At 43.5% G+C, this 53,796-nt stretch carries 51 protein-coding genes and 1 tRNA gene; 39 read left to right on the forward strand and 13 right to left on the reverse strand.

Going from position 1 to position 53,796, the window contains the following annotated elements:
• Positions 1–76 (forward strand) — tRNA-Gly (locus tag E5A76_RS04155).
• Between the two features lie 725 nt (positions 77–801).
• Here E5A76_RS04155 and queG read toward each other — a convergent pair.
• Positions 802–1,935 carry a tRNA epoxyqueuosine(34) reductase QueG gene (queG, locus tag E5A76_RS04160; RefSeq protein ID WP_161118186.1) on the reverse strand — a complete coding sequence of 378 codons (1,134 nt, stop codon included), beginning with the start codon at positions 1,933–1,935 and terminating at the stop codon, positions 802–804.
• A 187-nt stretch (positions 1,936–2,122) separates the two neighbouring features.
• On the opposite strand from queG, the gene E5A76_RS04165 reads away from it, so the two are divergent.
• The 12 genes from E5A76_RS04165 to motX all read left to right on the forward strand — a co-directional run bounded on the left by E5A76_RS04165 (position 2,123) and on the right by motX (position 15,359).
• Positions 2,123–3,607 (forward strand): NAD(P)H-hydrate dehydratase, encoded by a 1,485-nt coding sequence (locus E5A76_RS04165; RefSeq protein ID WP_161118187.1) that lies wholly within the window; start codon positions 2,123–2,125, stop codon positions 3,605–3,607.
• Between the two features lie 5 nt (positions 3,608–3,612).
• Entirely contained in the window at positions 3,613–4,077 is a 465-nt protein-coding gene (tsaE, locus tag E5A76_RS04170; RefSeq protein ID WP_008986084.1) for a tRNA (adenosine(37)-N6)-threonylcarbamoyltransferase complex ATPase subunit type 1 TsaE, read from the forward strand.
• A gap of 5 nt (positions 4,078–4,082) precedes the next feature.
• The gene (locus E5A76_RS04175; RefSeq protein ID WP_161118188.1) at positions 4,083–5,834 is read left to right on the forward strand and encodes an N-acetylmuramoyl-L-alanine amidase; all 1,752 of its coding nucleotides are present in this window, start codon (positions 4,083–4,085) and stop codon (positions 5,832–5,834) included.
• Between the two features lie 2 nt (positions 5,835–5,836).
• Positions 5,837–8,020, forward strand: coding sequence for a DNA mismatch repair endonuclease MutL (mutL, locus tag E5A76_RS04180; protein ID WP_161118189.1), 2,184 nt, complete (start codon positions 5,837–5,839; stop codon positions 8,018–8,020).
• Positions 8,013–8,948: a tRNA (adenosine(37)-N6)-dimethylallyltransferase MiaA gene (miaA, locus tag E5A76_RS04185; protein WP_161118190.1), complete on the forward strand. Its 936-nt coding sequence runs from the start codon at positions 8,013–8,015 to the stop codon at positions 8,946–8,948. The genes mutL and miaA overlap by 8 nt, the downstream gene beginning before the upstream one ends.
• An 86-nt stretch (positions 8,949–9,034) precedes the next feature.
• Positions 9,035–9,301: an RNA chaperone Hfq gene (gene hfq, locus E5A76_RS04190; protein WP_008986088.1), complete on the forward strand. Its 267-nt coding sequence runs from the start codon at positions 9,035–9,037 to the stop codon at positions 9,299–9,301.
• A 25-nt stretch (positions 9,302–9,326) separates the two neighbouring features.
• Positions 9,327–10,616, forward strand: coding sequence for a ribosome rescue GTPase HflX (gene hflX / locus E5A76_RS04195; RefSeq protein ID WP_008986089.1), 1,290 nt, complete (start codon positions 9,327–9,329; stop codon positions 10,614–10,616).
• 54 nt (positions 10,617–10,670) lie between these two features.
• A complete protein-coding gene (gene hflK, locus E5A76_RS04200) occupies positions 10,671–11,837 on the forward strand; it encodes an FtsH protease activity modulator HflK (protein WP_161118191.1) in 1,167 nt (388 codons plus the stop codon).
• A 2-nt stretch (positions 11,838–11,839) separates the two neighbouring features.
• A complete protein-coding gene (hflC, locus tag E5A76_RS04205) occupies positions 11,840–12,844 on the forward strand; it encodes a protease modulator HflC (protein ID WP_008986091.1) in 1,005 nt (334 codons plus the stop codon).
• Positions 12,845–12,917: 73 nt separating this feature from the next.
• A complete protein-coding gene (locus tag E5A76_RS04210) occupies positions 12,918–13,112 on the forward strand; it encodes a DUF2065 domain-containing protein (RefSeq protein ID WP_008986092.1) in 195 nt (64 codons plus the stop codon).
• 122 nt (positions 13,113–13,234) lie between these two features.
• Positions 13,235–14,551 (forward strand): adenylosuccinate synthase, encoded by a 1,317-nt coding sequence (locus E5A76_RS04215; RefSeq protein ID WP_008986093.1) that lies wholly within the window; start codon positions 13,235–13,237, stop codon positions 14,549–14,551.
• 169 nt (positions 14,552–14,720) lie between these two features.
• Positions 14,721–15,359, forward strand: a complete 639-nt coding sequence (gene motX / locus E5A76_RS04220; RefSeq protein WP_392397302.1) for a flagellar protein MotX — start codon at positions 14,721–14,723, stop codon at positions 15,357–15,359.
• A gap of 82 nt (positions 15,360–15,441) precedes the next feature.
• Here motX and hmpA read toward each other — a convergent pair whose 3' ends face one another.
• The gene (gene hmpA / locus E5A76_RS04225) at positions 15,442–16,644 is read right to left on the reverse strand and encodes an NO-inducible flavohemoprotein (RefSeq protein ID WP_161118192.1); all 1,203 of its coding nucleotides are present in this window, start codon (positions 16,642–16,644) and stop codon (positions 15,442–15,444) included.
• 104 nt (positions 16,645–16,748) lie between these two features.
• On the opposite strand from hmpA, the gene nsrR reads away from it, so the two are divergent.
• From nsrR to rplI, 7 genes are all read left to right on the forward strand, one after another.
• Positions 16,749–17,180, forward strand: a complete 432-nt coding sequence (gene nsrR / locus E5A76_RS04230) for a nitric oxide-sensing transcriptional repressor NsrR (protein ID WP_053986430.1) — start codon at positions 16,749–16,751, stop codon at positions 17,178–17,180.
• Between the two features lie 140 nt (positions 17,181–17,320).
• Complete coding sequence (gene rnr, locus E5A76_RS04235) at positions 17,321–19,888, forward strand: ribonuclease R (protein ID WP_161118193.1); 2,568 nt, start codon at positions 17,321–17,323, stop codon at positions 19,886–19,888.
• Positions 19,885–20,619: a 23S rRNA (guanosine(2251)-2'-O)-methyltransferase RlmB gene (gene rlmB, locus E5A76_RS04240; protein ID WP_008986098.1), complete on the forward strand. Its 735-nt coding sequence runs from the start codon at positions 19,885–19,887 to the stop codon at positions 20,617–20,619. The genes rnr and rlmB overlap by 4 nt, the downstream gene beginning before the upstream one ends.
• A 273-nt stretch (positions 20,620–20,892) precedes the next feature.
• Positions 20,893–21,279 (forward strand): 30S ribosomal protein S6, encoded by a 387-nt coding sequence (rpsF, locus tag E5A76_RS04245; RefSeq protein WP_053986427.1) that lies wholly within the window; start codon positions 20,893–20,895, stop codon positions 21,277–21,279.
• 9 nt (positions 21,280–21,288) lie between these two features.
• Positions 21,289–21,591, forward strand: coding sequence for a primosomal replication protein N (gene priB, locus E5A76_RS04250; protein ID WP_053986426.1), 303 nt, complete (start codon positions 21,289–21,291; stop codon positions 21,589–21,591).
• A gap of 15 nt (positions 21,592–21,606) precedes the next feature.
• A complete protein-coding gene (gene rpsR / locus E5A76_RS04255; RefSeq protein ID WP_002539422.1) occupies positions 21,607–21,834 on the forward strand; it encodes a 30S ribosomal protein S18 in 228 nt (75 codons plus the stop codon).
• 38 nt (positions 21,835–21,872) lie between these two features.
• A complete protein-coding gene (gene rplI / locus E5A76_RS04260; RefSeq protein ID WP_008986101.1) occupies positions 21,873–22,325 on the forward strand; it encodes a 50S ribosomal protein L9 in 453 nt (150 codons plus the stop codon).
• An 89-nt stretch (positions 22,326–22,414) separates the two neighbouring features.
• On the opposite strand, the gene E5A76_RS04265 is transcribed toward rplI, so the two are convergent.
• A complete protein-coding gene (locus E5A76_RS04265) occupies positions 22,415–23,167 on the reverse strand; it encodes a DUF481 domain-containing protein (protein ID WP_008986102.1) in 753 nt (250 codons plus the stop codon).
• 246 nt (positions 23,168–23,413) lie between these two features.
• Between E5A76_RS04265 and E5A76_RS04270 the strand changes: the two genes are divergently transcribed.
• From E5A76_RS04270 to E5A76_RS04280, 3 genes are read left to right on the forward strand one after another with little or no spacing between them, the layout of a single operon-like run.
• On the forward strand, positions 23,414–24,811 hold the full coding sequence (locus E5A76_RS04270; protein ID WP_008986103.1) for a replicative DNA helicase: 1,398 nt from the start codon (positions 23,414–23,416) through the stop codon (positions 24,809–24,811).
• A gap of 27 nt (positions 24,812–24,838) precedes the next feature.
• On the forward strand, positions 24,839–25,918 hold the full coding sequence (alr, locus tag E5A76_RS04275) for an alanine racemase (protein ID WP_161118194.1): 1,080 nt from the start codon (positions 24,839–24,841) through the stop codon (positions 25,916–25,918).
• Between the two features lie 27 nt (positions 25,919–25,945).
• Positions 25,946–27,214 (forward strand): BamA/TamA family outer membrane protein, encoded by a 1,269-nt coding sequence (locus E5A76_RS04280; RefSeq protein ID WP_161118195.1) that lies wholly within the window; start codon positions 25,946–25,948, stop codon positions 27,212–27,214.
• Between the two features lie 50 nt (positions 27,215–27,264).
• Here E5A76_RS04280 and E5A76_RS04285 read toward each other — a convergent pair whose 3' ends face one another.
• Positions 27,265–27,684 (reverse strand): secondary thiamine-phosphate synthase enzyme YjbQ, encoded by a 420-nt coding sequence (locus E5A76_RS04285; protein ID WP_161118196.1) that lies wholly within the window; start codon positions 27,682–27,684, stop codon positions 27,265–27,267.
• 255 nt (positions 27,685–27,939) lie between these two features.
• Between E5A76_RS04285 and pgi the strand changes: the two genes are divergently transcribed.
• Positions 27,940–29,592, forward strand: coding sequence for a glucose-6-phosphate isomerase (gene pgi, locus E5A76_RS04290; protein WP_045070643.1), 1,653 nt, complete (start codon positions 27,940–27,942; stop codon positions 29,590–29,592).
• Between the two features lie 73 nt (positions 29,593–29,665).
• Here pgi and E5A76_RS04295 read toward each other — a convergent pair whose 3' ends face one another.
• From E5A76_RS04295 to zur, 3 genes are all read right to left on the reverse strand, one after another.
• Positions 29,666–29,872 (reverse strand): cold-shock protein, encoded by a 207-nt coding sequence (locus E5A76_RS04295; protein ID WP_008986108.1) that lies wholly within the window; start codon positions 29,870–29,872, stop codon positions 29,666–29,668.
• A 229-nt stretch (positions 29,873–30,101) separates the two neighbouring features.
• On the reverse strand, positions 30,102–30,563 hold the full coding sequence (locus E5A76_RS04300) for a chemotaxis protein CheX (RefSeq protein WP_053986422.1): 462 nt from the start codon (positions 30,561–30,563) through the stop codon (positions 30,102–30,104).
• Between the two features lie 39 nt (positions 30,564–30,602).
• Positions 30,603–31,046 (reverse strand): zinc uptake transcriptional repressor Zur, encoded by a 444-nt coding sequence (zur, locus tag E5A76_RS04305; protein ID WP_008986110.1) that lies wholly within the window; start codon positions 31,044–31,046, stop codon positions 30,603–30,605.
• A 374-nt stretch (positions 31,047–31,420) separates the two neighbouring features.
• On the opposite strand from zur, the gene E5A76_RS04310 reads away from it, so the two are divergent.
• The 8 genes from E5A76_RS04310 to E5A76_RS04345 all read left to right on the forward strand — a co-directional run bounded on the left by E5A76_RS04310 (position 31,421) and on the right by E5A76_RS04345 (position 39,375).
• Positions 31,421–31,663: a hypothetical protein gene (locus E5A76_RS04310; protein ID WP_008986111.1), complete on the forward strand. Its 243-nt coding sequence runs from the start codon at positions 31,421–31,423 to the stop codon at positions 31,661–31,663.
• Between the two features lie 576 nt (positions 31,664–32,239).
• Entirely contained in the window at positions 32,240–33,256 is a 1,017-nt protein-coding gene (gene dusA / locus E5A76_RS04315; protein ID WP_053986440.1) for a tRNA dihydrouridine(20/20a) synthase DusA, read from the forward strand.
• 247 nt (positions 33,257–33,503) lie between these two features.
• The gene (pspG, locus tag E5A76_RS04320) at positions 33,504–33,746 is read left to right on the forward strand and encodes an envelope stress response protein PspG (protein WP_053986419.1); all 243 of its coding nucleotides are present in this window, start codon (positions 33,504–33,506) and stop codon (positions 33,744–33,746) included.
• A gap of 186 nt (positions 33,747–33,932) precedes the next feature.
• Positions 33,933–34,562 carry a TIGR04219 family outer membrane beta-barrel protein gene (locus tag E5A76_RS04325; protein ID WP_023932176.1) on the forward strand — a complete coding sequence of 210 codons (630 nt, stop codon included), beginning with the start codon at positions 33,933–33,935 and terminating at the stop codon, positions 34,560–34,562.
• Positions 34,563–34,712: 150 nt separating this feature from the next.
• Complete coding sequence (locus tag E5A76_RS04330) at positions 34,713–34,943, forward strand: hypothetical protein (RefSeq protein WP_008986115.1); 231 nt, start codon at positions 34,713–34,715, stop codon at positions 34,941–34,943.
• Positions 34,944–35,109: 166 nt separating this feature from the next.
• Positions 35,110–36,927 carry an assimilatory sulfite reductase (NADPH) flavoprotein subunit gene (locus tag E5A76_RS04335; RefSeq protein WP_161118197.1) on the forward strand — a complete coding sequence of 606 codons (1,818 nt, stop codon included), beginning with the start codon at positions 35,110–35,112 and terminating at the stop codon, positions 36,925–36,927.
• Positions 36,927–38,618 (forward strand): assimilatory sulfite reductase (NADPH) hemoprotein subunit, encoded by a 1,692-nt coding sequence (gene cysI, locus E5A76_RS04340; protein WP_053986417.1) that lies wholly within the window; start codon positions 36,927–36,929, stop codon positions 38,616–38,618. The genes E5A76_RS04335 and cysI overlap by 1 nt, the downstream gene beginning before the upstream one ends.
• Positions 38,611–39,375, forward strand: coding sequence for a phosphoadenylyl-sulfate reductase (locus E5A76_RS04345; protein ID WP_161118198.1), 765 nt, complete (start codon positions 38,611–38,613; stop codon positions 39,373–39,375). Before cysI ends, E5A76_RS04345 begins: the two co-directional genes overlap by 8 nt.
• Before the next feature lie 76 nt (positions 39,376–39,451).
• Here E5A76_RS04345 and E5A76_RS04350 read toward each other — a convergent pair whose 3' ends face one another.
• Positions 39,452–39,967, reverse strand: coding sequence for a DUF2780 domain-containing protein (locus E5A76_RS04350; protein ID WP_053986415.1), 516 nt, complete (start codon positions 39,965–39,967; stop codon positions 39,452–39,454).
• A gap of 182 nt (positions 39,968–40,149) precedes the next feature.
• Complete coding sequence (locus tag E5A76_RS04355; protein ID WP_053986414.1) at positions 40,150–40,770, reverse strand: FKBP-type peptidyl-prolyl cis-trans isomerase; 621 nt, start codon at positions 40,768–40,770, stop codon at positions 40,150–40,152.
• Between the two features lie 124 nt (positions 40,771–40,894).
• Between E5A76_RS04355 and E5A76_RS04360 the strand changes: the two genes are divergently transcribed.
• Entirely contained in the window at positions 40,895–41,776 is an 882-nt protein-coding gene (locus E5A76_RS04360) for a LysM-like peptidoglycan-binding domain-containing protein (RefSeq protein WP_161118199.1), read from the forward strand.
• Between the two features lie 96 nt (positions 41,777–41,872).
• On the opposite strand, the gene E5A76_RS04365 is transcribed toward E5A76_RS04360, so the two are convergent.
• The 4 genes from E5A76_RS04365 to E5A76_RS04380 form a co-directional block, all read right to left on the reverse strand.
• A complete protein-coding gene (locus E5A76_RS04365) occupies positions 41,873–42,733 on the reverse strand; it encodes a DMT family transporter (RefSeq protein WP_161118200.1) in 861 nt (286 codons plus the stop codon).
• On the reverse strand, positions 42,730–43,194 hold the full coding sequence (locus E5A76_RS04370) for a GNAT family N-acetyltransferase (RefSeq protein ID WP_161118201.1): 465 nt from the start codon (positions 43,192–43,194) through the stop codon (positions 42,730–42,732). The genes E5A76_RS04365 and E5A76_RS04370 overlap by 4 nt, the downstream gene beginning before the upstream one ends.
• A 90-nt stretch (positions 43,195–43,284) precedes the next feature.
• Positions 43,285–43,869 carry a Crp/Fnr family transcriptional regulator gene (locus tag E5A76_RS04375; RefSeq protein WP_161118202.1) on the reverse strand — a complete coding sequence of 195 codons (585 nt, stop codon included), beginning with the start codon at positions 43,867–43,869 and terminating at the stop codon, positions 43,285–43,287.
• 75 nt (positions 43,870–43,944) lie between these two features.
• Positions 43,945–45,912: a bifunctional 2',3'-cyclic-nucleotide 2'-phosphodiesterase/3'-nucleotidase gene (locus E5A76_RS04380; protein ID WP_161118203.1), complete on the reverse strand. Its 1,968-nt coding sequence runs from the start codon at positions 45,910–45,912 to the stop codon at positions 43,945–43,947.
• A gap of 418 nt (positions 45,913–46,330) precedes the next feature.
• Between E5A76_RS04380 and cysG the strand changes: the two genes are divergently transcribed.
• From cysG to cysQ, 6 genes are read left to right on the forward strand one after another with little or no spacing between them, the layout of a single operon-like run.
• Complete coding sequence (gene cysG, locus E5A76_RS04385; RefSeq protein ID WP_045064944.1) at positions 46,331–47,743, forward strand: siroheme synthase CysG; 1,413 nt, start codon at positions 46,331–46,333, stop codon at positions 47,741–47,743.
• Positions 47,744–47,756: 13 nt separating this feature from the next.
• Positions 47,757–48,665, forward strand: coding sequence for a sulfate adenylyltransferase subunit CysD (gene cysD, locus E5A76_RS04390; protein ID WP_053986408.1), 909 nt, complete (start codon positions 47,757–47,759; stop codon positions 48,663–48,665).
• A 10-nt stretch (positions 48,666–48,675) separates the two neighbouring features.
• Positions 48,676–50,100: a sulfate adenylyltransferase subunit CysN gene (gene cysN, locus E5A76_RS04395; RefSeq protein ID WP_161118204.1), complete on the forward strand. Its 1,425-nt coding sequence runs from the start codon at positions 48,676–48,678 to the stop codon at positions 50,098–50,100.
• A gap of 5 nt (positions 50,101–50,105) precedes the next feature.
• On the forward strand, positions 50,106–51,833 hold the full coding sequence (locus E5A76_RS04400; RefSeq protein ID WP_161118205.1) for an SLC13 family permease: 1,728 nt from the start codon (positions 50,106–50,108) through the stop codon (positions 51,831–51,833).
• A 22-nt stretch (positions 51,834–51,855) separates the two neighbouring features.
• Positions 51,856–52,479, forward strand: coding sequence for an adenylyl-sulfate kinase (gene cysC, locus E5A76_RS04405; protein WP_161118206.1), 624 nt, complete (start codon positions 51,856–51,858; stop codon positions 52,477–52,479).
• A 27-nt stretch (positions 52,480–52,506) separates the two neighbouring features.
• Positions 52,507–53,247 (forward strand): 3'(2'),5'-bisphosphate nucleotidase CysQ, encoded by a 741-nt coding sequence (gene cysQ / locus E5A76_RS04410; RefSeq protein WP_181319908.1) that lies wholly within the window; start codon positions 52,507–52,509, stop codon positions 53,245–53,247.
• Positions 53,248–53,796: the final 549 nt, after the last annotated feature.

The following is a 53,796-nucleotide window of genomic DNA, read 5'->3' on the forward strand; positions in this document are numbered from 1 at the left end:
GCGACACTAGCTCAGCTGGTAGAGCGCAACCTTGCCAAGGTTGAGGTCACGAGTTCGAACCTCGTGTGTCGCTCCAATTTTATGCTTAACCAACAGGTTGAGTTCATCATCGACTTGTTCGATGAACTATTGCTGTGAAGTAATAGTCCTAATGTAGTATTCCTGGGGTATTCGATTACCGATATCATCAGTGTACTGCTTCAAGTGTTTCTAGTTTCGACTACGAAGCCCACTTAGAAGCGATCGGCTTCGACAACATCTTTTATTTTGTATCGCAACCTTCTATAAGGTTGTTTTGCTGTCTCAGAAAAATACAAAGTATGTGTTGTTTTATCACGCTGTAAAGGCGTACGCTCTTTTCCTTAGTTATGGTTATAAATCAGTAATGTTGATACCGCATTGCTGTACAGCTTTGAGCTTAAATCGCTTTAAGTTGGTTCATTAATCTCAGTTTAGCGTAGTATTTCACCGTTATATCACAATAGAATTAACAGAGTTATCCACACTATTATTTCTGTGGGTAAGTTGGTTGATTAGATGTGCTGATGATATGTGAGTAACTTTGAAATGTTATTTGAATGCTGTTTAATTAACATTATTCACAGTGACTTATTAATGGCGTAACTGTTTGTTTTAAATGGTTAAGTCGCATGTTTATACCGACTTTTCAACAGTTTTTCTTCGGTATGCATCTTTGGGATAACTATCTTAATTATGTTATCCACTCCCTGTGTTTAATCTTTATCTATCCCCATAATATTTACCGCCCTTTAAAAGTTTTCCACATATCCCCCGTGTGACTTATGCATCTCGTGGTAATCCTTTCTCGATGATCCGTACTAAGCGTTTGGTTTTAGTCGGTAATATTTCTCGTTCACTTTCCACTTTTTTGAGCTCTTGTTGCTCTAATGCCCACTCGATATGAATGTCGAGTAAATCACTTAAACCTTGTCGTGTTGAAAGTGCTTCAATGATCTCTGATTGATAAGGGGCATTACCCAGTGCAATGGTGATATTTCTTAACCATTGAATATGACCAATACGGCGGATCGCGGAGCCTTCGGTATTTTTTAAGAAGGTTTTTTCATCCCACGCATATAAGGTAAGCAGATCTTGTTGATATAAGCTATCTCGACAATGGTAGTCAACTTCATTGGTTAGTTGACCATGACGATTAACAGGGCATACAAGTTGGCAATCATCACAACCGTAAATACGATTGCCCATTGCAGTGCGATATTGCTCTGGGATCACGCCATCAAACTCAATGGTGAGATATGATATACAACGACGTGAATCGATGACCCCTTCTTCGACAATCGCTCCGGTTGGACAACTGGTGATACAAGCTATGCATTTACCGCATTGCTCTTCGGTTGGAATATCAACAGGCAGCGGAATATCTACCAATAACTCGCCTAAGAAGAACCATGAACCTGCTTGCTCGTTTAAGATCAGTGAGTGTTTCCCTGTCCACCCTAGTCCCGCTTTTTGCGCTAAAGGACGTTCTAATATTGGCGCTGAATCAACAAAAGGGCGACAGCCAAATTGACCAACCACTTGTTCGATACGTTGGCCTAGTTGTTTTAGGCGGTTGCGGATCAATTTGTGGTAATCACGACCTAATGAATATCGACTAATATAGGCCTTGTGTGGTTGCTTTAAGGTTTGAGCGAAACCAGCATCAGGTGGAAGGTAATTCATTCTCACACTGATCACGCGGATGGTTCCCGGTAACAGTTCTGCAGGGCGCGCACGCATCATGCCATGGCGTGCCATCCAATCCATTTCACCGTGATAACCAGCATCGATCCAGCGCTGTAGCTCTGCTTCGTGTTGTGACAAATCAATATCGCTGATGCCGACTTGCTGAAAGCCAAGCTCTTGTCCCCAAGTTTTGATTTGATCAGCAAGCTGTTGATAATCGATAGTCATAACCGAGCTCTGTATTGCGCTAAATGAAAGGGGGCGCATTCTAGCATATTCCTGTTGGGATCATAGGGGGAGCTACGACAGGAGAATGGGAGAGTTACCTCAGAAGTGAAGGAATTAGACAAATAAAATTAACTATTCTTATTTTGGGTTCAGTATAGTTGCTGCTAGGTTGAAAAGGTCATTACCCATGAAGGTTATCAATTCTATTCCTCAAGCCTTGTATCTTTCAGAGCAAGTTAAACAGGGTGAAAAACAGCTTGCTACGCAACATGCGATCACTTTGTACCAATTAATGGAATCAGCAGGACAAGCTGTCTTTGAGCTTATTGGTTCGTTGTATCCCCAATGCTCAGCGCTATTGGTGTGCTGTGGTAAAGGAAATAATGGCGGTGATGGCTATGTCGTTGCGCGATTAGCACAGCAAGCAGGACTGAACGTTACTGTTTGGGAGATGGAAAAGGTTGAGCGTTTATCGCCTGATGCGACAAAGGCTCGACAGCGCTGGCTTGCTAATGGCGGCAATACGATTAAAGAACTGCCCATTGAACAGTATGATTTAATCATTGATGCCTTACTCGGAATTGGTATTTATGGCGCGCCTCGTTTAGATATTGCTGAGCGTATCATTTGGATTAACCAGCAAAAAACACCTATTATTGCTGTCGATGTACCTTCAGGCTTGTGTTCTGATACAGGGGCAGTGTCTGGAGAGGTGATTAAAGCTTCACAAACATTGTCGTTTATCGGTTTTAAACAGGGATTGGTAACAGGGCAAGCCGCACAATATTGTGGTGAGCGTTATTTTTCATCTCTCGATGTCGGTGAAGATTTATCTCAAATAACGCATCCATCTGCATGGCATGTTACCGCTGCTATGGTACTTCCGTTATTACCCATTCGCTCTCGTGTTGGACATAAAGGCTCTTATGGGCGCGTGTTATGTGTGGGGGGAGCTCATGGTATGGCGGGGGCGATAAGGCTATGTGCGGAGGCTTGTGCCCGTACAGGTGCTGGGCTTACAGCGGTTGTGACACAACCTGACAATGTATTGTCAATTGTCACTGCCAGACCTGAGATAATGGCGGTAGGTTGGCAAGAAGAGTCAAATGAAGTCTGTGACAGATTAGCTTGGGCTGATGTTTTAGTGTTGGGGCCTGGACTTGGCACGTCGCCATGGAGCAAAGCCTTATTTGCTAGTTGTCATCATACCAATAAGCCCTGTGTGGTTGATGCGGATGGGATTAACTTATTGGCAAGTGCGCCAGATTTTAAAGTGAATCGCATTATTACGCCTCATCCGGGCGAAGCGGCGCGGTTATTGAATGTGTCTGTTGCGGATATCGAAGCGGATCGCTTTTCTGCGATCAAGCAGTTGCAACAAAACTACGGTGGTGTGGTGGTGCTAAAAGGGGCTGGCACACTGATCTACGATGGTGAAACATTGTGGGTATGCACGAGCGGTAACCCAGGTATGGCGACAGGCGGGATGGGAGACGTATTATCAGGTATTATAGGTGCCTTGCTTGGTCAAGGGTTAAGCTTGGTTGAAGCTGCCTATGCCGGTGTATGGATCCATGCTCAAGCTGCAGATTTGTGTGCGCAAAGCGGAGAGCGTGGTATGCTGGCATCCGATTTATTTCCGTTTATTCGTCAACTAATCAATCCAAGATAAAAACCATGCAAACATTTGAAACTTTTCTTGCTGATGAGCAGGCAACTGTAGATTTTGGCCTTAAGCTGGCTAAAGCCTGTACGCAACAAACAACGATTTATCTTCATGGCGATCTGGGCGCAGGCAAAACCACATTTAGTCGTGGTTTCATTCGTGCGTTAGGTCATCAAGGTAATGTTAAGAGTCCAACCTATACTCTAGTTGAACCTTATGATCTTGCTCCTTGGCAAGTGTATCATTTTGATTTGTATCGCCTTGCAGATCCTGAAGAATTAGAATTTATGGGAATTCGTGATTATTTCACCCATGATGCTATTTGCTTAGTGGAGTGGCCTGAAAAAGGGGAAGGGTTATTACCTCAACCTGATCTTGAATTAGAAATGTGTTATCACGGTGAGCAGAGGAAAGTATTGATCCGCGCTAAGACGGAATACGGCGCAACATTGATCAATCATTTGAAGTTGAGTTAATTAGGATGGCGTTACGGACGTATTTAAAGCTCCTTGTCGTAGGAGCAGGGTTAGTTAGTTCAACCTCCGTTTTTGCAAATGAACTAAAGGGAGTGAGAATTTGGCCTGCACCAGATGAAACACGTGTTGTGTTAGATCTGCAAAGCAAGGCGGATTATTCTCATTTCTCGTTAGCGGGGCCTTCTCGTTTAGTGGTGGATTTAAAAGACACCTCAATTAAAACTAAACTGCCTATTACCGTTAATAAAAGCGATATTTTAACCAAGGTTCGTAAAAGTACTGCGCCTGAAAAAGGGGCTACACGACTGGTTTTTGAAATTAAGCGTGGTGTAACGCCGAAAATCTTTTCTTTGTCGCCAACAGGCAACTACGGATACCGTCTGGTTTTAGACATTCCAAATGGTAGTGCGAAAACTGTCGGCGCTAAAGAAGAGAAAGCAGAAGAGCAAGCGACCGCCAATAACTTAGCGAAAATGCCATCAGGTACTGCAGATATTGTGGTTGCTGTCGATGCCGGTCACGGTGGTGATGATCCTGGTTCTATTGGTCCGACACGTAAATACGAAAAGAATGTGACATTAGCGGTAGCGAAAAAGTTGGCTGCTAAAATTAATGCCACAACAGGTATGCGTGCGGTATTAACGCGTCGCGGTGATTACTTTGTTCCGCTAGGTAAGCGTTCTGAAATTGCGCGTAAGAATAAAGCCCTACTTTTAGTTTCTATTCACGCTGATGGCTTTACGAAACCGCAACCTCGTGGCGCATCTGTATGGGTATTAAATACACGTCGTGCGAATACTGAAATTGGTCGTTGGTTAGAGCAAAGCGAGAAACAATCAGAGCTACTTGGTGGTGGTGATGTATTGTCAAACAACACCAAAGATAAGTACCTTGGTCGTGCAGTACTTGATTTGCAGTTTAGCTACTCGCAAAAAGAAGGTTACGATGTGGCTAGCCGTGTGCTTCGTGAATTACGAAAAGTGGCACGTCTACATAAAACATCACCACAGTACGCAAGTTTGGCTGTTTTAAAGTCACCGGATATTCCATCGTTATTGGTTGAAACGGGCTTTATTACGAACCCAACGGAAGAGCGCTTACTGAATACTGCGTCTCACCAAAACCAATTAGCGAATGCCGTGTACAAAGGCGTACTACAGTATTTTGAAGCGAATCCACCGGAAGGTACATTGTTTGCGTCACGCCTGAAAGGCAAAGGCAGTAAACACAAAGTGACCTCAGGTCAATCTCTGAGTGGGATTGCGCAGAAATACGGGGTATCGATGGCATCAATCAAGGCAGCGAATAACCTGAAATCAAATTCAGTGAATATTGGTCAAGTGTTGATTATTCCAAGTAACATTAAAACGGCGTCGACTTCGGCGCCGGTTAAGGCCGCTACCCCGTCCACCGCTGCAAAATCGACATCAAGTGTGAAGTCATCGGCTTCGACAAAAGTTGTTGTGCATAAAGTGGCGCGTGGTGAGTATTTAGGTAAGATTGCACAGAAATATGGTGTTACCATGAGTAGCATCCGTCAGCTCAATAACCTTAAATCAGATAATGTCATGCTTGGACAGAAACTGAAAATTGCAGTACCTGCACCTAAATACGTGCACCATAAGGTTCAGCGTGGTGAGTTTTTGAGTAAGATTGCGGATAAATATGGTGTATCAGTTGCAACTATTCGTGCAACGAATAAGCTACGTTCTGATAAACTAGCTGTAGGACAGACGCTAATCATTCCAAGAAGTTAATTATGCCGATTCAGATTTTACCCGCTCGGCTGGCTAACCAGATTGCAGCGGGTGAAGTTGTTGAACGCCCTGCTTCTGTAGTCAAAGAGCTTGTTGAAAACAGTTTAGATGCCGGTGCAACTCGGATCGATATTGATATCGAAAAGGGTGGCAGCCGGCTTATTCGTATTCGTGATAATGGAAAAGGGATCCCTAAAGACGAACTCAGTCTTGCCCTTAGCCGTCATGCCACCTCCAAAATTACTACCCTTGATGATCTAGAAGCGATCGTAAGCTTAGGCTTTCGGGGTGAAGCGCTTGCCAGTATCAGCTCTGTTTCTCGTTTAACCTTAACTTCGCGCACTGAAGCGCAAGAAGAAGCGTGGTCAGCTTATGCTGAAGGGCGAGATATGGAAGTGCAGCTAAAACCTGCCGCTCATCCGGTAGGGACAACCCTAGAAGTTCTCGATCTTTTCTTCAATACGCCAGCTCGCCGTAAGTTTTTAAGAACAGAAAAAACCGAATTTAATCATATTGATGAATTGATCAAACGTATCGCATTAAGCCGTTTTGATGTTGCTATCACGTTGCGTCATAACGGCAAGATCATTCGTCAATATCGCGCGGCACAAACGGATATTCAAAAAGAGCGTCGTTTAGCCACAGCTTGTGGCTCTGGCTTTTTACAGCATGCTCTGGTGGTGGAATTAGCGCATGGTGATTTAAAACTCTCTGGTTGGGTGTGTAGCTCACAAGGTGCGCGTGCACAGAATGATATTCAGTATTGTTATGTCAATGGGCGGATGATGAAAGATAAGCTGATCAATCATGCGATCCGTCAGGCGTATGAATCGAGCTTACGAGCCGATCAATATGCCGCATACGTGCTTTATATTGATGTCGATCCGCATCAAGTGGATGTCAATGTGCACCCAGCTAAACACGAAGTTCGTTTTCATCAAGCGCGTTTGGTGCATGATTTTATCTACCAAGCTTTGCAAAGTGCGCTCCAACAAGGTGCGTTAGAAGAAGACCAACACCATTATCAATCACCTACTCGCGCGAGTGCGCACAGTATAGAAGTGGATGAAGATGGCGTGGTGATTGAGCCATTATCGCAAGTCACACAGCGTGTAGCACAAGCTATTGACGCAACGCCGGATTATCCTAATAAGTTGCCAGCAGCACAGTGGCAAAGCGAAGTATCATCACAAGCTGCTTATGTTGATGAATATGATACTGGCAGGGAATCGTCTCCAAGTATTGTTGCGCGCTCTCAATCCGATAGTACTTTTCATTCAACGCCTTATCAATCATCGCAACGAGAGTCTCGTCGTTATGATCGTGATACAGGTGAATCTCGTAGCAGTAGTTATGAAAGTCGAAGCTATGCAGCTACAAGCCAAGCTAAAGCGGCATCTTCATCCCGTCCAGTACAACCGGAAGGACCTACACCTGCAGAGATTAAAGCGTATCAACAGCTATTAGAAACTGAAGCGCCAGCGGAAACACAACAGACTACACCTGAAACTCGACCTTCGGAATCTCATGTTGCAGAGCCCCGTCGTGAGTGGCAAGCCACAGCCCCGCAGCCAGTGGCATCAGTGAAGCAAAATGCTATTGGTGGTAAAGCAACAGGGTTAGGTAAAGCATTGTGTTTGGTCAATGAGCGTTATTTATTGATGCATCAAGATCCGCAAGTGGTGTTACTTTCGTTAGATAAAGCAGAGCATTTACGTTACACCGGACAGTTTCGTTTAGCTCAGACGGAAGGGTTAAAACCACAGCCTTTGCTGATCCCATTATCCGTTCCGGTAGAGCGTGATTTAATTGCGTGTGCCGAGCAACATGCTACGTTACTTAAGCAACTTGGTATTCAACTGAAAGCAAAAGGAAAAAATGGCATTATAATTATGTCTGTTTGTATGCCTTTAAGGCAGCAAAACCTTCAACAGTTGATCCCAAATTTGTTAACCTATCTGCTGGCGGTCAGTGAAGATCAAGAAGCCCAAGGGTGGGGCAAGTTATTAAATTGGTTAGCTGAACAATGTATTAGCACAGTGACAAATTACAGTTTGTCGCAAGCGATCCAGCTAGTCTCTGAATTAGAGCAACTATGGGGAGAGCAATTGGCAGAACATCAAAGCCAGTTACTTCGACCGGTAGATATGCAAGTAGCAATAGAAGCATTTAAATACTATGACTAAGCCACAACCTCAAGCCATTTTTTTAATGGGACCAACAGCATCAGGTAAAACGGATCTAGCGATCCGTTTACGAGAAGTGCTGCCAGTTGAGTTGATAAGTGTTGATTCTGCCCTTATTTACAAAGGGATGGATATCGGTACAGCAAAGCCTGATGCGCATGAACTTGCATTAGCACCACACCGTTTGATCGATATTCGTGATCCAGCGCAAAGTTATTCGGCTGCAGACTTCCGTGCTGATGCACTGAAAGAAATGGCTGATATAGTTGCAGCAGGGCGAATTCCTTTATTAGTTGGTGGTACTATGTTGTACTACAAGGCTTTATTGGAAGGTTTATCGCCTTTACCTGCAGCAGATCTTGAGGTTCGCGCAGGCATTGAACGAGATGCGGCTGAGTTTGGATGGCAAGCATTACATGATGAATTAGTAAGGATTGATCCTGTTGCTGGCGCAAGAATTCATCCAAATGATCCTCAGCGATTGTCTCGTGCATTGGAAGTTTTCCGTATTTCGGGTAAAACTTTAACTGAGTTAACAAAAACTCAAGGTGAATCCTTACCTTACAAGGTTCACCAATTTGCAATAGCTCCCATGGATAGGGCTGTACTGCATCAGCGCATTGAACTTAGGTTTAATAAGATGATCGAGGCAGGTTTTGAGCAGGAAGTGCGTGCGTTGCACGAGCGTGGTGATCTTCACCTAGAACTTCCTTCTATCCGCTGTGTTGGTTATCGCCAGATGTGGGAATATTTGGACGGGAATTATGACTTAGATGAAGCGGTGTTCCGTGGTATCTGTGCTACCCGTCAATTGGCAAAGCGTCAAATCACCTGGCTTCGCGGTTGGAAAGATTTGACCTGGTTGGATAGTAGTGATGTGGATTTCGCGTTACAAACAGTCACAAACTCAGTTAGATGTGATGTTTAATTAACGTGTATACTCTGAACTGCTTTGCGTATTTTTAGTTTTTGTTCGTTGCTAATACAACTACAAACAAATAAGGAAAAGAAATAATGGCTAAGGGGCAATCTCTGCAAGACCCGTTTTTAAATGCGCTGCGTCGTGAACGAATTCCGGTCTCTATTTACTTGGTAAACGGTATCAAACTACAAGGCCAAATTGAGTCTTTTGATCAGTTTGTGATCCTACTTAAAAACACCGTAAACCAAATGGTATACAAGCATGCGATTTCAACAGTGGTTCCTGCTCGTCCAGTAAATCACCACCATGCAGGTGATCGTCCAGCAGGTGCTGAGCGACCAGAAAAAACTGAAGAATAATATTCTTCCATAAGGAGTTAATTGCTTGTTTGACCGTTATGAAGCTGGTGAACAGGCGATTCTTGTCCATATTAACTTCACGCAAGAAGGGGAATGGGAAGATCTCAGCGAATTTGAAATGCTGGTCTCCTCGGCTGGAGTCAATACACTACATGTTGTAACAGGTAGCCGTAAGACTCCGCACCCTAAGTATTATGTGGGTGAAGGTAAAGCGCAGGAAATTGCCGACGCGGTAAGAACAGCGGAAGCTGACATCGTTATCTTTAATCACTCCTTGTCTCCCGCTCAAGAGCGTAACTTGGAGCAAATCTGTCAATGTCGTGTACTTGATAGAACAGGTTTGATCTTAGATATTTTTGCCCAACGTGCACGTACCCATGAAGGTAAGTTGCAAGTTGAGTTAGCACAGTTACGTCATATCTCAACCCGATTGATTCGTGGTTGGACTCACCTTGAGAGACAAAAGGGGGGGATTGGTCTGCGTGGACCTGGTGAAACGCAGCTGGAAACAGATAGACGTTTATTGCGAGAACGAATTAAAACAATTCTACGTCGTTTAGAGAAAGTGGCTAAACAGCGTGATCAGGGAAGACGAGCACGTAATCGTGCAGAAATTCCAACGATCTCATTAGTGGGATATACCAACGCAGGTAAATCAACACTCTTCAATCGGATCACCGATGCGGGGGTTTACGCCGCCGATCAACTGTTTGCAACCCTAGATCCAACACTACGTAAAATTGAAGTCGCAGATGTGGGTACTGCTATTTTGGCAGATACCGTGGGCTTTATTCGACATCTTCCCCATGATCTAGTGGCAGCATTTAAAGCTACCCTAAAAGAAACGCAAGAAGCAGATCTGTTGCTTCATGTAGTTGATGCGAGTGATGATCGCTTTCGTGAAAACATTGAAGCGGTAGAAACGGTATTAGAAGAAATCGACGCAGGTGAAGTACCAGCGCTGGTTGTCATGAATAAGATTGATAACTTAGAGCACGCTGAACCGCGTATTGAACGAGATGATGAAGGTGTTCCTCGTCGCGTTTGGGTTTCAGCCATGGAAGGACAAGGCATCGACTTGTTGTTCCAAGCATTAACCGAGCGTCTATCAGGCACGATGGTAGCGCATACTTTGCGTATTCCACCTGAGATGATTGGTCGTATTCGCAGTAAGTTTTATCAGCTTGGATGCATTTTGCGAGAAGAATATGAATCAGATGGTTATCTGATGATTGATATTCGTTTACCTTTGGCGGAATGGTCTCGGTTACAAAAAAGAGAAAGTACTTCGTTAGATGACTTTATCGTTGCTTAATGGATTGCTAGAGTAATAAAAACTGTCGTCATATCATATTGATGGAGTTCTATAATGGCGTGGAATGAGCCTGGAAACAACGGCGGCCGTGATGATAAAGACCCTTGGGGTAATAACAATCGCGGTGGACGTGAACAAGGACCACCTGATCTCGATGAAGTTTTTTCAAAACTAAGTCGTAAAGTCGGTGGTGTGTTTGGAAATAAAAAAGGACCGAGTGGCAGCGGTAGTGCTGTTGGCTTGGGAGCTGTAGCTGTGTTAGCAGCGGCAGTTTGGGGTTTTTCTGGTTTCTATACTATCGGCGAAGCAGAACAAGGTGTTGTGCTACGTTTTGGTAAAGTAGAGAAAGAAGTTCAACCGGGTCTGAACTGGAAACCAACCTTTATCGACGAAGTTATTCCTGTCAACGTTCAGGCAATTCGTTCTCTTCGTGCATCCGGTTTGATGTTAACGAAAGACGAAAACGTATTGAAAGTTGAAATGGATGTTCAGTACCGCGTTGATAATGCAGAAAAATATCTGTTTAGCGTGACAAATGCCGATGACAGTTTGCGCCAAGCAACAGATTCAGCATTACGTGCTGTTATTGGTGATTCAACCATGGATCAGGCATTGACGACGGGTCGTCAAACAATCCGTGCGAATACTCAAGCGGCGATTGATAAAATCATTGCAAAATATGACATGGGTATCCGTGTTGTTGATGTGAACTTCCAATCTGCGCGTCCGCCAGAAGCGGTGAAAGATGCATTCGATGATGCGATTGCAGCGCGAGAAGATGAAGAGCGTTTCGTTCGTGAAGCAGAAGCTTACAGTAACGACATTTTGCCAAAAGCAACGGGTCGTGCTGAGCGTCTGAAGAACGAAGCGGAAGGTTATTCTGAGCGCGTGGTTAATGGCGCACTGGGTGACGTAGCACAGTTTGATAAGTTGCTACCTCAATACCTAGCTGCTAAAGACGTAACACGTGAGCGTTTATACCTAGATACCATGGAACGCGTTTACAGCAACACAAGCAAAGTATTGATCGATACTAAATCTGGCGATAGCAACAACATGATGTATATCCCATTGGATAAACTGATGAGTCAGTCTAACCAAGCGGTGAAGCAGCAAGGTAGTTCAGACAGATTAGATGGTATTGAGTTAGAAAAAGTGGAAACTCCAGCTCCAGTCGCACCAGCTCCACGAGCTGAAACTGGCCGTCAAGGGAGATATTAATTATGCGTAAGTTAATGATCCCAGTAGTAGTGATTTTTATTGCTCTATTATTGATGTCAATGTTTGTGGTGAAGGAAGGCGAGCGTGGTATCGTGGTGCGTTTCGGTCGTATCTTAAAAGATAACAATACTGAAGTAGCTCGTATTTACGAACCTGGTTTGCACTTTAAGGTGCCTGTGTTTGACCGTGTACACGATCTTGATGCACGTATCCAAACCATGGATGATCAAGCTGACCGTTTCTTAACAGCTGAGAAAAAAGACGTAATCATTGATACCTATGTTAAATGGCGTATCAAAGATTTTGGCAAATACTACCTAGCAACAGGTGGTGGTAATACATCGACTGCTGAAACACTGTTAAAGCGTAAAGTTGTTGATAGCCTACGTGCTGAAATCGGTGCGAAAGAAATTAAGCAGATCGTTTCTGGTAAAGATAGCGGTGCGAATGCTGCGAAAGATAAGTCTGATGTTGCACAAACGAAAGCAGCTCAAGCTGCATTAGATGTGATTGAAGGCGTAGTACCGGTTAAAGAAGTTGAAGGTCAACGTGATCAAATCATGGAAGACGTACTTAATGAAACCCGCGATAGCGCGAAAGATTTAGGTATTGAAGTGGTTGATTTCCGTATTAAGAAAATCAACTTACCGGATGAGATCAGTGAGTCTATCTACCGCCGTATGCGCGCAGAGCGTGAATCGGTTGCACGTAGTTACCGCTCTCAAGGTCGTCAACGTGCTGAAGAATTACGTGCACGTTCAGAGTTAGAAGTGGCAACAATTCTTTCTGAAGCGAAGCGTAAAGCACAGGTTATCCGTGGTGACGCGGATGCGAAAGCGGCTGAGATTTACTCTAAAGCTTATAGTCAAAACCCAGAGTTTTACAGCTTCTGGCGTTCACTAAAAGCTTACGAGAAGAGTTTCAACTCGAAGAACGATGTATTAGTTGTTGATCCTAACAATGAATTCTTTAAGTACATGAATCATTCAGAGCTTAAAGCAAACTAACGTATCAGAACTGATATAAGTGATTGTAAAGACAAGGTTTCGGCCTTGTCTTTTTTTATGGAATAAAAAGAGCATGTCGAACACAATTTGGATGGCATTAGGGCTTGTGTTGGTGGTTGAAGGGCTTGGTCCATTATTGGCACCTCGCGGCTGGCGAGAAATGGTTAGCCAGTTAAGCCAACAAAATGATAATACTTTGCGACGTATTGGCGGCTGTTTAGTCGTTGCAGGAACTGTTATTGCGTATATGATGTATAGACAGATGTAAAATACATAAGCACACAATCGTGACAGTTAGCTTGCAGAAATGTTCCATATGGCTAAAAAATGACTGCAAGGTGAATGTTAAGGTGCTAGAATCCCTTTTTAACTACTGATAGATGAAGAAAGATGGCAAATAATGTAGTCGTTCTTGGCACCCAATGGGGTGACGAAGGTAAAGGTAAAATCGTTGACCTACTGACCGAAGATGCAAAATATGTGGTTCGCTACCAAGGCGGTCACAATGCTGGTCACACCCTAGTTATTGACGGTGAGAAAACTGTTCTTCACCTGATCCCATCAGGTATCCTACGAGACAATGTTAAATGCATCATCGGTAACGGTGTTGTGCTTTCTCCTGATGCACTTATGAAAGAAATGGGTCCACTAGAAGAGCGTGGTATCCCTGTTCGTGAGCGTCTATTCCTGTCAGAAGCTTGTCCACTTATTCTTCCTTACCACATTGCTCTTGACCAAGCACGTGAAGCAGCTCGTGGTAAAAAAGCTATCGGTACAACTGGTCGTGGTATCGGTCCTGCATACGAAGATAAAGTTGCACGTCGCGGTCTTCGCGTTGGCGATCTTTTCAATAAAGAAGCGTTTGCAGAGAAGCTTAAAGAAGTGATGGCTTACCACAACTTCCAACTTGAGCACTACTACAATGCTGAGCCTGTAAGCTACGAAGCTGTACTTGAAGGTGTGATGGCACAAGCTGATATCCTAACTTCAATGGTTATCGACGTAACTAAAGAACTTGATGACGCACGTTTACGTGGCGACAAGATCATGTTCGAAGGTGCACAAGGTACACTGCTTGATATCGACCACGGTACTTACCCGTACGTAACTTCTTCTAACACAACTGCTGGTGGTGTTGCTGCAGGTTCTGGTTTCGGTCCTCGTCACCTAGGTTACATTCTAGGTATTGCGAAAGCTTACTGTACTCGTGTTGGTGCAGGTCCTTTCCCAACTGAGCTATACGATGGTCTAGACAAGCAAGATCCAGTAGGTAAGCACCTAGGTACTGTTGGCCACGAGTTTGGTGCAACAACGGGTCGTCTACGTCGTACTGGTTGGTTCGATGCTGTTGCTATGCGTCGTGCGGTACAAATCAACTCTATCTCTGGTTTCTGTCTAACTAAGCTAGACGTACTAGATGGTCTAGAAGAGCTAAAAATCTGTACTGCGTACAAGACTAAGACTGGCGAGATCCTAGAAGTATCTCCAATGGCTGCTGACGAGTACGAAGGTCTAGAGCTTGTTTATGAAACAATGCCAGGCTGGAGTGAGAAGACTTTCGGTGTTAAATCACTAGAAGAGCTTCCACAAGCTGCACTAGATTACATCGCTCGTATCGAAGAGCTAACTGGTGTGCCAATCGATATTATCTCTACAGGTCCTGACCGTAACGAGACAATCATCAAGGTTCACCCATACGGTGAATAATCACTGATGTGAATTTGATAAAAACCAGCTTTCGAGCTGGTTTTTTTTATATCTGTTGCACAGATGAAGCATAACGCTGAAATTATGGGAGCAAGATCATCACGGTGAGAAAGAAGTTAGCTAAAGTCTTTTGATTATACGTCGATAAAGGGATATTCCTTAACCTGAGATCATGATAATGACGAAGCTTCCAATATTGCTTTTGGTCAGCCATTTATTGCTGCCTTCAGCTTATGCATTAAATGATGTGGGTGATGCTGTACCTGTTTATACCGATGACGAACTCATCAAGTTATTTGCAACCAATCAACATCTGCAAAAGGTAAAAGCAGATGATTGCCAATTAGTACAAGATATTAAAGCCCGCGCCGAGCGAGTTGAATCACCGTCTTATCAGTTTTTATATGGTGATATGTTAGCGTGGGGCGTTTGTGTCCCGAAAGACATTGAACAAGGCTTGTATTACATGCGTGAAGCCGCGCAGCAAGGATCGCCAGTTGCCTTGGAGCAGTTAGGACGTTATTACTCTCGTGGTATTTTACTGCAGCAAGATAGAGAGCGTGCTATCCCTTATCTTCGAGAGGCGGCAGCACTGGGTAATATTAAAGCAAGGTTGCAATTAGCTGAGCTATTGGTATCAGATCATGGTAGTCCATTGGATTATGAAGATGCCTATCGCTGGCTGTATCAAACCACAACGGACAACCAATCCTTGTATCGTCAGCTTAAAAACTTGCGCCATCGATTAGAGCAAAGAATGCCTGAGAATATCATTGCCCGAGCCAAACAACGCTCGACATTATGGTAAGTATGGTTTCAATTGTTCAAGATAGTGAAAGCACAGCATAAGCTGTGCTTTTTTGTTTGGCTTAAGGTGTACTTTAGGTGAATTACAAAACCTTATGAGGACCAAAGCATTCGTAGTGAATACGATCTTCGCTAACGCCTAATGCTAGTAATTGTTTAGCGATGCTTTGCATGAAGCCAACAGGACCACAGAAGTAGAATTGCATCTTATCATCAGCAAGCTGTGCAGCCACTTTGCTAAGATCCATGAGTCCTTGGTAGTCATAATCTTCGGCTGGCAGATCAGTATCTAGTGGTGTGTTATACCAAGTCAGATCTTGGATGTGGGTATGTTTTTCTGCTAGGGCTTTAACCTGTTTTTTGTAAGCATGTTGTGCGCCATTTTCAGTAGCATGTAGCCAGTTAACTGACGCTTGATGTTCGGTTAATGATTCAAGCATTGAAAGGGTTGGGGTTAATCCGACACCTGCTGATAGTAAGGTGACAGGTGTTTTATCATCAACCTCCAAAAAGAAGTCACCAGCTGGTGCTGCCAACATGACTTTATCGCCAATATTAATATGATCATGTAGGTAGTTAGAGACCTTACCTTGGGCTTCACGTTTAACTGAAATACGGTACTGATCGTCTTGCGGTGCTGAAGATAAGCTGTATTGACGAATTTCTTGGTTTTCTAGCTCATCGGCATTGAGGTAAATCCCTAAGTATTGCCCCGGTTTGTAGTTCGCCACTTTACCGCCATCAGCTGGCTTAAAGGTAAAGCTGGTAATGTGTTCGCTGTCTTGCTGTTTGTTGGTCACGATAAACTCACGAGTACCACGCCAGCCACCTTCTTTATTGTTATTTTCTTGATAGATCTCTTCTTCACGATTAATAAAGATATTTGCTAGCACCCCATAAGCTTCACCCCATGCATCAAGCACTTCTTGTCCTGGTGATAACAGTTCATCAATGGTCGCCAATAGGTGAGTCCCAACAATGTCGTATTGCTCTGCAGTGATCAAAAAACTGGTGTGCTTATGAGCAATTTTTTCAACGGCAGGTAGTAGTACAGCGAGGTTGTCGATGTTATTAGCGTAGGCACATACGGCATTGAATAGCGCTTCTTGCTGACGAGAGGCAATATTGCCATCGCTAGCATGTTGGTTGCTCATGTTAAAAATGTCTTTTAGCTCGGGATTATGTCTAAACATACGTTGATAAAAATGCTGTGTAACAACAGGGCCTGCTTCTGCAATGACAGGGGCTGTTGCTTTCACTATATCGATCGTTTTTTGACTAAGCATGAGCGCTTCCTTTAAAGGTGTATTTATAATATATGTTATAAGTTGTATCTGATCTGTATCTTTTAGTCAATAAGAAGATTAAAATAACAGCAGGAGGGACGATTGTGCAGTTAACCAGTTTTACCGATTATGGCCTACGCGCCTTGATATATCTTGCATCTTTGCCCGAAGGCGAATTAGCAAGTATTACAAAAGTGACTGAAACGTATAATGTGTCACGTAACCATATGGTTAAAATTATCAATAAATTAGGTCAACTTGGCTATGTTGAAACGGTACGCGGAAAGAATGGCGGTATTCGTTTAGGTATGCCAGCAAGAGCGATCATTATTGGTGATGTTGTGCGTGCTATCGAGCCATTACAAATTGTTAATTGCAGCGCTGACTTTTGTCATATAACACCTGCGTGTCGATTAAAGGGCATATTGGCAAATGCACGAGAAGCATTTTTAGCCGAGTTAGATCGCCATACTTTGTTAAGTTTGGTGGAAGATAACGCCCCCTTGCTGGATTTGTTAAATAGCTCTAACCAGTGATAGTTGATCATTTGGTATATATTCAGTTTGTTTATTCCTCCCAAAATTTAGTGGAACAGCAATGTTATTAAGGCTGTTCCCGTCTGATCACCTAAGAGCCAGATATACTTCAGGTATAGCTTGGCCTACAGGAAAAATTTATGTCTAAAGGTACTACCGATTTACCGGTCGACCCTTTTCGCGATCGCGAAGCATCTAATTATGAAAACCCGATCCCAAGCCGTGAACATTTACTAGAAGTGATTCGTGGTTTTAGTACCCCGGTGAGTCGTGACCAGTTGTTTGCTGAGCTTAAGCTAGAAGGTGATGACCACTATGAAGGCTTACGCCGTCGCTTACGTGCGATGGAGCGTGATGGCCAATTAATTTACACGCGTCGTCAATGTTATGCATTGCCGGAGCGTCTTGATTTGATCAAAGGTTACGTGATTGGCCACCGTGAAGGTTTTGGCTTTTTACGTCCAGAAGGTTCATTAGGTAAAGATGACGATTTGTTATTACCTAATCACCAAATGCGCAGTGTATTGCATGGCGATTACATTTTGGCGCAAGCGGCAGGCGAAGATAAGCGCGGTCGTAAAGAAGCTCGTGTAGTGCGAGTGCTGCAAGAAACCAAAGCACAAATTGTTGGCCGTTACTTCTTAGAAGACGGCATGGGCTATGTTGTACCTGATGATTCTCGTATTGCGCAAGATATCATTATCCCAAAAGATGGCCGTTTAGGTGCACGTATGGGTAATGTAGTGGTAGTTGAGATCAATCAGCGCGCAACACGTCAACATAATGCAGTAGGTAGCATCGTTGAAGTACTGGGTGAAAACATGGCACCGGGTATGGAAATTGATATCGCATTACGTACCCATGATATTCCTCATGAATGGCCGTCAGAAGTTGAAAAAGAAATTAAAAATCTGACTGAAGAAGTGCCAGAGGAAGCGAAACAAGGTCGTGTGGATTTACGTCAATTACCATTAGTAACCATTGATGGTGAAGATGCACGTGACTTTGATGATGCAGTTTACTGTGAGCGCAACACCGATGGTGGCTGGCGTTTATGGGTTGCGATTGCTGATGTGAGCTACTATGTTCGTCCAAAATCAGCTTTAGATAACGAAGCGGTGAAGCGTGGTAACTCGGTTTACTTCCCATCGCAAGTGATCCCAATGTTGCCTGAAGTGCTATCTAACGGTTTATGTTCATTGAACCCACAAGTGGATCGCTTGTGTATGGTGTGTGAAATGAACATTTCAGAAACCGGTGAGCTAACAGGCTACAAGCACTACGAAGCGGTAATGAATTCACATGCCCGTTTAACTTACACCAAAGTAAGTAAAATGTTGGACGGTGATGAAGAGCTACGTGCTCGTTATGAGCCATTAGTGCCGCACCTTGAAGAGCTGTACAGCATGTATAAAGTGCTGAAATCAGCACGTGAAGAGCGTGGTGCGATTGAATTTGAAACGGTAGAAACCCAGTTCATCTTCAATGCGGATCGTAAGATCGATCGTATCGTGCCGGCAGTGCGTAACGATGCTCACAAGATCATCGAAGAATGTATGATTTTGGCAAACATTGCTTCAGCACGTTTTGTTGAAAAGGCCAAAGAACCTGCATTGTACCGTGTTCACGATACACCAGGAGAAGAGCGGTTACAGGGCTTTCGTGATTTCCTAGGTGAGCTAAGCTTACAACTTGGTGGTGGTTTAGAGCCAACACCAAAAGATTACGCAGAGCTTGCGCATGCAATCCAAGAGCGTACTGATCGTGAATTAATTCAAACCATGCTGTTACGCTCAATGAAGCAGGCAGTTTATCAAGGTGACAATATTGGTCACTTTGGTTTGGCATTGACTGAATACGCGCACTTTACCTCGCCAATTCGTCGTTATCCAGATTTAACCTTGCACCGTGCGATTAAATACTTAATTGCTAAGCAAGCAGGTAATACTGGTCGCAGTACTGCAACCGGTGGTTTCCATTACTCATTTGATGAAATAGATGCATTAGGTGAGCAATGTTCGATGACCGAGCGTCGTGCTGATGATGCAACCCGTGATGTGTCAGATTGGCTAAAATGTGAATACATGCAAGATCACTTAGGTGATGCATTTGAAGGCGTGATTGCCAATGTGACGGGCTTTGGTTTCTTTGTGCGCTTAAACGAGTTGAACATTGATGGCTTGGTACACATTTCAAACCTTGCGAACGATTACTACCAGTATGATCCAATTGGTCAGCGTCTGGTGGGTGATAGCTCAGGTGTTGTTTATCGCTTAGGCGATACCGTCAAAGTGAAAGTCGCATCAATTAACTTAAATGATCGCCAAATTGACTTTGATATTATTGGCTCAGAGCGTAAACAACGTGGTGCAGGTAAAACGGCGAAAGGTCGTGAGAAAAAGCAGCGTTTACGTAAAGCCGATGGTCTTCGTCGTCAAAGCATGAAAGTGTATAAAGTGGAAGGCGGTGAAGCGAAACCTGAAGAGCGCATTGAAGCAAAACGCGAACGTTCATCGGTACGCAAAAAGTTAAAAGAAGGCGCTATTCCTTTGGCTGACGAGAAGAAAAAGCCGAAGAAGAAAAAGCGCGGTAAGTCGGATGAAAAGCCGACCACAGAGCGAAAAAGAAAACCGACGAAAGCACGTAAGAAGAAAAAATCGCGTGCAGGTAAAGCAGAACGAGCAGCAAAGAAGAACAGTAACTCATGAGTAATGAAATGATTTTCGGCATCCATGCCGTTAAAGCCGTATTAGCTTCTGATCCAGCGCGCTTTATTGAAGTGTTTGCGCTAAAAGGCCGTCAAGATGAACGTCTAATGCCTGTGATCAACGAGCTACAAATGCTAGGTATTACGATTCAAGAAGCTGGTCGTAAAGCTCTTGATGACAAAGTGAAAGGTGCTTCTCACCAAGGTATCGTTGCCCGTGTTCGTCCTGGTAAACAATACAACGAGAACGATCTTGATGACTTGCTTGCTGGTAAAGAAAACCCGCTGCTATTGATCCTAGATGGCGTAACCGATCCGCATAACCTAGGTGCGTGTTTACGTAATGCCGATGCTGCAGGTGCAATTGCTGTTGTGGTACCAAAAGATCGCTCAGCACAGCTTAACGCGACTGCAAGTAAAGTAGCATGTGGCGCAGCTGAAATTGTTCCGCTAGTACGTGTGACGAACTTGGCGCGTACCATGCGTGCACTACAAGAAAAAGGCGTGTGGATTGTGGGTACAGCAGGTGAAGCGACACATGATATTTACCACAGCAAACTAACTGGCCCTCTTGCTATCGTAATGGGCGCGGAAGGTGAAGGTATGCGCCGTTTAACCCGTGAAACCTGTGATGACTTGATCAAAATCCCTATGGCGGGTTCGGTATCAAGCCTTAACGTTTCTGTGGCATCTGGTATCTGCTTATTTGAAGCCGTACGTCAGCGCAGCTAAGAATATTGCTACTCACCAAGAGTGAGTGAGCGTAATAAAACACCCTTGTTCAAGTGATTGGATAAGGGTGTTTTTGTTGGTCTGTACAAACAGTCAAGATAACTTGCCAGCTGAGCGTAAAAACCTCGGTAGGTTGAGTAGAATTGTCTTGCTTCGGTTGATCATTCTCTGTACTATCCGTTGTCCAAATTCTCGGTTCTTTTTTTTAGTTCCTTGCTTCCCCAGGATAACCGAGCCGTTAAGGGAAGCTGAATAATCCGTAAGGAGCAACCAATGCGTCATTACGAAATCGTATTCATGGTGCACCCTGATCAAAGCGAGCAAGTTGCTGGCATGATCGAGCGTTACACTGCTGCTATCAAAGATTCTGGTGGTCAAATTCACCGTCTAGAAGATTGGGGTCGTCGTCAAATGGCTTACCCAATCAACAAACTGCACAAAGCACACTACGTTCTAATGAACGTTGAAGCTGAGCAGTCTGTAGTTGACGAGCTTGAGTCAAACTTCCGCTTCAACGACGCAGTGATCCGTAACATGATCATGCGTACTAAAGGCGCTATCACTGAGCCATCTCCAATGATGAAGGCTAAAGAAGAGCGTTTCACTAAGCGTGAAGATCGTGCAGAAGCACAATCTGAAGGCGAAGCAGCTGCTGAGTAATTTGTATCAATGACCAATCGTCTGGAGTTAGTTGGCACTATTGCTAAAGAACCCAAACGAAGCCAATCTCCTGCGGGCATTTCTCATTGTCACTTTGTGCTTGAGCATCGCTCGATACAACAGGAAGCCGGCTTACCACGTCAAGTATATTGTTATATTAACGTGGTAGTCAGCGGCAACGGTCAACAAGTACTCACTCAAGATTTAGCTATCGGAAGCAATGTTAAGGTAGGAGGTTTTATTTCTTATCAAACCGGCCGAAATGGCATTGGTAAATTAGTATTGCATGCCGATCACATTGACATAATTTAGATCAGGAGATAGCCCATGGCTCGTTTCTTCCGTCGTCGTAAATTCTGCCGTTTCACTGCAGAAGGCGTACAAGAGATTGACTACAAAGACGTAGCAACTCTAAAAAACTACATCACTGAAGCTGGTAAAATCGTACCTAGCCGTATCACTGGTACTCGCGCTAAATACCAACGTCAGCTAGCTCGCGCTATCAAGCGTTCTCGTTACCTAGCACTTCTACCATACACTGACAAGCATCAGTAATCGGTAGTAGTTTTTAGACTTTTATAGAGGACAAGATAATGCAAGTTATTCTACTTGATAAAATCGCTAACCTAGGTGGCCTTGGCGACCAAGTTAACGTTAAAGCTGGCTACGCTCGTAACTTCCTTATCCCACAAGCTAAGGCAGTAATGGCAACTAAAGCTAACGTTGAAATGTTCGAAGCACGTCGTGCAGAGCTAGAAGCTAAAGTTGCTGAGCAACAAGCTGCTGCTCAAGCTCGCGCTGAAGCACTAAACGCACTAGAAGCAGTAGTAATTGCTTCTAAAGCTGGTGACGAAGGTAAACTATTCGGTTCTATCGGTACTCGTGACATCGCTGACGCTGTAACTGCAGCTGGCGTTTCACTAGTTAAGAGCGAAGTACGTCTACCTGAAGGTGCACTACGTACTACTGGCGAATTCGAAGTTAGCGTTCAGCTAAACTCTGATGTATTCGCAACTGTTAAACTAAACGTTGTTGCTGCAGAGTAATAGCTTTTAGCTTTAATAGAAAAAAACCAGCCTTCGGGCTGGTTTTTTTGTATCTGCATTTCGGGAAATCTTCAGCTGTCTCGTACTGATTACATGCTATAAATCAGGCTGACAATTGTACTGGAATCGAAGTTCTTCATGTTAGCTGGTACCCAAGTGTAGTAGGTGTAGTTAAAGCCAACACTTAAGCCTAGATTATCGGTAATGGAATTAGTGACAGATAAATCGTTTTGGATTGTGGTGTTACTTTTACCTGCGACCACATTGATTTTATTGTCCAGTGTTAAGGTTTTCAGTGGCTTCCACGACATGGTGACTGAGCTTTGTAATACCCCTTCATTCACCACTTCAGGCTTAACAATATCACCATCGATTTCATCCAGATTCGGATCTTGGTGACGAAAGCCCGGACCGATATCGATCAAGGTTTGGAAAGTCTCGTAGCTAAATAAGCGGTAACCGATACCGGCAGAGACTAAAGAATCCACATAGTAAGGACCATAACGGTCATCAATATAACTACCATTGGCATACAGGTAGTAACCATCTCGGATCATCATTTGGGATTTTAGATTGGTCGAGATTTTACGCTTATCTTCTTCACCGTTTTTCTTCGCCATTAACAGACTGGTATCGGCATCGGTTTTGTAACGTCCGTTGATGTATTCCAGATTGTAATTAGCATTTAAGGTTTGTGAATCGGAGTTGCCTGCTAGTGAGGTAAAGCCTAAGCCAACTTCACTTTTAAAATGCGTGGGCGAGGTATCTTCAGTGTCTTGATCGTCAGCAGCATAAGCTGCCGTATTGGCAAGCAGCAATAAAGTCAGTAGGTATCTTGCCAAAGTTCCTCCCACGGCAGGTCGTCGAATAAGCATGATTGATGATAAGCATTGTGCGTCCGCATTCTAACTCAAATTTGTCAGCTTTTGGTTAGGAATCGTTGTGTTCAACTACCAGTTAATTCAAAAAGGCGCATAATTAATAACAGAGAGGTTTGATGCTAGTCATACGTTTATGACTGCTCAGATCCGAATGGATGAGGTATACTACTACGCTTCATTCTTGTTCTTGGCTAATGCGCAATTTCTATGGCAGATAATAGTAAACCGAAAAAACCTAAAGATAACCAAATGGACGCCATTAAGATGCCGCCTCATTCACTAGAGGCTGAGCAATCTGTTCTTGGTGGTTTGATGTTGGATAACGAAAAGTGGGACATGGTCGCTGAAAAAGTGGTGGCTAATGATTTCTACAGTCGTCCACACCGGATTATCTTTCAGGCTACGGCGGCACTATTAGAAGCCGGCCAACCGCTAGATTTAATCACCTTATCTGAGCACCTTGAGCAATCTAGCACCCTTGATGATGTCGGTGGTTTTGCTTATTTAGCTGAGCTTGCGAAAAATACTCCGTCTGCGGCAAATATCTTAGCCTATGCTGATATTGTGCGTGAACGTGCACTTATTCGTGACATGATTGGGGTAGCGAACGAGATTGCAGATGCTGGTTATGATCCTCAAGGCCGCACCAGTGAAGACTTGCTGGATATGGCGGAGAGTAAAGTTTTTGCGATTGCGGAACAACGTACTAACGATAAAGAAGGTCCGCAAAACGTTGATACGATCTTGGAAAAGACGTTAGAGCGTATCGAGATCTTATACCAATCACCACAAGATGGTGTCACCGGTGTATCTACAGGCTTTACTGATCTGAATAAGAAAACCGCAGGCTTGCAAGGTTCAGATTTAATCATTGTGGCGGCGCGTCCATCAATGGGTAAAACCACTTTTGCGATGAACCTGTGTGAAAACGCGGCGATGGAGCAAGAAAAGCCAGTGCTTATCTTCTCATTAGAGATGCCCGCAGAGCAGATCATGATGCGTATGTTAGCGTCACTATCACGCGTCGACCAAACTAAAATTCGTACCGGTCAATTAGATGATGAAGACTGGGCACGTATTTCATCAACAATGGGTATTCTGATGGAGAAGAAGAATATGTACATTGATGATAGTTCTGGTCTGACACCGACGGAAGTTCGCTCTCGTGCACGTCGTATTGCCCGTGATAATGGTGGTTTAAGTCTTATTATGATCGACTACCTTCAGCTTATGCGTGTGCCGGGTCTGCAAGATAACCGTACTTTAGAGATTGCCGAGATCTCTCGCTCATTAAAAGCTCTTGCGAAAGAATTAAACGTCCCGGTTGTTGCGCTATCGCAGCTTAACCGATCGTTGGAGCAACGTGCTGATAAACGCCCTGTTAACTCAGACTTGCGTGAATCTGGTGCGATCGAGCAGGATGCCGACTTAATCATGTTTATTTATCGTGATGAGGTTTATCACGAAGACAGTGCCCTAAAAGGGATCGCTGAAATTATTTTAGGTAAGCAACGTAATGGTCCTATCGGTACCGTGCGTTTGACCTTCCAGGGCCAGTTCTCTCGCTTTGATAACTATGCTGGCCCAGCTTACGACGAAGAGTAAGCGTTAGAATATTATTTAGGATTTTGGATGAAAGCTGCAACCGCGCATATAGATACCGACGCTTTGGCTCATAACCTGAGCCAGATCCGTCAACAAGCACCGAACAGTAAAATTTTAGCGGTCGTTAAAGCAAACGCTTATGGACATGGACTACTGCGAGTAGCCCAAAGCCTGACTAATGTTGATGCCTATGGTGTTGCACGTATAGAGGAAGCCTTAATGTTACGTGCAGGTGGTGTGGTAAAACCTATCTTGTTATTAGAAGGTTTCTACGCACCAAGTGATTTGCCAGTCTTAGTGACCAATAATATTCATACTGTGGTGCACTCCATTGAGCAATTGGAAGCATTAGAGCAAGCCGAGCTTGATAGTCAAGTGAAAGTATGGGTAAAAATTGATACTGGTATGCACCGTTTAGGTGTGCGTCCTGAAGATCTAACTGATTTTATGGCGCGCTTAAATACCTGTGAAAATGTTGCAAAACCGCTACGTTTTATTAGCCACTTTGGCAATGCTGACGATTTAAGCTCAGACATTACATTGCAGCAGTTAGACACCTTCTTAAACTTAACTAAAGATTACCAAGGTGAACGGTCGCTAGCGGCATCTGCGGGTATTCTGGCATGGCCTGATAGCCAACTTGAATGGATCCGCCCAGGGATCATCATGTACGGTGTGTCACCTTTTAATGAGCCTGAGCGTTATGCATCGGCTTATAATTTAAAACCAGTAATGACATTGACCTCAAGTATCATTGCGGTACGCGATGTGAAGAAAGGGGAAAAAGTCGGTTACGGTGGTATCTGGACCAGTGAGCGAGACACTAAAATGGGTGTGATTGCGATTGGTTACGGTGATGGCTACCCACGTTCAGCACCCAATGGCACACCCGTTCTGGTTAATGGTCGTATTGTACCAATGGCAGGTCGTGTTTCTATGGATATGCTAACGGTAGATTTAGGCCCTGATGCGCAAGATAAAGTCGGTGATACTGCCATTTTATGGGGTGAAGGGTTACCTGCTGAAATCGTTGCAGAGCACATTGGCACCATTGCTTATGAGCTTATTACAAAATTAACCCCACGAGTTGCGATGGCATACACATAACAACTCAGCGTTGGACGATTTGTTTTAATGGAAGAAATAAAAATAAAAGCCGTGGCAATTGCCGCGGCTTTGTTGGTTTCAGCGGACATTCATGCTGAAAATGAACAAGTAGATATTCATGCATCGCCTAAGTCAGAAACATCGGATTCTGATATTGCAGCAGTGCCGTTTATGTTTTCCACCGATAGTATGGGGCTTTCTGCAGGTGTTGCTGGCGTTGTAAAAAAAGCAGGGCAACCTCAAGCATCATTATTAGGTGCAGGACTGGTGACAGATAAAGGCACTTGGATGACCTATTTAGGTGCTTACAATTATGCTCTATCACCGGATAGCCGTTGGTTATTTGGCGCAGAGCTCTACAGTGGTGATTATAAAGATTTTAATTACTACGTTGGTAAAGCAGCACAGAATAACTCCCGTGCAGACGAAATGATCATTGCCGATGCGCAAGAAGCACTGCATCAATTAAGTGCCCGTTATATTTTACCTATCGGGCAAGCTAAGCATGATCCAATTAAAGCGGCACTGTACCCATCACGTAAACTCACTGGGCACACGCCTTGGGAAAGTGGCGTTTCATCGATAGATTTTCGTCCGTTCTATCAAGCACGTAAGTTTGCAAATAACACTCAACTTCCTCCTTCTGATTTTGCCGCTAACGATAGTGTTTGGGGCTTAGAAACCCGTTTTGAGTGGAATAACCAAGATCGCAGTGCTAATCCGACACAAGGGAGTAAAACTCAGTTTAAACTCACTTATGCGCCAGATACTTCCGATCAAACAAGCTGGTGGAAGTGGGAGCTTAACCAAAGTTGGTACTGGAATTTAGGCAAGCTAGGTGACTTGTTTGATCAGCAAGTATTTGCATTTAACGTTTATACCGCAGATACCCCTAGTTGGAATAACACTGATGCTGAGCATGGTTATCACCGCCCGCCTGAATATGCAGGGGTAAAGCTAGGCGGTTTATATCGCTTGCGTAGCTATCAAACTGGACGCTTTGTTGGACGTTCTGCCATTAGCTACAGCGCAGAATATCGAGTGATGCCTGAATGGCAACCTCTAGGTGATTGGCCTGTGTTTAATTGGTACGACGTGCCTTGGTGGCAGTGGGTCGCATTTGCTGATGTAGGGCGAGTGGCTGACAGTTATAACTTATCTGAGCTGCACTCGAGCATGAAATGGAGTGCAGGTGGTGCGGTGCGATTCCAAGTTGAAGGGGTCGTGGTACGAACTGAAATGGCGTGGGGCAATGAAGAAAGTATCTTCAGAGTAATGGTTAACCAACCGTTTTAATGAATAGAAAGCGCAGCTTATTGATGAAGATAAGCTGCGCTTTTGTGTTTTTATTCACCTTGAATAGTGATCACGACACGGCGAGCACCGCCATGATCACGGTGCTCACCTAAGTAAATACCTTGCCATGTTCCTAGAGCTAAGCGCCCTTGTGAAATAGGAATAGAAATACTGTTACCAAGCAATGAGCTTTTGATATGCGCTGGCATGTCATCATCGCCTTCATAAGTATGTTGGTAATAGGGAGCGCGCTCTGGCACAAAACGGTTAAAGTGTTGCTCCATATCGTAACGAACCGTCGGATCAGCATTTTCGTTTATGCTCAGGCTAGCTGAGGTGTGTTGAATGAAACAATGCACCAATCCTACCGTTAAAGGTCGGATCTCAGTTAAATGTTGCTCTATTTCGTCAGTGATCAGGTGAAAACCACGCTTTTGAGGAGTAAGATTAATTGTTTTTTGATACCACATGGCTATTTACCTATAGGTTTAACCTTTTAGTTTAATTAGTTATTCGCATTATTACATTGATGCGAAATACAGGTATGATGCATTCAAGTTTTCGTGATTGAACGCAATGACGAACAATGCCTTTCGTCGCATTATCACGAGTGATCAAAAAATTATAAAGAAGCCTTTATCATAGGCTAACGAGCATAAATCGGGGATCTTTCGCAGGAACACTATGAGAGCGGAAGATGAACATAACAAAATTAGGATATTTTTATGTTGAAGAACATCAACCCAACGCAAACCCAAGCGTGGCAAGATCTAACCGCACACTTTGAACAAGCTCAAGATTTCCAACTTAGCGACTTATTCGCCAATGATAATGCGCGCTTCTCTAAGTTTTCTGCGCAATTTGGCTCAGATATCCTAGTCGATTACTCGAAAAACCTGATCACTGAAGAAACCCTAACTAAGCTATTTGCGCTTGCTAAAGAGACTGAGCTAGATGCTGCGATTGCTGATATGTTCAGTGGTGCGAAAATTAACCGCACAGAAGATCGCGCAGTACTTCACGTAGCATTGCGTAACCGTAGCAATACGCCAATCATGGTTGATGGTGAAGATGTAATGCCAGCTGTTAATGCGGTACTTGAGAAGATGAAGTCTTTCTCAGAGCGTATCATTAGCGGTGAGTGGAAAGGTTACACAGGTAAAGAAATTACAGATATCGTTAATATCGGTATCGGTGGTTCAGATCTTGGCCCTTACATGGTGTCTGAAGCACTAGGCGCTTACAAAACTCGCCTAAACATGCACTTTGTATCTAACGTTGACGGCACACACATTGCTGAAACGCTAAAAGATCTCAATCCAGAAACAACGCTATTCCTAATCGCATCTAAAACCTTCACAACGCAAGAGACCATGACTAATGCATTATCTGCTCGTGATTGGTTCCTAGCAAAAGCTGAAGATAAAGCCCACGTTGCTAAGCATTTTGCTGCGCTTTCAACTAATGGCGAAGCAGTCGCTGAATTTGGTATCGATACTGACAACATGTTCGAGTTCTGGGACTGGGTTGGCGGTCGTTACTCACTATGGTCAGCAATCGGCCTATCAATTTGTCTAGCTGTAGGTTTTGATAACTTCGTTGCGCTACTAGACGGTGGTCATGCGATGGATAAGCATTTCGCAGAAGCACCACTAGAGCAAAAACTACCTGTGATCCTTGCGCTTATCGGTATTTGGTACAACAACTTCCACGGTGCGGAAACAGAAGCGATCCTACCGTACGACCAATACATGCACCGTTTTGCAGCATACTTCCAGCAAGGTAACATGGAATCAAACGGTAAATATGTTGACCGTGGTGGTAACCCTGTAGATTACCAAACAGGCCCAATCATCTGGGGTGAGCCTGGTACAAACGGTCAGCACGCGTTCTACCAGCTAATTCACCAAGGTACAAAACTGATCCCATGTGACTTTATTGCACCTGCAATTAGCCACAATCCACTGGGTGATCACCATCCAAAACTAATGGCTAACTTCTTCGCACAAACAGAAGCATTAGCATTTGGTAAGAGCCGAGAGCAAGTTGAAGCTGAATTTATTGCCGCAGGTAAGTCACTAGAAGATGTGAAAGATCTGGTTGAATTTAAAGTGTTTGAAGGTAACCGTCCAACAAACTCAATCTTAGTGAAAGAAATTACACCTTACACATTAGGTGCGTTGATTGCACTATACGAGCACAAGATCTTCACTCAAGGTGTGATTTGGAACATCTTCAGCTTCGATCAGTGGGGCGTAGAACTTGGTAAGCAGTTAGCAAACCAAATCTTGCCTGAGCTAAACAACGCTGAAACTATTGCAAGCCACGACAGCTCAACAAATGGTTTGATCAATGCATTCAAACAATGGCGCGCATAAGCCTAAGTTAATGAACTGATAAATAAAAACGCCGCTAATTTGCGGCGTTTTTTTATCATCTTAGCAATGGCTATTACAGTGCAACAACTTCGCTAGCTTGTGGACCTTTCTGACCATCAGTCACGATAAACTCAACACTTTGGCCTTCGCGTAAGGTTCGGCGTCCCTGAGCTTGGATCGCACTGAAGTGTACAAACACATCTTTACCATCCGCGCCAGAAATGAAACCAAAGCCTTTGTCATCGTTGAACCATTTTACGGTTCCAGTCAGTTTACTCATGTACGTCTTTCCCTTTTAGACAAATAATATGCAGTCATCGCTTATCAATAGGTGACAAGGTGCGTATGACGGTATCTAGTCTAGACCGAATTAAAGGTGATGAGTAGTCTTTTATTTAAGAATTAGGGTATTAATAAAGTGCTTAATAAATAAAGACATAGGCAGGATAAGCACAATCAACCAGTCGTTAGTGAATTGTGCAGCAGAGTAATGCAGTGAGAGCGAAAAATCAGTCGAAGCAAATTTCGATATAAGCTTTGCCATATTTAGAATCAAACGGCATTAAAATAATTGCGTTGTCGCACTTATGGGTAATGGTATGCCCTTTACCGGATACAACCGCTGGCGTTGCCATATCAAAATCATAGCCACTTTCAGCGAGTGTACGTTTAGCGCCACCTGTCACCATATTAGTAATTTCACCCACCATATCGGTGACATCTTCATTGATACCAGCAGGACGCTCACCAAGCATGCGTTGCATGATCTCAAGGGCTAATTCCTGTTCAAAGGTGATCGACATAGAGCCTTTGGTTTTTGGACCAATCATGCCAATTAATCCGGAGACATCACCACGGGCAATTTCATCTTTCTTTAATCTTGGCTTTTGCGGTGTCATCGGCATTGATGCCATGGTATTGAGCACATTGATCAGTGAAGCAAGAAAAGGGTTAATAAACTCTGCGCGCATAATAATCTTTAGACTGTTAGTTAAGGTTAAATGACTGGTTTACTTGGTTTGGCACTTCTCACAAACACCATGGCTCTCAACAACGTGATGATTGATCTTAAAGCCAAATTTTTCTGATTTTTGACGAAGTAGTTTTGCGAGTTCATCGTCATGACATTCTTCTACACAACCACATTCATCACAAATTAACAGTTGTGAGCAGTGATCGGCATGGCCGAGAACACAACATGCAATATAGCTGTTGGTAGACTCGACTTTGTGAATAAAGCCCTGTGCTAAGAGAAAATCTAAAGCACGATAAATTGTTGGTGGTTTTGCCTGTGGTTCAGAGATCTTAAGGAGATCGAGTAATTCATAAGCACTAACAGAACTGTGGTGCTCAATGATCAACGCTAACACTTTTAAACGTTGTGGCGTCAGCCTAACACCTCGTTCTTCACAGAGCTGTTGTGCTTTGGCTAATAGTTGGGCTTGATCCGCCATAGAACCTCAAAAAAACAACAATAACGTTCTTATTTTATCACAGCCACCCTGAAACTTACCGTAACTTAGTGATGAAGCTGTAATAAGCAGTAAGATTTCGTGTTGATGATCACGGAACGGGAGAAATAAGAATAACTAAAGGGGAGGTTATTACATTAGTGATTGCGATGACTCGAAATATTCCTTTTAGACTTGTTTTACTTCTGTTCGTTATTTTTTGTCAGTGAGTCATTGAGTGATAAAAATTAACTGTTACTCTGTGGTAATAATCTTTTGTGTTTTGGTTGTATTGTGTGTTTTTGGGTAATTGTTAATATAGCGCCATCGAAACGTGAGATGCGTTTATTCATAATTATAAATTAGAAGGTTTACCAATGAACACCATGATCAAAGCAACACTGACAGCCGCTATTATTGCTACTTCTTTTACAGCTTCTGCAAAAGATGGCGCATTTACAGGTAACGTACAATTTGATGCACCACAAAATACAGCGACATCAGCATGCCACTATGCTGTAAATGGTACAGCAGATAAATCACACTCAGGTATTGTGATCACAACAGCGAATACAAAAATGACGTTTGCTGAGAAGCTACTATCAGCAGCTGATAAGTAATTTATCCTCTAAAGGTAATAAATTTTTCTTTTAATCAATACTGTTATCCTCATTGTAATAATGACGTAGCATCAATTAGAAAATAATAAAAATAACCTGATGCTGTGCGAAGCTAGCTTTTAAAATCCCCGTTTACGGTAGCGACGTCATAAGATGAGCTAACAATATTCGTGAATGCATACATTATTTATTGGAGATCTAACATGACATGTTTTATGAACAAGTTCGTTGCGTTATATAAGCCAGTATTTGCTGACATGTATAAAAGCGAGAATATGACAAAATAACAGCAACATGCTTTTAAATAGAAACTGTAAGTGAAGGGCTTTGGACTACGTTCAAGGCCCTTTTCGTTTTAGGGGCGTTATTCGATAGTGTTTCGTATATGGGTTCCCCTTTGGCTCTACGGCGTTTTAGGGTAGAATCCGCTTTCTTCAGAATACGCCTTACATTGTGTCCTATATTATTGAGCGATCTTATCGTGAAGTAGATACGTAAATAGGGATAACGTTCTGAACTTAATACGTAAACCAATCCAAACAGGGTATAAAAATGACAAATGTTGTAGACGAGACAATGAAAAATAACTTGTCAACTCAAAGTGTTACAGGCGATTTTCCAATGCAGCGTTTTTCTGTCGCACCGATGCTGGATTGGACCGACCGCCACTGTCGTTACTTCCACCGTATTATGAGTAAAGAAGCATTGTTGTACACCGAAATGGTAACAACAGGTGCAATTATTCATGGTAAAGGTGATTTTCTTGCTTATAACGAGGAAGAGCACCCAGTCGCGCTGCAACTAGGTGGTTCAAACCCAATTGATTTGGCGCGTTGTGCAAAACTAGCGCAAGAGCGTGGCTATGATGAAATTAACCTAAATGTAGGTTGTCCGTCAGATCGTGTTCAAAACGGTATGTTTGGTGCATGTTTAATGGGTGAAGCTGAACTAGTGGCGCAGTGTGTCACAGCAATGCGTGATGTGGTTGATATTCCTGTTACTGTGAAAACCCGTATTGGTATTGATGATCAAGATTCTTACGAGTTCTTGAAAGACTTTATCCATGTTGTGTCAGAAAAAGGTGGCTGTGATAACTTTACTATCCACGCGCGTAAAGCATGGTTAAGTGGTTTAAGCCCGAAAGAAAACCGTGAAATTCCGCCACTGGATTACCCTCGTGTTTACCAACTAAAGCAAGATTTTGCTCATTTAACCATGGCTATCAATGGTGGCATTAAAACCTTTGAAGAAATGGAAGAGCATCTAAAACATATGGATGGTGTGATGGTAGGTCGTGAAGCGTACCAAAGCCCATACTTAATGGCTGAAGTAGATCAACGTTTATTCGGTAGCGATCGCCCTGTGATGAAACGTCGTGAAGTGGTTGAAGCGATGTACCCATACATTGAAAAGCAATTGGCGAACGGCTCGTATCTAGGTCATATCACGCGCCATATGCTGGGTTTATTCCAAAACATGCCGGGTGCACGTCAATGGCGTCGCCACATCAGTGAGAATGCACACAAACCGGGAGCGGGTATTGAAGTGGTACAACAAGCTCTTGATAAAATCCCAGCGCATTTAGATGTGTAACTCGTTGGTGAAAATCACTATTAATGAGTGAGTTTTACTAAGTTATAAGTAGAAGGCTGATCCATTTGGGTTAGCCTTTTTTATATCTTAATGAAAATAAAGGGATTAATGCTGGCTCTTGGTTGGCGTGGTTTGTGCAATATACATTGGTAACAAAGGTTAATCGTGTTCTCTGTTACTTGTTTTTGTCGCTCTAAATGAGTCATGTAAAAGTAATGAGGGTGAAATTAAGGATAAGGGGTAAGTGATGTTTGAGTTTCTATTTTTACTAACTTTCGCATTCGTGTTGGTTTTTACTGGTGTCAGCATTATAGGCATGATGATCGCAGTGGCAGCCGGATTTGCCATTATGGCAGTGGTCGGCATGTTGGGATTAGTGATTAAATTATTACCTTGGATTTTGCTGATTGCGGTGGTGATTTGGTTAGTACGAGATAATAAAGAAGTACAAAATTACAAAGAACGTTTGTCTCGTAGTCGTCGTTACTGATTGCACTAATGTTATTATCGATATGATATTTTGATGAAAACACTACCGATAAAATAATAAATAGTTGTTTTTGATATCTTCAGCTCAAAAAGATGATCAAAAGAGATAAGAGCAGTGTTTTTTTACTGTTTCTGGTATAGTTTCGCCGTTTTAAAAATTATTAATGATGAAGAGCGGAGACTCGGCATGAAAAAAGTAATGCTTTCAGTTGCAGCAGCAGTAGCATTAGCGTCAGCTGTACCAGCACAAGCAGATACCCTTCTAGGCGTTAAAGTGGGTGCTGATGCATGGTTTGCCAACGCTAAAGTTGATGGCAACAAAAGTGATGACACATCTGGTTCTTACTACGCATCAATCGAACATTTTATCCCACTAGTACCTAACTTTATGGTTCGTTACAACAATATCGACACGGGTAATGTTGCATTTGAACAAAGTGATTTAACGGCGTACTACGAAATTTTGGATAACGATCTTGTTGCGTTAGATCTTGGTGTAACAGTTTCTAAATTTGGTAGCGTGAAGCTAAACAATGATGATCGTTTCAGCGATTGGCAGCCAACGCTATACGGTAATGCAGAGATCGGTATTCCAGCAACGCCACTAACTGTATTTGCTCAAGCAAACGCAGGTAACTTTGATGGCACACGCCTATTTGACGGCCAAGCGGGTGTGAAATACACCATTGGTTTAGTGGCAGCAGATCTAAACATCCGTGGTGGTTACCGCATGATGGATTACGATTTTGATAAAGCGAAAAATACTGGCGACGTTGATTTAGATGGCTGGTTTGCAGGTGTTGAAGTCGACTTCTAAGTCTTCTTAAGCTAACGAATGAATAAAAACCACGACACTGTCGTGGTTTTTTTATTGGCTGTTTTTAGGATTTTGTACCATTTTTAAATGTGAGCAATCGATCTTTTAGACTGAGCCAAGATAAGTGGCAGCAGGATAGGGAGTAAGGTTATGACGCTAACTGAGCTAAAGCACCTTTATGCTACCCAAGAGTTAGTTGAAGCCGTGGTAGAGCCTTCCATTGGTGACGGTTACATTGTTGAATTTCGTCATCGTCGTGGGGGATTAGTGCCATTAACAGACGGAGCAGGAAGTGAACGCTGTTACAGTGATATTGATAGTGCAACACAACAAGCATTCGAGGTTGGATTTCATCAAGTTAGGATCGCTGACGAGTATTAAAATAAGTAAAAATACCTACCCAATAAAAGCGAGATAATAGCCGTTATCTCGCTTTTGTTTTTTTATTAACCTTTAAAAAGGTTATAAAACATTCTTATCTATTCTTTCTTGTTATTTAATGAAATGGCTAATCTAACAGTACGCAATGAATAGGGATCGTCGTGTCATGTTAGTGAAGGAATTATCGGCTTTAGCCAGTCCACTCAATGATCAACAAATGGATCAACTGAAACAAGCTGCGGTAGCATCGTCGCCACAACAGCTTGCGTGGATCAGTGGCTACTTTTGGGGATTAAGCCAAACCCAACCGCAAACGGCTGCAGATCCTGCAGCACAAAATAATGTACTGGCTGCAGCAAAACCAGCCGGTAAACTCACCATCATTTATGCCTCGCAAACAGGTAATGCTAAGGGCGTAGCTGAAGCATTAAAAGAAGAAGCAGAAGCGGCAGATATCGCAGTGCAACTTTTCTCTGCGGGCGATTATAAAGGTAAAAACTTAGCGAAAGAAACGCATGTTATCATCGTGGCCTCTACCCACGGTGAAGGTGAAGCACCTGATGATGCGATTGAATTACATGAGTTTTTACAATCGAAAAAAGCACCTAAATTACCAGAGCTGAAATACGCGGTCATTGGTTTAGGTGACTCAAGCTACGAGTTCTTCTGTCAAACAGCAAAAGACTTTGATAGCTACCTTGGCAAACTTGGCGCGCAGCCAATGCTTGAGCGTCTCGATTGTGACGTTGATTATGAAGCGTCTGCTGCCGAGTGGCGTCAAAAAGCGTTAGCAAAAACCAAAGAAACCTTATCAACTGGTGAAGCTGAAGTGGTTCAGTTGCCTGTGGGGCAAAAGCCAGCGGCAGTCTCTTCTTATAATAAACAAAATCCATTTACGGCCAGCTTATCGGTAAGCCAAAAGATCACTGGACGTAACTCAGGTAAAGATGTTCGTCACATTGAAATTGATTTAGAAGAATCAGGTCTGACTTATCAGCCGGGTGATGCATTAGGCGTGTGGTATGACAATGATCCACAACTGGTAGATGCGATTATCGCCAAGCTCGGTTTAGATGCTGATAGTACGCTTGAGGTTGATGGCGCATCTATCAGCCTGCGTGAAGCATTGATCAGCAAATACGAAATCACCGCTTCTAACCCACAATTTGTGACTAAATACGCCGAGCTTTCAGGCAGTAAAAAGCTAGAAAAGCTGGTGGCTGATCGTGAAAAACTGCGCGAGTACTCTGCGAAAACACAAATCATTGATGTGTTAAGTGAGAAGAAAACAGCTTTAACCGCAGAGCAACTAACAGGCTTACTCCGTCGTCTAACGCCGCGTTTATATTCCATCGCTTCAAGCCAAGAAGAAGTGGGTGAAGAAGTACACCTAACAGTAGGTGTAGTTGAATACGCGCAAGGTGAAGAACAACGCCAAGGCGGCGCATCGAGCTTTTTAGCCCAGCGTTTAGAAGAAGGCGGTGAAGTCAAAGTCTTTGTTGAAACTAACAATAACTTCAAGCTACCGGCTGATGATAATACCCCAGTGATCATGATTGGTCCGGGTACCGGTATTGCGCCATTCCGTGCTTTTGTTCAAGAGCGTGAGAACCGTGATGCAGAAGGTAAGAACTGGTTATTCTTTGGCGACCGCACTTTCACTGAAGATTTCTTATACCAAGTTGAATGGCAGAAATACCTAAAAGATGGTGTGGTGACGCAAATTGATGTGGCATTTAGCCGTGACCAAGCTGAGAAAGTCTATGTTCAACACCGCATTTTAGAGCAAGCTGCACAAGTGTGGCAGTGGCTACAAGATGGCGCACATGTCTATGTGTGTGGTGATGCTAACCAAATGGCAAAAGATGTTCATCAAGCGCTGATCACAGTGATTGAGCAACAAGGCAATAAAACGCGCGAGCAGGCTGAGCAGTATCTAAATGATCTGCGTAAGGATAAGCGCTATCAAAGGGATGTGTACTAATGACTGATCAAAAATTATCAGATAACGAACGTCTAAAGCGCGAGAGTAATTTTCTTCGCGGGACTATTGAGCAGGATCTGGGCGATCGTATGACCGGTGGTTTTACGGCTGATAACTTCCAGTTGATCCGTTTCCACGGTATGTACCAGCAAGATGACCGTGATATCCGTGCCGAGCGTGCTAAACAAAAATTAGAGCCACTGCATAACGTGATGTTACGTGCACGTATGCCGGGGGGTATTATCACCCCTAAGCAGTGGTTAGCGATTGATAAGTTTGCTGATGAGCACACTTCTTACGGCAGTATTCGTTTAACCACCCGTCAAACTTTTCAGTTTCACGGTGTATTAAAGCCGAATATTAAATTGATGCACCAAACGCTAAACAGCATTGGGATTGATTCTATTGCTACAGCGGGTGATGTTAACCGCAACGTGCTATGTACGACTAACCCAGTGGAATCTGAGCTGCACCAAGAAGCTTATGAGTGGGCGAAAAAGATCAGTGAGCATTTGCTACCAAAAACACGCGCTTATGCAGAAATCTGGTTAGATGGTGAAAAGCTAGAAACAACCGATGAAGAGCCTATTTTAGGCAGCACTTACCTGCCGCGTAAGTTTAAAACCACGGTTGTGATCCCGCCGCAGAATGATGTTGATGTCCATGCTAACGATCTTAACTTTGTGGCGATTGCCGATAACGGCAAGTTAGTGGGTTTTAACGTATTAGTTGGTGGTGGTTTGGCGATGACTCACGGTGATCACTCAACCTATCCTCGTCGTGCCGATGACTTTGGTTTTATTCCATTAGAGAAAACATTAGATGTAGCAGCGGCTGTTGTCACTACTCAGCGTGATTGGGGTAACCGTTCAAACCGTAAGAATGCAAAAACCAAGTACACCTTAGATCGTGTTGGCAGTGATGTATTTAAAGCGGAAGTTGAAAAACGTGCGGGTGTGAAGTTTGAAGACAGTCGCCCATATGAGTTCACGGATCGTGGTGATCGCATTGGTTGGGTTGAAGGTATCGACGGTAAGCATCACCTAGCACTATTTATTGAAAACGGTCGTTTACTTGATTACCCAAATAAGCCTTTAAAAACCGGTGTTGCTGAAATTGCTAAAGTGCATAAAGGCGATTTCCGTATGACAGCTAACCAAAACTTAATTGTTGCTGGTGTGTTAGCGAAAGACAAAAAGAAGATCGAGAAGATTGCACGTGATCATGGTTTGATTGATGACGGTGTCAGTGAGCAGCGTAAAAACTCAATGGCATGTGTATCACTACCAACCTGCCCGTTAGCAATGGCAGAAGCAGAGCGTTTCTTACCTGAGTTTGTAACCGATGTTGAAGGCATTTTGGAAAAACACGGCTTAGAGAAAGATGAAAACATCATTTTGCGTGTGACAGGCTGTCCGAATGGTTGTGGTCGAGCGATGTTGGCGGAAATTGGTCTCGTTGGTAAGGCGCCAGGGCGTTATAACCTGCACTTAGGCGGTAACCGTAATGGTACTCGTGTACCTAAGATGTACCGTGAAAATATTACCGTAGCACAAATCATGGATGAAATTGACGGGTTAGTCAGTCGTTGGTCGACAGAGCGTCAAGAAGGCGAAGATTTTGGTGATTTCACTATTCGTGCTGGCATCATTGAAGAAGTAAAAGTATCGAAGAGGGATTTCTATGGCTAAATTTCAACTGGCTGAGTTACTTGAGCTGCCTAAAGTGAGTCAAATTATTCAGCTGGCTGAAATTAATGCCGCGCTGGAGGAGATGACGGCAGAGCAGCGAGTAAGCTGGGCACTAGAAAACCTTGACGGTGAGTTTGCGTTAGCATCAAGCTTTGGTATCCAATCGGCTGTTATGCTGCATTTGGTGACCAATATAAAACAAGATATTCCGGTGGTATTAACCGATACAGGTTATTTATTCCCAGAAACCTATCAGTTCATTGATAGCTTAACCAAGCAGTTAGATCTCAACCTGCATGTTTACAGCGCCAAACAAAGTGCGGCATGGCAGGAAGCACGTTACGGTCAATTATGGCTGCAAGGTGTGGATGGCATTAAGCAATATAACCGACTTAATAAAGTTGAGCCGATGCGCCGTGCGTTAGATGAGCTTCAAGTAAAAACGTGGTTCTCAGGGCTGCGCCGTGAACAATCAAGCTCTCGTGCCACACTGCCTGTACTTGCTATCCAAAATGGTCGTTTTAAGTTCCTGCCATTAATTGATTGGAGTAATGAGCAAATCGATCAGTACCTTAAACAGTACGATTTGCCTTACCACCCATTAAAAGCGCAGGGATACTTATCGGTTGGTGATGTGCATACCACCGAGAAATGGCAGCCGGGGATGAAAGAAGAAGAGACACGTTTCTTTGGTCTTAAGCGCGAATGTGGTTTGCATGAAGACAACGATACTGAATCTGATGGTTCTGGTATCTGATCCCTCCTATTCATTGCGATAAAATAAAAGGGCGAGAATATTCTCGCCCTTTTGCTTTTTTAAATAAAGCCAGTTGTTATTTCGCAGTCACAGGAGCTGATGATGTTACTGGACCCCAAATATTATTCAATGCGCCAACAAGTTCATGGCTTGCACCACGCTCGCTTAAGAATTGAGTCACGATAGGTGCGAATTGATTAACCATGCCAGGATTCATACCCAGTAGTGAGAACACTTTATCGATGTTCTCTTTAGTACCAAGTAACTGACCTAAACCTAGCGGTAATGATTCAGTTAGCTTTTCTGCACCAGGAATTAATTTGGTTAGCTCTTGGCTTTGTGGGCCAGTTAGCTCACTTGCTGCCATGCTTAATAGTGCGCCTGCACCGCCCGCAGCTTGCTCTGGTTTAACACCAAGACCCGTTACTAATGCTTGAGTTAATGGGTTTTCAGCAATTTGGGTAGCGACTTGATCGGATTTCTCTCCCCCTAGCGCATTCGATAGATCGGTAAGGCTGAATGCGTGGCTCATCGCGCTAGTTGATAATAAAGCGGTAGCGATGACAGTTGTTAAGATACGACGTTTTTCCATGGGGTACTCCTTCATTGAGCTATCACTATCCTAGTGTAGTTATAATTTTATAATGATTGCCTATTTAAAACGATGATGGCGACTGAATCTAGCCTGAAAACTGTGTTTTCACTTAATAAACACTGTTCGATAGATATAAAAAAACGACGCCGAAGCGTCGTTTTTTAAGAAGAAGCAATATCTTATAGGATATCTAGTAGCTCAACTTCGAATACTAGTGCAGCGAATGGAGGAATTGCAGCACCTGCACCACGCTCACCGTATGCTAGGTTTTGTGGGATGTATAGTTTCCACTTAGAGCCTACAGGCATCATTTGTAGAGCTTCAACCCAACCAGCGATAACGCCAGTTACTGGGAATTCTGCAGGTTGACCACGAGAAACAGAGCTGTCAAAAACAGTACCGTCTGTTAGCATACCGTGGTAGTGCACGCGTACTTGCTTGTCAGAAGTTGGGATTTCGCCGTTACCTTCAACTAGAACTTCGTATTGAAGACCAGAATCAGTTACAGTAACTTCTGCACGCTGTGCATTTTCTGCTAGGAATGCTTCGCCTTCAGCAGCTGCTAGTTTAGCTTGAGCTTGACGTGCTTCGTCTGCTTTTGTGTGAAGTTCACGTAGTGCATTGTTGATTTCATCAACTTCGATTTCTGGCATTTCGCCAGCAAGAGAAGCTGCGATACCCTTAGCAATTGCTGCTACGTTTAGGCCTTCAAGACCGCTTTGAGCTAGTTGTTGGCCCATTTGAAGACCAATACCGTAGCTTGCTTTAGACTCAACTGTATCTAGTTTAACGTCAGACATTATCGTCATCTCTTAATGTAGAATGAATTAAAGCAAGCAGGATAACAGTTTCGCCCCTCATGGGTAAACGTTTGTAACCATTATTCGCAAATTGCGTGACATATGAAGCTCTGGAGTGCTGTATATGGGACAGGCCAAACGCCGTTCGAAAACCAAACAAGCGTCACAACGACGCAGTGTGAATTTTAATATCTCAGGGATCACCGGAAAATGTCGCCAGCTTAAAGAAGGTGTGAGCCATACTTGGCATCGTTTTCCACGTTTCCATCGCTGGGCTCTGATGATCCTAGTACCGATTTTTGTTGCGGTATTGATGTTGCCATCATCGGCACAACTAGAACAAGATGATAGCCCTGCAACCTCAGTTCGTCGTGATATTCAGCTTGATCTTGGTGGTGTCGCTGATACTCAAACAACAACAAATGTGGCTGGTGGTACGACATCAAATGGTGTAGCGAATACTTCAGCTAATACTGTGGTGAGCCAACCTACCGATGTGGTATTAGATACGGCTGATGCCACAGAAGATAAGCGTATGAAAGCGGTGGGTGGCTTGGAAGATAATGGTCCAGCCCCTGAGAAAAAACCTAAGCTGCAAAGAATTTACCCACTTAATGGTGGTAAAGCATATGTGATTGATGTGGCTACGCAAAAGCCAGTGGCAACGACACCTGCAAAGCCGACAGCATCTAGCTCATTGAAATCAAACTCATCCACAGCGAGCCAACCTAAAGCAGCCGCTTCTGCAGGTCAGTGGGTAAGTTATAAAGTGCCAGCAGGTAAAACATTAGCCAGTGTATTTAGAGATCGCTCATTGCCGTTATCTGACTTATTCGCGATAGCGAAAGTAGAAGGTGCGGGTAAGCCGATCAGTAATGTACAGGCTGGTCAAATGTTGACATACCGTGTGAACAGCAATGGTCAAATTGATGGTTTGAAGATTGATGGTAATGGTATTTCAGCGACTTATTACCGTCGTAGTAATGGTGGTTATTACCGCCAATAAGTCATACCTAAAGACAAGATTAAAAAAGCCCACTTCGGTTAACTGAAGTGGGCTTTTTCTATTTTTACGCTCTACTTTCTAGATTGATATAGGAGCTTAAGAGTTCATTGGCGCTAATTGTTTACGTTTGGGTTTCGGCATCATTGGCAGAATGATCAATAAAATACCGAATAGGGTGAGTGCATCTAAACTTTCGTTAAACCAAACCCAGCCAAAGATGGCGACAAATATCAGTCCTGAATATTCCGCAAGCCCGATTTGATGGGTTTCACTTTGGCGATAAGCCATGACCACACAGCCTTGATAGCCCAACGTAAATAGGGCACTGGCTGCAATTAAGCTAAGGTTTTCTATCGATATTGGTTGCCAGAAATACCATGCTAACGGTGTAGCGACCGGAAGCGATAATACACAAGTCCAAAATAGAGTAGTCGCAACACTTTGAGATTCAGGCAGTTTACGTACCAAGACATTGTAAAGTGCCAATGTGGTTGCTGTACCTAATGCTGCAATGGCTGCCCAGTGAAATTGGGTTGGACGTAATACAATCAGAATACCAATAAAGCCAATTGCAGTGGCTATCACTTTGCTTTTGCTGGGATGCTCACCTAATAACAGCATAGATAATGGGATCATCAGCAGCGGCGCGGCATAAAACAATGCATTTGCTGTTGCTAAAGGTAGGTAAGTCAGCGCAACCAATAACATTGAGCTTCCTGCTAACACTAAGTAAGCTCGGATTGTATTGATCTTCCAACTCCCTACAGCTCGTTTAGGCTTAGCTTGCGATAACCATAGCGGCAGAATGATCACTAAGCTCAATATTTGGCGAAGAAACATGTATTGAAAAGGGTGAACTTCGCCATTGAGTAGTTTGACTGCCACATCAGAAAGCGAGGCAGATAAGTTGCCGAATACGAGTAATAAAATTCCCAGTGAAACGGCACTTAATTTCATCTTAGTTGATCCAGTGTCAGGATCATATCGACATGTGGGATGCCATCTTCAAGATACATCTCAGAGGTTTGCTCAAATCCATGTTGACGATAAAAATGAATGAGATGCTCTTGCGCTCCGATCTCAATCGTTGCATTAGGCCAAAGACGTGCCGCGTTGGCGAGTCCTTGTTTAATGAGCTCATGACCGATGCCATTACCACGTGCTTCTTGTGCTGTAACGACACGACCAATGCTGACGTTATCGTAAGTAAGCCCCGGGCGTAATAAGCGTAAGTAAGCGATCAGTTTGCCGCCTTGATAACCGAGTAGGTGGTAAACATCATCCGCACGATCGTTATCATCAAGATCAGGGTAAACACAGGTTTGCTCGACGACAAAAATATCAGAGCGAAGCTTTAGTGCATCATAAAGCTGGTGGGGTGTGAGTTGTGCAAAAGAAAGGCATTGCCAAGTAAGCATCAGGTGTTCTCTTATCGATGATAAACAAAGTGATCTTCATAGTAACCTGAGTTTTTCAATGCCTCATTAACCATTGTTAATTTCGTTGCATTATTGTGGCTGCGCTTGCCTTTTTTTAATGCGGCTTAAACTAATAGGCGTGATCCCGAGGTACGACGCAATCTGATAATCCGTCAGTTTAAAATTAAGTTCCGCAAAGCTTTGTGTAAACAATTGGTATCGTTCTTCAGGGCTGTACATCAACATAAAGCGCTCTTTGTTTTCTTTAAACACCAACTGACGTTCCAATAAGTTGATATACAGTGCTAAGCCTTGGGCACGCCATGTTTCAATTAATGTAATCGGTAGTGCGATAAGTTGACTTGCTGATAAGGTTTCTAATAGAAAAGGTGATGGGGATTGGGTGATCAGTCCCTCAAAGCCAATTAACGCATCTTGATCCCAATAAAACTCTTTACTGAATTGTTTACCGTTTTCGGTGAGATAACAGGCATGGCACAGTCCATCGAGTAAAAAGTAAAATTGCTCAGCTTGTTGACCTTGATTGAGCAAGATATGACGAGTAGGCAGTTCTAATATTTGAGCGTGTGCTAATGCTTCGTCAATGGTGGTTTGCTCTGCGCCAAATTGTTGAAGAAATTCGGCAAGTTGAGAAAGTTGTGCGGAATGCTTCATGATCGCTCACTCTTTAACAGTAAAAAAATACCGCAGACAGTGCTGCGGTATCGATAGCTTACTTTATCACGACGATTATTTCGCGTGTTGTAAATCCAATTGGTAAATAGCAAAGCCAGTTGGTGTTGTTTCAACTTGGGTCATTGGGTACTGACCTTTGTCTTTAATGAACTTGGCTGCTTTTTCGCTATTGGCAGTTTCAAAGCGAATATCTAACTTCTTATCACTTTTCAGTGGTGTGAAGTGCCAGTTGTTATCTGCACTTGGTACTACTTGGCCTTTCTCTTTACTTACACGGCTGATGTAGTCTGAAAGTACAGTGCGGTTTTCATCTGGTGATGCGAACGCGACAAACTTCTCACCTGTACCTGCAAACTTACCGCTGTAAGCTCGGTAGTTGTTGGTTGCGATAATGAATTTTTGATTGTCAGCAACCTGCTTACCGTTGAAAGTTAGATCTTTAATACGGTTTGCTGTTGGGTTAATGACTTTACACTCACCGTCGTATTTTGCTGGTTGTGAAATATCGATGTTGTAAGTCACGCCATCAATCACATCGAAGTTGTAAGTACGGAAACCATCCCAGTTGATCAAACCTTGTGGTTTATCACTGTTAACATCGATTTGGTTAAATTGTCCTGCTGAACACTCCAGCCATTCTTTCACTTCTTTACCTGTCACTTTCATTGCAACAAGGGTATTTGGGTACAAGTATAAGTCAGCAGCGTTACGGAAAGTCAGTTGACCGGCTTCTACTTCAGTAAAGTTGGTTGCATCATTACCACGACCGCCAGCTTTAAATGGCGCGGCAGCAGACAGAACAGGGATACCGTCTAGATCAGGATCGCCTTGAATGAAGCGCTCAACATAATCTTTCTGTGCAAGGTTAACGATTTGTACCGTTGGATCATCTTGTACCAGTGCAAGGTAGCTGTACATTACATCGCTTGCTTTACCAATTGGCTGATTAACAAAATCACGAGTCGCGTTATGATCCACTTTTACGGCTGCGACTAATTTAGGATCGGCATCAACGATAGGCTTTTGCGTCGCTTTGTCGAAAATAGGGCGAGCTTCAGTTTGTGCTGAAGTTACTTTCCAGCTGTTACCGTCTTTATCTAGCACCAAGTCCATGATACCCACGTGATCGCCCCAGCGACCCGGCATCACAGCAGGAATACCGTTGATCGTGCCTTTCTCGACATCTGCGCCCGGTAGGTTTGCAAAATCTTTGCTCGGGAATACTGCGTGTGAGTGACCAAAGGCAATCGCATCAATGCCCTTAACTCGTGTTAAGTAGTAAACCGAGTTTTCTGCGCCCACTTTGTATGGGTCTGCCGCAACACCTGAGTGTGGAATTGCCACGATGATGTCAGCACCTTCTGCTTTCATCTGTGGAATGAATTTCTCAGCGGTTTGCTTAATGTCTTTTGCTTCCACCTTACCTTCTAAGTTCTTCTTATCCCACACCATGATTTGTGGCGGTACAAAACCGATGTAACCGATCTTCACTTGTTGATCGTTACCATCGATGTCTTTGAAGGTATATTCCTTAATAAGGTAAGGCTTAAATAGGTTTTTGCCTGTTTTTAGATCGTAAACGTTAGCATTAATGTAAGGGAAGTCAGCACCTTCAATGCTGGTATCAAGGAAGTCTAAACCATAGTTAAACTCGTGATTACCAATGTTACCCACATCGTAATTAAGTTGGTTCATTACCTTGTAAACAGGGTGTACTTCACCGTGTTTGATCCCTTTGGCTGCCATGTAGTCACCCATAGGGCTACCTTGTAGCAAGTCACCATTATCAACTAATACGCTGTTTGTTACTTCACCACGTGCTTTTTCAACTAAGGTTGCTGTGCGCACTAAGCCTGTTTTGTCCGTTGGTTTATCTTTGTAGTAATCGTAATCCATCACATTGGTATGGATATCGGTTGTTTCTAGGATACGTAGCTTGATGGTGTCTGCAGTCGCAGGGCCGGCAAGCGTAAGTAAACCGCCAAGGATCGCAATTGATAAAGGCTTAGCTGATAACGTCATGAATATCTCCAAACGGGGTAGGCAAAAAAGCAGGCGTAAGGTATCAAATATGCTGATAAACGCTGTTAGCTGTGTCGCACTATTGTGCTATCGATCTCGTTTTTTTTGATGGAGTGTTACTGAGATCGAATATTGTGGTTCGATTTAACGCATTTAAAGGTGAGTTATTCGTCATAACCTAGACAGAAAAGGCATAACGTTTAGGGAAACGATTTGCTTGCTTCCCTAGTGCTAGCCATAAAAGTGAGATTTATCACTATATATTCGTCTTTATATAGCGAAAGCCTCTGCTTAGTTTCATTTTGGCGAAAAAGCAGTGTTTTGCTAAACATTTTGGAATAAAAAATGAAATTTTAGAATTTCAAGTAATATCTAGCCCCCTCTATAGTGCATCTAGGGATAAAAAGAGGGGCTAATGATGGATTACTTGCCAATTTTTGCAGATTTAAAGCGTCGACCGTGTTTGGTTGTCGGTGGTGATGACAGCGCGTGGCGTAAAACCCGTATGCTATTAAAAGCAGGGGCAGATGTGCGTGTCATTGCCCCAACGTTAAATGCGGATTTCACTGCTGCATTAGCCCAAGGACAAATTCAACATGTAGGTGAGATTTTTTCACCTGACGATCTCGATGGCATTTTCTTAGCTATCGCTGCAACGGATCGCAAATCTGTTAATGCACTGGTGTATCAATCAGCCAACCAACGTCAAGTATTGGTGAATGTGGTGGATGATACCCAACGTTGTAGCTTCATTGTTCCCTCTATTGTTGATCGTTCCCCAATCATTATCGCGATTTCTTCGTCAGGCCAAGCCCCTGTACTGGCTCGCTTATTACGTGAAAAGCTAGAAGCGTTGCTACCACAACATTTAGGACGTATGGCGACTATCGCAGGCAATTTCCGTCAGCGTCTATCACAAACTGTTTCGTCTTTTTCTGCTCGTCGTTATTTCTGGGAGCAAGCCTTCAACGGACGATTTGGTGATTTAGTTGCTGCAGGTCGAGAGCAAGAAGCTGAGCAAGAGCTGGTGGCATTAACCCATCAAGCACCTCCTCAAGGCCAAGTGGCATTAATTGGTGCCGGTCCAGGTGATGCAGGCTTACTAACTCTTCGAGCATTGCAGTTAATGCAGCAGGCTGACGTCGTACTTTATGACTATTTAGTCTCTGATGAAGTCATGGATCTTGTTCGCCGTGATGCAGAGTTAGTCTGTGTTGGCAAAAAAGCAGGTTTTCACAGCGTGCCGCAAGAAGAAACCAATCGTTTAATTGTTCACTATGCCAAACAAGGTAAGCGTGTCGTGCGTCTAAAAGGTGGCGATCCGTTTGTGTTTGGTCGCGGTGGTGAAGAATTAGAAGTGCTATTTGATGCTGATATTCCATTCCAAGTCGTACCGGGTATTACAGCCGCTGCGGGTGCTACCGCTTATGCTGGTATTCCTCTCACTCACCGTGATTATGCCCAAACAGCCATGTTTGTGACTGGGCATTTAAAGCCTGACGGTGACACCTTAGATTGGTCAACGCTGGCGCGTGGTAAACAGACCTTAGTGATTTATATGGGCTTGATGAAATCGAGTCACATTCAACAGCAATTATTAGAGCACGGTCGTGGTGCAGACACTCCGATAGCCATCATTGAACGTGGCACGCAGAAAACGCAAAAAGTATTAAAAGGTCAGTTAAGCGAACTGGCTCAATTAGCTCAACACGCTGCTTCTCCCTCGCTGATTGTTGTAGGAGAGGTGGTAAACCTATCGACGAAATTAGATTGGTTCACAAAACAGGAACAGTCGCTACAGCAGCAAGATGCGGTAGTTAAACTGGCATAGTATGGAGAGAGAGATGGACCCGAAACGTTTAACCCACCTCAAGCAGTTAGAAGCGGAAAGTATCCACATTATCCGTGAAGTAGCGGCTGAGTTTGATAATCCAGTGATGATGTACTCTATCGGTAAAGATTCATCAGTGATGTTGCACCTTGCACGTAAGGCATTCTACCCGGGGAAAATTCCGTTCCCATTGTTGCATGTAGATACCGATTGGAAATTCCGCGAGATGATCGAATTTCGCGATCGCACTGCAGAAAAATACGGTTTTGATCTATTGGTACACAAAAACCCAGAAGGATTGGCGATGGGGTGTAGTCCGTTTGTTCACGGCTCATCAAAACATACCGATATCATGAAAACTCAAGGCTTGAAGCAGGCGCTGGATAAGTATGGTTTTGATGCCGCTTTTGGTGGTGCTCGTCGTGACGAAGAAAAGTCTCGAGCGAAAGAGCGTGTGTATTCCTTCCGCGATAAGAATCATACATGGGATCCGAAAAACCAGCGTCCTGAGCTCTGGAAAACCTACAACGGCCAAATCAATAAAGGCGAAAGTATTCGCGTCTTCCCGCTATCAAATTGGACGGAGCTTGATATTTGGCAATACATCTACCTTGAAGGCATTGAAATCGTACCGTTATACCTATCGGAAGTGCGTCCTGTAGTGGAGCGAGATGGCATGTTGATCATGGTCGATGATGATCGCATGGAGTTACAGCCTGGGGAAAAAATTGAACAAAAGAGTGTGCGCTTTAGAACCTTGGGCTGTTACCCACTAACGGGAGCCATTGAATCAACGGCAGATACGTTGCCAGGTATTATTGAAGAGATGTTGGTGGCGACATCGAGTGAGCGACAAGGCCGAGCGATTGACCACGATCAGTCCGGCTCAATGGAATTGAAAAAACGCCAAGGTTACTTCTAAGGAGAGAATAATGAATAGCGTGATTGAACAACAGGTCGCTGAGCTCGGTATCGAAGCTTACCTTGACCAACACCATAATAAATCTCTGCTGCGATTTTTAACCTGTGGCTCAGTGGATGACGGTAAAAGTACGCTTATCGGCCGACTACTGCATGATTCTCACCAAATTTATGAAGATCAGCTAGCTGCCATTCATACCGATAGCCAGAAAGTCGGTACGACAGGCGATAAGCCTGACTTGGCACTGCTAGTTGATGGCTTACAAGCTGAGCGTGAGCAAGGGATCACCATTGATGTGGCTTACCGCTATTTCTCAACCAAAGCGCGTAAATTCATCATTGCTGATACCCCGGGGCATGAGCAGTACACCCGTAATATGGCAACAGGGGCTTCAACTTGTGATGTCGCGGTTATTTTGATTGATGCGCGTAAAGGCGTATTGGATCAAACTCGTCGTCACTCTTACATTGCGAGCCTATTGGGTATTCGTCACTTTATCGTTGCGATTAATAAAATGGACTTGGTGGGTTTCGATCAAGCACGTTTTGAATCTATCCGTGAAGAATATTTAGCATTCTCGAAAAAACTCAATAGCGATATCAATATTAGCCTTGTGCCATTGTCAGCACTTGAAGGTGATAACGTTGTTGGTTTGAGCGATAAAACGCCTTGGTATCAAGGTGACTCATTATTGACGTTATTAGAGAAAGTTGACCTAGCCCAAGATCAAACCTCTGATGCGCTGCGTTTCCCTGTGCAATACGTTAACCGTCCTAATCTTGATTTCCGTGGCTTTGCCGGCACATTGGCATCCGGTGAATTACGTGTTGGTCAAACAGTACGTGCATTACCATCAGGTAAAACATCTACTGTTGAGCGTATCGTTACCTTTGATGGTGATCTTGAAGTGGCATATCCGGGTTTAGCTGTGACTGTAACCTTGGCTGATGAAATTGATATCAGCCGTGGCGATACGTTAGTCGCTGCTGAGGAAACGGTACCGCTAAGTAATAGCTTATTGGCTGATATTGTTTGGATGGGGGAATCACCATTAGAAACAGGTCGCCAATACGATATTAAAGTAGCTGGTAAGAAAACGGTTGGTACGGTTGATGCTATTCGTCATCAAGTGGATATCAACAACCTTGAAACCTTTGAAACGGAAGCATTGCCTTTAAATGGTATTGGTCTGTGTGAAGTGAGCTTAAATGAAGCGATTGCGGTAGATAGTTACCAAGCGTGTAAAGACACCGGTGGCTTCATTGTGATTGATCGTTTAACCAATGTAACGGTTGGTGCGGGTATGGTACGTGAAGCGTTAGATACGAAACAAAATACCGCGCAATACTCAGCTTTTGAAGTTGAGTTAAATGCCCTGATCCGTAAGCATTTCCCGCATTGGGATGCGAAAGATCTTAGCAAGTTGCTAGGGTAATCATCATGGGATGGGAGCAAGCGATCGTTCTCGCTATGTTGGTGGTGATCATTCTTTGTTTACTGGCAACCAAGATAAAACCAGCCTATCTCTTTGCTGGGGCTGCGTTTATTGGTTTTCAGTCAGGCATGATCGACTTACCTACGCTGGCGGGTAACTTTACTAATTCGTCATTATTGACCTTGGTATTGTTGATCCTTGTTTCCATCGCATTAGAAAAAACGCGTTTGATAAGTTGGGTTGGGCGTCAAATCTCACAGGGTGGTCAAAGCTCAGTGGTAACGAAGCTCGGTTTATCAACCGCGTTATTATCATCATTTACCAATAATACGGCAGTCGTGGTATCACTGATTGGTGCCATTAAACGTAATCAGCGCCATGCCCCTTCTAAATTATTGTTACCTTTATCCTATACGGCGATTTTAGGTGGCACCTTAACGCTAATAGGTACATCCACTAACTTAATCATTAATAGCTTTGTTGAAGATGCGGGACTGCCGAGTTTAAGTTTCTTTGCGCCAAGTGTTATTGGTCTTGCTGTGTTGGTTATCGGCCTAGCTATTCTTATTCCGCTTAGTCACTTATTACCAAGTTATGATGATCATGCTGACGATCAACTGCCTTATTTTCTCGAAGCAAGGGTAAAAGCAGATTCCCCCTTGGTCGGAAAAACGGTGGCTGAAAATGGTCTGCGTGCATTACGCCGTTTATTCTTAGCTGAATTGATCCGAGATGGCGAAACTATCGCACCTGTTTGCCCCGATACCAAACTTAAAGCAGGGGATACCTTATTATTTTGTGGTGATGTAGAAAGTGTCACTACCTTACAAGAAATCCAAGGGCTGAACCTTTTTGGACAGCATCACCTTAATGGTCAATCCATGATGGAAGTGATCGTGAGCCATTCAGCAGGGATCAGAGGCAAAACTCTAAAGAGTACACGTTTTAGAGAAAACTTTGATGCAGTCGTCGTCGCCATTCGCCGTGGTCACGAACGTCTAGCTGGTGGATTGGGTAACATTGAACTACATGCTGGTGATACCTTAGTCATCGTGCCGGGCAAAACCTTTCAACAAAAGAAAACCACGTTAGATCGTGAGTTCGTATTAGTGAACGGCTTAGATTCCAGTGCTCGATTAGATAACAGTAAAAGTGCAGCAGTATTAATGGGATTTCTTGCCGTTATTGGACTCGCTTTATTGGATGTGCTGCCCATTATTAAAGGGTTAGCTGCTTACTTACTCGTGATGCTCGCTGTTGGGATCATTTCCTTTACCGAGTTACGTCGCCGATTCCCTGTCGATATTGTGGTGATTGTCGGCTCTGCGCTTACGCTTGCTCAATTGATGATAAGTACTGGGTTATCTGAACGTATGGGGGAAGCATTAATCACCGCTTTTAATGGTTGGGGGATCTATGGCGCATTGATAGCTGTGTACCTCATGACATTAGTATTGACTGAACTGGTGACTAACAATGCAGCCGCCGCCTTATCATTCCCCATCGGTTACAGCTTAGCGCTGGCTTATAATGTCGATCCAATGCCTTTTATTATGGCGGTGCTATTTGGCGCGAGTGCGAGCTTTATTTCACCTTATGGTTATCAAACTAACTTACTGGTCTACAGTGTTGGTAACTATAAATTAAAAGATTATCTACGGATTGGATTGCCGATATCGATAGTCTATTCAGTGGTTGTTCTCAGTTTGATCCCACTGTTATTTCCTTTTTAATCACTAAACAACGGAGTGTGTTATGACAATCACACCACAAGTCCATGATGATAAAGAAAACATTGTTTGGCATCGTCATACCGTAACAAAAGCATTACGTGCCGAGCAAAAACAGCAGAAACCTTGTGTGTTGTGGTTTACAGGGTTAAGCGGTGCAGGTAAATCCACAGTCGCTGGTGCATTGGAAAATAAGCTGGCCGAGCTTGGTCATCACACTTATCTATTAGATGGCGATAATGTTCGTCATGGTTTATGTCGAGATTTAGGTTTCTCCAGTGAAGATCGTCGTGAGAATATTCGTCGTATCGGTGAGGTGGCAGCGCTAATGGCTGATGCGGGTTTAATCGTACTGAGCGCGTTTATTTCTCCTCACCGAGAAGAAAGACAGCTGGTACGTGATCTTCTTCCTGATGGCGAGTTTATTGAGGTTTTTGTTGATACACCTTTAGTCGAGTGTGAAAAACGTGATCCAAAAGGCTTGTATAAAAAAGCGCGAGCAGGTGAAATCAAGCAATTCACGGGTATCGATTCTGAATACCAGTCGCCGTTATCGCCTGAGATCCATTTAGCGGCAGGAAGTCACGCAATAGAAGAGCTGGTGGCACAGTGTATCGAACACCTTAAGTCACAACAGATCATCAGCTAAAACACTATAAGGAGAAAGGGATTGGCAATGTTACTCGACGAAATATATAGCATCGCATTAGAAGCCGGTGCTGCCATTATGGATCGTTACCATGGTCAGGTTCAGATCGAACAAAAATCAGATAGTAGTCCAGTGACCGATGCCGATCTTGCCGCAAACGAAATTATTGTAGCCAAGCTAAAGCAGTTAACTCCCGATATTCCCATTCTTTCAGAAGAATCAGCCCATACTGACTGGCAAGAAAGGCAACACTGGGACAGCTTTTGGTTAGTTGATCCTCTCGATGGAACCAAAGAGTTCATCCGTAAAAACGGCGAATTCACCGTTAATATCGCACTTATAAAAGAAGGGAAACCTGTATTAGGGGTAGTTTATGCGCCAGCATTAGAAAAAGCATGGTTGGGGAATAGCGAAAAAGCGTGGCTAGAAACCAAAGCGGGGCGTGAGCCTATTAAAGTCAGAGTAGCCACAGTACCAACAATTGTTGGCAGCCGCTCTCATCCATCACCAGAGCTTGCGCAATATCTAGAACAAATGGGTGAGCATAAAATGACGGAAGTCGGTTCATCCTTAAAGTTCTGTTTAGTCGCAGAAGGTAGAGCCCAACGTTATCCACGTTTAGGACCAACAATGATGTGGGACACCGCCGCTGGTCAGTGTGTTGCAGAAAGTGCAGGGGCTATTGTTACTGATCTTGATGGACAACCTCTGAATTACCACAGAGAGGAATTATTGAATTCGTCATTCATTGTTTCAATTAAAGACTAAACTTAAAAAATTACGAAAAGGCATATGAGTTTACTCATATGCCTTTTCTTTTTGATATAAGAAACTTGTTAAATTGTGCAAAAAGTGATGGTTTTAAGGCTTATCGTTGGAAATTTTTGCATTCAACACTTTTTTCTTAAAATACTATTGCTATATCTCACGACCTCCCTATAATGCGCCTCCATCGACAGGGAATACGGACGGTTAGTAAGTTATTTACAACCTGTGTATAACTTGTAGTTAAGCAGTTTATAATGAAAAGTGGCTTTGAAAATATCTGAACGATGTTTTTTGAGTTTGATAAATTGCAGTCTTAAAGCTAAAAATTCATCTTAATCTTAAAAAGATAAGAAAAGTCGCTTTAAGCCAAGTCCAATAAGAGTTTTAAAAAATAAATTTAAAATTATTGTTGACTTGAAATGAGCGCGGTGTATTATACGCAGCCTCAGCCAACACGATGTGTTGCGCTAAATGTTCTTTAACAATTTGACCATGCAATCTGTGTGGGCACTCGTTGAATGATTAGTCAAAAAGATTTATCAATGATAC

The sequence above is a fragment of the Photobacterium lucens genome (assembly GCF_009873615.1).
Lineage (GTDB): Bacteria > Pseudomonadota > Gammaproteobacteria > Enterobacterales > Vibrionaceae > Photobacterium > Photobacterium lucens.

Excerpts from the sequence above, each read along its gene's own strand:
- pspG (WP_053986419.1), top strand. The coding sequence starts at position 33,504 with ATGTTTGAGTTTCTATTTTTACTAACTTTCGCATTCGTGTTGGTTTTT.
- alr (WP_161118194.1), top strand. The coding sequence starts at position 24,839 with ATGAAAGCTGCAACCGCGCATATAGATACCGACGCTTTGGCTCATAAC.
- E5A76_RS04370 (WP_161118201.1), bottom strand. The coding sequence starts at position 43,194 with ATGCTTACTTGGCAATGCCTTTCTTTTGCACAACTCACACCCCACCAG.
- cysI (WP_053986417.1), top strand. The coding sequence starts at position 36,927 with ATGACTGATCAAAAATTATCAGATAACGAACGTCTAAAGCGCGAGAGT.
- E5A76_RS04325 (WP_023932176.1), top strand. The coding sequence starts at position 33,933 with ATGAAAAAAGTAATGCTTTCAGTTGCAGCAGCAGTAGCATTAGCGTCA.
- mutL (WP_161118189.1), top strand. The coding sequence starts at position 5,837 with ATGCCGATTCAGATTTTACCCGCTCGGCTGGCTAACCAGATTGCAGCG.
- cysN (WP_161118204.1), top strand. The coding sequence starts at position 48,676 with ATGAATAGCGTGATTGAACAACAGGTCGCTGAGCTCGGTATCGAAGCT.
- E5A76_RS04300 (WP_053986422.1), bottom strand. The coding sequence starts at position 30,563 with ATGCGCGCAGAGTTTATTAACCCTTTTCTTGCTTCACTGATCAATGTG.
- cysD (WP_053986408.1), top strand. The coding sequence starts at position 47,757 with ATGGACCCGAAACGTTTAACCCACCTCAAGCAGTTAGAAGCGGAAAGT.
- E5A76_RS04345 (WP_161118198.1), top strand. The coding sequence starts at position 38,611 with ATGGCTAAATTTCAACTGGCTGAGTTACTTGAGCTGCCTAAAGTGAGT.
- tsaE (WP_008986084.1), top strand. The coding sequence starts at position 3,613 with ATGCAAACATTTGAAACTTTTCTTGCTGATGAGCAGGCAACTGTAGAT.
- hflC (WP_008986091.1), top strand. The coding sequence starts at position 11,840 with ATGCGTAAGTTAATGATCCCAGTAGTAGTGATTTTTATTGCTCTATTA.
- rpsR (WP_002539422.1), top strand. The coding sequence starts at position 21,607 with ATGGCTCGTTTCTTCCGTCGTCGTAAATTCTGCCGTTTCACTGCAGAA.
- rplI (WP_008986101.1), top strand. The coding sequence starts at position 21,873 with ATGCAAGTTATTCTACTTGATAAAATCGCTAACCTAGGTGGCCTTGGC.
- cysQ (WP_181319908.1), top strand. The coding sequence starts at position 52,507 with ATGTTACTCGACGAAATATATAGCATCGCATTAGAAGCCGGTGCTGCC.
- hflK (WP_161118191.1), top strand. The coding sequence starts at position 10,671 with ATGGCGTGGAATGAGCCTGGAAACAACGGCGGCCGTGATGATAAAGAC.
- hfq (WP_008986088.1), top strand. The coding sequence starts at position 9,035 with ATGGCTAAGGGGCAATCTCTGCAAGACCCGTTTTTAAATGCGCTGCGT.
- E5A76_RS04350 (WP_053986415.1), bottom strand. The coding sequence starts at position 39,967 with ATGGAAAAACGTCGTATCTTAACAACTGTCATCGCTACCGCTTTATTA.
- cysG (WP_045064944.1), top strand. The coding sequence starts at position 46,331 with ATGGATTACTTGCCAATTTTTGCAGATTTAAAGCGTCGACCGTGTTTG.
- rlmB (WP_008986098.1), top strand. The coding sequence starts at position 19,885 with ATGAGTAATGAAATGATTTTCGGCATCCATGCCGTTAAAGCCGTATTA.
- E5A76_RS04355 (WP_053986414.1), bottom strand. The coding sequence starts at position 40,770 with ATGTCTGACGTTAAACTAGATACAGTTGAGTCTAAAGCAAGCTACGGT.
- hmpA (WP_161118192.1), bottom strand. The coding sequence starts at position 16,644 with ATGCTTAGTCAAAAAACGATCGATATAGTGAAAGCAACAGCCCCTGTC.
- E5A76_RS04280 (WP_161118195.1), top strand. The coding sequence starts at position 25,946 with ATGGAAGAAATAAAAATAAAAGCCGTGGCAATTGCCGCGGCTTTGTTG.
- E5A76_RS04330 (WP_008986115.1), top strand. The coding sequence starts at position 34,713 with ATGACGCTAACTGAGCTAAAGCACCTTTATGCTACCCAAGAGTTAGTT.
- E5A76_RS04310 (WP_008986111.1), top strand. The coding sequence starts at position 31,421 with ATGAACACCATGATCAAAGCAACACTGACAGCCGCTATTATTGCTACT.
- dusA (WP_053986440.1), top strand. The coding sequence starts at position 32,240 with ATGAAAAATAACTTGTCAACTCAAAGTGTTACAGGCGATTTTCCAATG.
- E5A76_RS04335 (WP_161118197.1), top strand. The coding sequence starts at position 35,110 with ATGTTAGTGAAGGAATTATCGGCTTTAGCCAGTCCACTCAATGATCAA.
- cysC (WP_161118206.1), top strand. The coding sequence starts at position 51,856 with ATGACAATCACACCACAAGTCCATGATGATAAAGAAAACATTGTTTGG.
- E5A76_RS04210 (WP_008986092.1), top strand. The coding sequence starts at position 12,918 with ATGTCGAACACAATTTGGATGGCATTAGGGCTTGTGTTGGTGGTTGAA.
- E5A76_RS04285 (WP_161118196.1), bottom strand. The coding sequence starts at position 27,684 with ATGTGGTATCAAAAAACAATTAATCTTACTCCTCAAAAGCGTGGTTTT.
- miaA (WP_161118190.1), top strand. The coding sequence starts at position 8,013 with ATGACTAAGCCACAACCTCAAGCCATTTTTTTAATGGGACCAACAGCA.
- priB (WP_053986426.1), top strand. The coding sequence starts at position 21,289 with ATGACCAATCGTCTGGAGTTAGTTGGCACTATTGCTAAAGAACCCAAA.
- zur (WP_008986110.1), bottom strand. The coding sequence starts at position 31,046 with ATGGCGGATCAAGCCCAACTATTAGCCAAAGCACAACAGCTCTGTGAA.
- E5A76_RS04175 (WP_161118188.1), top strand. The coding sequence starts at position 4,083 with ATGGCGTTACGGACGTATTTAAAGCTCCTTGTCGTAGGAGCAGGGTTA.
- E5A76_RS04295 (WP_008986108.1), bottom strand. The coding sequence starts at position 29,872 with ATGAGTAAACTGACTGGAACCGTAAAATGGTTCAACGATGACAAAGGC.
- E5A76_RS04365 (WP_161118200.1), bottom strand. The coding sequence starts at position 42,733 with ATGAAATTAAGTGCCGTTTCACTGGGAATTTTATTACTCGTATTCGGC.
- E5A76_RS04270 (WP_008986103.1), top strand. The coding sequence starts at position 23,414 with ATGGCAGATAATAGTAAACCGAAAAAACCTAAAGATAACCAAATGGAC.
- E5A76_RS04400 (WP_161118205.1), top strand. The coding sequence starts at position 50,106 with ATGGGATGGGAGCAAGCGATCGTTCTCGCTATGTTGGTGGTGATCATT.
- rpsF (WP_053986427.1), top strand. The coding sequence starts at position 20,893 with ATGCGTCATTACGAAATCGTATTCATGGTGCACCCTGATCAAAGCGAG.
- E5A76_RS04360 (WP_161118199.1), top strand. The coding sequence starts at position 40,895 with ATGGGACAGGCCAAACGCCGTTCGAAAACCAAACAAGCGTCACAACGA.
- E5A76_RS04375 (WP_161118202.1), bottom strand. The coding sequence starts at position 43,869 with ATGAAGCATTCCGCACAACTTTCTCAACTTGCCGAATTTCTTCAACAA.
- queG (WP_161118186.1), bottom strand. The coding sequence starts at position 1,935 with ATGACTATCGATTATCAACAGCTTGCTGATCAAATCAAAACTTGGGGA.
- E5A76_RS04215 (WP_008986093.1), top strand. The coding sequence starts at position 13,235 with ATGGCAAATAATGTAGTCGTTCTTGGCACCCAATGGGGTGACGAAGGT.
- rnr (WP_161118193.1), top strand. The coding sequence starts at position 17,321 with ATGTCTAAAGGTACTACCGATTTACCGGTCGACCCTTTTCGCGATCGC.
- E5A76_RS04380 (WP_161118203.1), bottom strand. The coding sequence starts at position 45,912 with ATGACGTTATCAGCTAAGCCTTTATCAATTGCGATCCTTGGCGGTTTA.
- E5A76_RS04165 (WP_161118187.1), top strand. The coding sequence starts at position 2,123 with ATGAAGGTTATCAATTCTATTCCTCAAGCCTTGTATCTTTCAGAGCAA.
- pgi (WP_045070643.1), top strand. The coding sequence starts at position 27,940 with ATGTTGAAGAACATCAACCCAACGCAAACCCAAGCGTGGCAAGATCTA.